Source organism: Streptomyces sp. GD-15H (assembly GCF_045291515.1).
In the GTDB taxonomy this organism is placed as follows: domain Bacteria; phylum Actinomycetota; class Actinomycetes; order Streptomycetales; family Streptomycetaceae; genus Streptomyces.
Window position 1 is genome coordinate 971,256 of sequence record NZ_CP149447.1, and the last position, 56,101, is coordinate 1,027,356.

The 56,101-nt window shown below is 72.0% G+C and carries 47 protein-coding genes, 1 tRNA gene and 9 pseudogenes (1 of these 57 running past the window's edge); 26 read left to right on the forward strand and 31 right to left on the reverse strand.

All coding sequences use genetic code 11. The features are described from left to right. Window positions 1-59: 59 nt before the first annotated feature. Window positions 60-320 carry a hypothetical protein gene (locus WJ438_RS04795; RefSeq protein ID WP_406724102.1) on the reverse strand — a complete coding sequence of 87 codons (261 nt, stop codon included), beginning with the start codon at window positions 318-320 and terminating at the stop codon, window positions 60-62. Window positions 321-427: 107 nt separating this feature from the next. On the opposite strand from WJ438_RS04795, the gene WJ438_RS04800 reads away from it, so the two are divergent. Together WJ438_RS04800 and WJ438_RS04805 are read left to right on the forward strand one after the other, a co-directional pair. Beyond that, on the forward strand, window positions 428-712 hold the full coding sequence (locus WJ438_RS04800) for a WhiB family transcriptional regulator (protein WP_406724103.1): 285 nt from the start codon (window positions 428-430) through the stop codon (window positions 710-712). A gap of 537 nt (window positions 713-1,249) precedes the next feature. After that, on the forward strand, window positions 1,250-1,738 hold the full coding sequence (locus tag WJ438_RS04805; RefSeq protein ID WP_406724104.1) for an Asp23/Gls24 family envelope stress response protein: 489 nt from the start codon (window positions 1,250-1,252) through the stop codon (window positions 1,736-1,738). Window positions 1,739-2,225: 487 nt separating this feature from the next. On the opposite strand, the gene WJ438_RS04810 is transcribed toward WJ438_RS04805, so the two are convergent. Together WJ438_RS04810 and WJ438_RS04815 are read right to left on the reverse strand one after the other, a co-directional pair. Continuing rightward, a complete protein-coding gene (locus tag WJ438_RS04810) occupies window positions 2,226-3,272 on the reverse strand; it encodes an SPFH domain-containing protein (protein WP_406724105.1) in 1,047 nt (348 codons plus the stop codon). Between the two features lie 4 nt (window positions 3,273-3,276). Then, window positions 3,277-3,708, reverse strand: coding sequence for an NfeD family protein (locus tag WJ438_RS04815; protein ID WP_406724106.1), 432 nt, complete (start codon window positions 3,706-3,708; stop codon window positions 3,277-3,279). Window positions 3,709-4,323: 615 nt separating this feature from the next. On the opposite strand from WJ438_RS04815, the gene WJ438_RS04820 reads away from it, so the two are divergent. From WJ438_RS04820 to WJ438_RS04830, 3 genes are all read left to right on the forward strand, one after another. After that, window positions 4,324-5,049, forward strand: coding sequence for a YqjF family protein (locus tag WJ438_RS04820; protein WP_406724107.1), 726 nt, complete (start codon window positions 4,324-4,326; stop codon window positions 5,047-5,049). Window positions 5,050-5,081: 32 nt separating this feature from the next. After that, complete coding sequence (locus WJ438_RS04825; protein WP_406729589.1) at window positions 5,082-5,654, forward strand: hypothetical protein; 573 nt, start codon at window positions 5,082-5,084, stop codon at window positions 5,652-5,654. Window positions 5,655-5,833: 179 nt separating this feature from the next. Next, window positions 5,834-6,022 (forward strand): hypothetical protein, encoded by a 189-nt coding sequence (locus WJ438_RS04830; RefSeq protein WP_406724108.1) that lies wholly within the window; start codon window positions 5,834-5,836, stop codon window positions 6,020-6,022. A 1,027-nt stretch (window positions 6,023-7,049) separates the two neighbouring features. On the opposite strand, the gene WJ438_RS04835 is transcribed toward WJ438_RS04830, so the two are convergent. Next, window positions 7,050-7,211 carry a hypothetical protein gene (locus WJ438_RS04835; RefSeq protein ID WP_406724109.1) on the reverse strand — a complete coding sequence of 54 codons (162 nt, stop codon included), beginning with the start codon at window positions 7,209-7,211 and terminating at the stop codon, window positions 7,050-7,052. A 270-nt stretch (window positions 7,212-7,481) separates the two neighbouring features. On the opposite strand from WJ438_RS04835, the pseudogene WJ438_RS04840 reads away from it, so the two are divergent. Then, window positions 7,482-7,982 (forward strand): annotated as a pseudogene (locus WJ438_RS04840) (cytochrome ubiquinol oxidase subunit I); the annotation flags it as partial. Then, window positions 7,891-8,439: a cytochrome ubiquinol oxidase subunit I gene (locus WJ438_RS04845; protein WP_406724110.1), complete on the forward strand. Its 549-nt coding sequence runs from the start codon at window positions 7,891-7,893 to the stop codon at window positions 8,437-8,439. The pseudogene WJ438_RS04840 and the gene WJ438_RS04845, both read left to right, overlap by 92 nt. Here the strand turns inward: WJ438_RS04845 and WJ438_RS04850 are convergent. The 4 genes from WJ438_RS04850 to WJ438_RS04865 all read right to left on the reverse strand — a co-directional run bounded on the left by WJ438_RS04850 (window position 8,424) and on the right by WJ438_RS04865 (window position 11,769). Continuing rightward, window positions 8,424-9,131, reverse strand: coding sequence for a DUF1360 domain-containing protein (locus WJ438_RS04850; protein WP_406724111.1), 708 nt, complete (start codon window positions 9,129-9,131; stop codon window positions 8,424-8,426). The genes WJ438_RS04845 and WJ438_RS04850 overlap by 16 nt on opposite strands. Beyond that, on the reverse strand, window positions 9,115-10,038 hold the full coding sequence (locus WJ438_RS04855) for a Rieske 2Fe-2S domain-containing protein (protein ID WP_406724112.1): 924 nt from the start codon (window positions 10,036-10,038) through the stop codon (window positions 9,115-9,117). Before WJ438_RS04855 ends, WJ438_RS04850 begins: the two co-directional genes overlap by 17 nt. A gap of 88 nt (window positions 10,039-10,126) precedes the next feature. Next, window positions 10,127-11,302 (reverse strand): zinc-dependent alcohol dehydrogenase, encoded by a 1,176-nt coding sequence (locus WJ438_RS04860; RefSeq protein WP_406724113.1) that lies wholly within the window; start codon window positions 11,300-11,302, stop codon window positions 10,127-10,129. After that, window positions 11,299-11,769: a hypothetical protein gene (locus WJ438_RS04865; RefSeq protein WP_406724114.1), complete on the reverse strand. Its 471-nt coding sequence runs from the start codon at window positions 11,767-11,769 to the stop codon at window positions 11,299-11,301. The genes WJ438_RS04860 and WJ438_RS04865 overlap by 4 nt, the downstream gene beginning before the upstream one ends. 196 nt (window positions 11,770-11,965) lie before the next feature. Between WJ438_RS04865 and WJ438_RS04870 the strand changes: the two genes are divergently transcribed. Beyond that, window positions 11,966-12,157 (forward strand): hypothetical protein, encoded by a 192-nt coding sequence (locus WJ438_RS04870; protein ID WP_406724115.1) that lies wholly within the window; start codon window positions 11,966-11,968, stop codon window positions 12,155-12,157. Window positions 12,158-12,340: 183 nt separating this feature from the next. Here WJ438_RS04870 and WJ438_RS04875 read toward each other — a convergent pair whose 3' ends face one another. Further along, window positions 12,341-12,811 carry an SPW repeat protein gene (locus tag WJ438_RS04875; RefSeq protein WP_406724116.1) on the reverse strand — a complete coding sequence of 157 codons (471 nt, stop codon included), beginning with the start codon at window positions 12,809-12,811 and terminating at the stop codon, window positions 12,341-12,343. Between the two features lie 665 nt (window positions 12,812-13,476). On the opposite strand from WJ438_RS04875, the gene WJ438_RS04880 reads away from it, so the two are divergent. Beyond that, a complete protein-coding gene (locus tag WJ438_RS04880; protein WP_406724117.1) occupies window positions 13,477-14,214 on the forward strand; it encodes a nitroreductase family protein in 738 nt (245 codons plus the stop codon). 379 nt (window positions 14,215-14,593) lie between these two features. On the opposite strand, the gene hypD is transcribed toward WJ438_RS04880, so the two are convergent. The 3 genes and pseudogenes from hypD to WJ438_RS04895 form a co-directional block, all read right to left on the reverse strand. Next, window positions 14,594-16,507 (reverse strand): hydrogenase formation protein HypD, encoded by a 1,914-nt coding sequence (gene hypD / locus WJ438_RS04885; RefSeq protein ID WP_406729590.1) that lies wholly within the window; start codon window positions 16,505-16,507, stop codon window positions 14,594-14,596. Continuing rightward, window positions 16,504-17,153 (reverse strand): annotated as a pseudogene (locus WJ438_RS04890) (DUF5947 family protein). The gene hypD and the pseudogene WJ438_RS04890 overlap by 4 nt, the downstream one beginning before the upstream one ends. Window positions 17,154-17,316: 163 nt before the next feature. Next, window positions 17,317-18,979, reverse strand: a pseudogene (locus tag WJ438_RS04895) (hydrogenase maturation protein); the annotation flags it as partial. A 224-nt stretch (window positions 18,980-19,203) separates the two neighbouring features. Between WJ438_RS04895 and WJ438_RS04900 the strand changes: the two are divergent. After that, the gene (locus WJ438_RS04900; protein WP_406724118.1) at window positions 19,204-19,590 is read left to right on the forward strand and encodes a hypothetical protein; all 387 of its coding nucleotides are present in this window, start codon (window positions 19,204-19,206) and stop codon (window positions 19,588-19,590) included. A gap of 32 nt (window positions 19,591-19,622) precedes the next feature. On the opposite strand, the gene WJ438_RS04905 is transcribed toward WJ438_RS04900, so the two are convergent. From WJ438_RS04905 to WJ438_RS04920, 4 genes are all read right to left on the reverse strand, one after another. After that, window positions 19,623-20,516 carry an oxygenase MpaB family protein gene (locus WJ438_RS04905; protein WP_406724119.1) on the reverse strand — a complete coding sequence of 298 codons (894 nt, stop codon included), beginning with the start codon at window positions 20,514-20,516 and terminating at the stop codon, window positions 19,623-19,625. Between the two features lies 1 nt (window position 20,517). After that, complete coding sequence (locus WJ438_RS04910) at window positions 20,518-20,691, reverse strand: hypothetical protein (RefSeq protein WP_406724120.1); 174 nt, start codon at window positions 20,689-20,691, stop codon at window positions 20,518-20,520. Between the two features lie 171 nt (window positions 20,692-20,862). Beyond that, the gene (locus WJ438_RS04915) at window positions 20,863-22,467 is read right to left on the reverse strand and encodes an MDR family MFS transporter (RefSeq protein ID WP_406724121.1); all 1,605 of its coding nucleotides are present in this window, start codon (window positions 22,465-22,467) and stop codon (window positions 20,863-20,865) included. Between the two features lie 112 nt (window positions 22,468-22,579). Next, window positions 22,580-23,005 (reverse strand): hypothetical protein, encoded by a 426-nt coding sequence (locus WJ438_RS04920; protein ID WP_406724122.1) that lies wholly within the window; start codon window positions 23,003-23,005, stop codon window positions 22,580-22,582. On the opposite strand from WJ438_RS04920, the pseudogene WJ438_RS04925 reads away from it, so the two are divergent. Then, window positions 22,954-23,530 (forward strand): annotated as a pseudogene (locus WJ438_RS04925) (sigma factor-like helix-turn-helix DNA-binding protein); the annotation flags it as partial. The gene WJ438_RS04920 and the pseudogene WJ438_RS04925 overlap by 52 nt on opposite strands. Before the next feature lie 94 nt (window positions 23,531-23,624). On the opposite strand, the pseudogene WJ438_RS04930 reads toward WJ438_RS04925, so the two are convergent. The 6 genes and pseudogenes from WJ438_RS04930 to WJ438_RS04955 all read right to left on the reverse strand — a co-directional run bounded on the left by WJ438_RS04930 (window position 23,625) and on the right by WJ438_RS04955 (window position 28,284). Further along, window positions 23,625-25,068, reverse strand: a pseudogene (locus tag WJ438_RS04930) (flotillin family protein). A gap of 145 nt (window positions 25,069-25,213) precedes the next feature. Continuing rightward, entirely contained in the window at window positions 25,214-25,723 is a 510-nt protein-coding gene (locus WJ438_RS04935; RefSeq protein WP_406724123.1) for a hypothetical protein, read from the reverse strand. 301 nt (window positions 25,724-26,024) lie between these two features. Further along, complete coding sequence (locus tag WJ438_RS04940) at window positions 26,025-26,501, reverse strand: hypothetical protein (RefSeq protein ID WP_406724124.1); 477 nt, start codon at window positions 26,499-26,501, stop codon at window positions 26,025-26,027. 203 nt (window positions 26,502-26,704) lie between these two features. Further along, the gene (locus tag WJ438_RS04945; protein WP_406724125.1) at window positions 26,705-27,514 is read right to left on the reverse strand and encodes a rod shape-determining protein; all 810 of its coding nucleotides are present in this window, start codon (window positions 27,512-27,514) and stop codon (window positions 26,705-26,707) included. 22 nt (window positions 27,515-27,536) lie between these two features. Further along, window positions 27,537-27,908 carry a TraR/DksA family transcriptional regulator gene (locus WJ438_RS04950; RefSeq protein ID WP_406724126.1) on the reverse strand — a complete coding sequence of 124 codons (372 nt, stop codon included), beginning with the start codon at window positions 27,906-27,908 and terminating at the stop codon, window positions 27,537-27,539. Between the two features lie 49 nt (window positions 27,909-27,957). After that, a complete protein-coding gene (locus WJ438_RS04955) occupies window positions 27,958-28,284 on the reverse strand; it encodes a TraR/DksA family transcriptional regulator (RefSeq protein ID WP_406724127.1) in 327 nt (108 codons plus the stop codon). Window positions 28,285-28,587: 303 nt separating this feature from the next. On the opposite strand from WJ438_RS04955, the gene WJ438_RS04960 reads away from it, so the two are divergent. The 4 genes from WJ438_RS04960 to secD all read left to right on the forward strand — a co-directional run bounded on the left by WJ438_RS04960 (window position 28,588) and on the right by secD (window position 33,077). Then, window positions 28,588-29,541 carry a histidine kinase gene (locus WJ438_RS04960; RefSeq protein WP_406729591.1) on the forward strand — a complete coding sequence of 318 codons (954 nt, stop codon included), beginning with the start codon at window positions 28,588-28,590 and terminating at the stop codon, window positions 29,539-29,541. Further along, the gene (locus WJ438_RS04965) at window positions 29,538-30,206 is read left to right on the forward strand and encodes a response regulator (RefSeq protein ID WP_406724128.1); all 669 of its coding nucleotides are present in this window, start codon (window positions 29,538-29,540) and stop codon (window positions 30,204-30,206) included. The genes WJ438_RS04960 and WJ438_RS04965 overlap by 4 nt, the downstream gene beginning before the upstream one ends. Next, window positions 30,203-30,688: a hypothetical protein gene (locus WJ438_RS04970; protein WP_406724129.1), complete on the forward strand. Its 486-nt coding sequence runs from the start codon at window positions 30,203-30,205 to the stop codon at window positions 30,686-30,688. The genes WJ438_RS04965 and WJ438_RS04970 overlap by 4 nt, the downstream gene beginning before the upstream one ends. Before the next feature lie 64 nt (window positions 30,689-30,752). Next, window positions 30,753-33,077, forward strand: coding sequence for a protein translocase subunit SecD (secD, locus tag WJ438_RS04975; RefSeq protein WP_406724130.1), 2,325 nt, complete (start codon window positions 30,753-30,755; stop codon window positions 33,075-33,077). Window positions 33,078-33,181: 104 nt separating this feature from the next. Here the strand turns inward: secD and WJ438_RS04980 are convergent, their stop codons facing one another. Continuing rightward, complete coding sequence (locus WJ438_RS04980; protein WP_406729592.1) at window positions 33,182-35,098, reverse strand: ABC transporter ATP-binding protein; 1,917 nt, start codon at window positions 35,096-35,098, stop codon at window positions 33,182-33,184. A gap of 70 nt (window positions 35,099-35,168) precedes the next feature. On the opposite strand from WJ438_RS04980, the pseudogene WJ438_RS04985 reads away from it, so the two are divergent. From WJ438_RS04985 to WJ438_RS05010, 6 genes and pseudogenes are all read left to right on the forward strand, one after another. Continuing rightward, window positions 35,169-35,677: pseudogene (locus WJ438_RS04985) on the forward strand (TIGR00374 family protein); the annotation flags it as partial. A 221-nt stretch (window positions 35,678-35,898) separates the two neighbouring features. Next, window positions 35,899-36,996, forward strand: a complete 1,098-nt coding sequence (locus tag WJ438_RS04990) for a mechanosensitive ion channel family protein (RefSeq protein ID WP_406724131.1) — start codon at window positions 35,899-35,901, stop codon at window positions 36,994-36,996. Window positions 36,997-37,154: 158 nt separating this feature from the next. Further along, window positions 37,155-39,374, forward strand: coding sequence for an NADP-dependent isocitrate dehydrogenase (locus WJ438_RS04995; protein WP_406724132.1), 2,220 nt, complete (start codon window positions 37,155-37,157; stop codon window positions 39,372-39,374). A gap of 392 nt (window positions 39,375-39,766) precedes the next feature. Beyond that, window positions 39,767-41,128, forward strand: coding sequence for a bifunctional o-acetylhomoserine/o-acetylserine sulfhydrylase (locus WJ438_RS05000; protein ID WP_406724133.1), 1,362 nt, complete (start codon window positions 39,767-39,769; stop codon window positions 41,126-41,128). Further along, a pseudogene (locus WJ438_RS05005) lies at window positions 41,125-42,272 on the forward strand (homoserine O-acetyltransferase). The gene WJ438_RS05000 and the pseudogene WJ438_RS05005 overlap by 4 nt, the downstream one beginning before the upstream one ends. 94 nt (window positions 42,273-42,366) lie before the next feature. Then, a pseudogene (locus WJ438_RS05010) lies at window positions 42,367-43,161 on the forward strand (N-formylglutamate amidohydrolase). Between the two features lie 51 nt (window positions 43,162-43,212). Here WJ438_RS05010 and WJ438_RS05015 read toward each other — a convergent pair. From WJ438_RS05015 to WJ438_RS05025, 3 genes are read right to left on the reverse strand one after another with little or no spacing between them, the layout of a single operon-like run. After that, window positions 43,213-43,689, reverse strand: coding sequence for a hypothetical protein (locus WJ438_RS05015; RefSeq protein ID WP_406724134.1), 477 nt, complete (start codon window positions 43,687-43,689; stop codon window positions 43,213-43,215). Window positions 43,690-43,694: 5 nt separating this feature from the next. Further along, the gene (locus tag WJ438_RS05020; RefSeq protein ID WP_406724135.1) at window positions 43,695-44,270 is read right to left on the reverse strand and encodes an RNA polymerase sigma factor; all 576 of its coding nucleotides are present in this window, start codon (window positions 44,268-44,270) and stop codon (window positions 43,695-43,697) included. 59 nt (window positions 44,271-44,329) lie between these two features. Beyond that, window positions 44,330-45,769: a S8/S53 family peptidase gene (locus WJ438_RS05025; protein ID WP_406724136.1), complete on the reverse strand. Its 1,440-nt coding sequence runs from the start codon at window positions 45,767-45,769 to the stop codon at window positions 44,330-44,332. A gap of 165 nt (window positions 45,770-45,934) precedes the next feature. On the opposite strand from WJ438_RS05025, the pseudogene WJ438_RS05030 reads away from it, so the two are divergent. After that, window positions 45,935-47,937, forward strand: a pseudogene (locus WJ438_RS05030) (CHAT domain-containing protein). 252 nt (window positions 47,938-48,189) lie between these two features. Here WJ438_RS05030 and WJ438_RS05035 read toward each other — a convergent pair. The 3 genes from WJ438_RS05035 to WJ438_RS05045 all read right to left on the reverse strand — a co-directional run bounded on the left by WJ438_RS05035 (window position 48,190) and on the right by WJ438_RS05045 (window position 49,937). Further along, entirely contained in the window at window positions 48,190-49,128 is a 939-nt protein-coding gene (locus tag WJ438_RS05035; protein ID WP_406724137.1) for a TauD/TfdA dioxygenase family protein, read from the reverse strand. A gap of 423 nt (window positions 49,129-49,551) precedes the next feature. After that, window positions 49,552-49,625 (reverse strand) — tRNA-Pro (locus tag WJ438_RS05040). Window positions 49,626-49,754: 129 nt separating this feature from the next. Beyond that, complete coding sequence (locus tag WJ438_RS05045) at window positions 49,755-49,937, reverse strand: hypothetical protein (protein ID WP_406724138.1); 183 nt, start codon at window positions 49,935-49,937, stop codon at window positions 49,755-49,757. 179 nt (window positions 49,938-50,116) lie between these two features. Between WJ438_RS05045 and WJ438_RS05050 the strand changes: the two genes are divergently transcribed. Then, window positions 50,117-51,280 (forward strand): Gfo/Idh/MocA family protein, encoded by a 1,164-nt coding sequence (locus WJ438_RS05050; RefSeq protein ID WP_406724139.1) that lies wholly within the window; start codon window positions 50,117-50,119, stop codon window positions 51,278-51,280. A 3-nt stretch (window positions 51,281-51,283) separates the two neighbouring features. Here the strand turns inward: WJ438_RS05050 and WJ438_RS05055 are convergent, their stop codons facing one another. Both WJ438_RS05055 and WJ438_RS05060 read right to left on the reverse strand, forming a co-directional pair. Further along, a complete protein-coding gene (locus tag WJ438_RS05055; protein WP_406724140.1) occupies window positions 51,284-51,898 on the reverse strand; it encodes a TMEM175 family protein in 615 nt (204 codons plus the stop codon). Between the two features lie 75 nt (window positions 51,899-51,973). Beyond that, window positions 51,974-53,008: a LacI family DNA-binding transcriptional regulator gene (locus WJ438_RS05060; RefSeq protein WP_406724141.1), complete on the reverse strand. Its 1,035-nt coding sequence runs from the start codon at window positions 53,006-53,008 to the stop codon at window positions 51,974-51,976. A 114-nt stretch (window positions 53,009-53,122) separates the two neighbouring features. Here WJ438_RS05060 and WJ438_RS05065 point away from each other — a divergent pair, with 114 nt between their 5' ends. From WJ438_RS05065 to WJ438_RS05075, 3 genes are all read left to right on the forward strand, one after another. Beyond that, window positions 53,123-54,310 carry a phytanoyl-CoA dioxygenase family protein gene (locus WJ438_RS05065; protein WP_406724142.1) on the forward strand — a complete coding sequence of 396 codons (1,188 nt, stop codon included), beginning with the start codon at window positions 53,123-53,125 and terminating at the stop codon, window positions 54,308-54,310. A 19-nt stretch (window positions 54,311-54,329) separates the two neighbouring features. Beyond that, window positions 54,330-55,106: an SDR family oxidoreductase gene (locus WJ438_RS05070; protein ID WP_406724143.1), complete on the forward strand. Its 777-nt coding sequence runs from the start codon at window positions 54,330-54,332 to the stop codon at window positions 55,104-55,106. Window positions 55,107-55,191: 85 nt separating this feature from the next. After that, a protein-coding gene (locus WJ438_RS05075) for a Gfo/Idh/MocA family oxidoreductase (RefSeq protein ID WP_406724144.1) crosses the window boundary here: on the forward strand, window positions 55,192-56,101 show its 5' portion. It continues 95 nt past the right edge of the window; only the first 910 of its 1,005 coding nucleotides appear in the window; it begins with the start codon at window positions 55,192-55,194; its stop codon lies beyond the right edge, outside the window.

A 56,101-nucleotide genomic window follows, 5' to 3' on the forward strand; every position in this document is an offset into this window, starting at 1 on the left:
GCCCGTCCCTCGGGAGAGGGTGTGGGACGGCGCCGTGGCATTCCGGACCGGCTCCGGTGTCAGTCGGGGTCCGTCGTGGAGATCACCACCATCTTGGTCACGGTGCCGTCGTCGCCGACCACGTCGCGCACGTGCCGGAAGCCCAGTCGGCGGGCCATGGCCAGGCTGACGGTGTTGTCGGCGCCGACCATGCCGTAGGCCTCCTTCAGGCCCAGGTTGTCGGCGGCGTGGCGGAGCAGGCCATGTCGCCCACCGTGCTCATGCCCGTCCCGGGCGTGGCCGCGCCGAGGCGTCGCCGGTACGGCCCGACGCCCGGGCATACCGGGCGTAGCGGGCTTACAGTGGGAAGCGCGACCCCTGCCGGGCCTGCGGCACGCCCGTGTCGCAGCCACCTGTCGGCTCAGCCGGCATCTGGCGGAGGTGTGCCGTGCCGTACGACTGTCGGCCTTCTCGCTTCAGCGCTGACCTGTTCCCCGCCGCACCCGGATGGATCCGCGATGCCGCATGCGTGGGCGAGGATCCCGAGCTGTTCTTCCCTCTGACCGAGCGGGACAGCGAGCCCCAGGTTGCTCGCGCCCGTGCGGTCTGCCGTCGCTGCCGCGTCCTGCTCGCCTGCCGCCGGTGGGCCGTCGAGCAGGGGGAGGACGCCGGCATCTGGGGTGCGACCACCGCCGCGCAGCGTCGCGTCATCCGTCGGGAGCTGTTCGACTGAGCACTCGGCGTGGTCCGCTGTCCGCGGAGCGCCCACGAGAAGGCGGTGGGACACGGCCGGGAGGCACGTGCCGCCGCGGTGCCGGCGGACGCCGACGCGCTGATCGCGGACACCGGCTACCCGCGGGTCCCGGTGATGCTCTTGCGGGGCAAGCCTCTGGCCGCACGCCACCCCCTCGAGGCGGAACCGGCCGCGGGGCCGGGCGTCGAGGGCACCCTTCTCATCGCGCTCCACGCGATCACGGTCGCGGCCCTCGCGGCGTGGGGGCTCCCGCACAACTGGCGGAGACGGCCCACCTGTCCGTGCGCATGGACACGGCGTCCGGCGAGTGCCGAGCCCGGTCGTCCCGTGCCGAGAGCATTTTCCCGTGCAGCGGCATGGCCGAGGAGTTGTCCGGGCACTCTTCGGCTCCCATGCCTCAGGGCCGGACCTCGATGAATCCGACTTGTCGGCTCCGGCCCCATATGCCACTTCGAACTAAAATTGACAAGGAACAACGCCCAGCGAGCCCGCACCGACGATCGCGAGGTGACCGTCATGACGGAGAGCATGAATCGCACCGAAACCACCACGAAGGCGAAGTCCCGGGACGAGCAGGAGACGACACGGCAGGGGCGCAGGGGCGCCGACATCCCTCCGGGGGAGCGGGGGAACACCATCGTGGCGGACGGTGTCGTAGCGAAGATCGCGGGCATGGCCGTCCGCGAGATTCCCGAGATCCACCACCTGGGGGGCGGAATGGCCAGGGCGTTCGGGGCGATGCGCGAGCGCGTGCCCGGCGGGGGAAGCGGCGTCACCCAGGGAGTGAGTGTGGAGGTCGGGGAGCGCCAGGCCGCTGTCGATCTGCAAGTGGTCGTCGAGTACGGCGCTTCGATCACGGACACGGCCGGGGACGTGCGCACCAACGTCATCAACGCGGTGGAACGGATGACCGGCCTGGAAGTCGTGGAGGTGAACATCTCGGTGAACGACGTTCACCTGCCGGACGAGGAGGAGTCGGAGCAGGGCGAGAGGCGAGTGGCGTGACCGAACGTCCAGGGCCGACCGGAGAACCAGTGGTGGACACACCTTGACCGGCTCCGGAGCACCCGCGTGGGCGGCCGGAACCGCTCTGGCCGGGCCGCCCGGCGGTCCGCGTCCCGCCTGGCCCACGGACGACCGGGGCACACCGCATCGAGTGCATCCGGTAGAGGCGGCACCGCGTTCGCTCCACGCCGACCGGAACGTGCCGCCACCCGGTTCACGCACACCTTGCTCTCCGTGGCAGTCCTCCCTCTGGCCCAGGGAGTGACGCCGGACCGCGGTGGCCAGCAGAAGGCGCAGGTCCTGCGCGCACGCCTGGCCGCCCCCACCGCGTCCGCGGACGCCCTTGCGGCAGTGACCCGGGCCTGTGGACACCGTGGGTCCGGGCGGACTCCGTCAGCGCGAAGCCCAGGCGCTCTGCGCCAGGCCCGGCCGCGGCAGGAGTACGAGAGGCGCGGGACCGCTCTTCGGGACGAGCCGGTGGTTGTTGTCAGTCGCCGTCAGCGAGGGAGCGGGCCGAAACGGCGCCAGAGGTGACGCCGTCGGCCTTGGCTGCGTCGGCGAGGGCTGCGGCAGCGGCTTCTGCGGCCTGAGCCGTGTCGTTGGCGGCCTGGGCGGCCATGTCGTCCGAGGGCTTCTCGCGGGTGGCCGGCGACTGCGGCAGCGCCTCGCTGAAGGCGCGGGACACCCCCTGGAGTGCGGAGGTGACCTCGCTGGGTATCACCCAGAAGGTGCTGCCGGAGCCTTGCGCGAGTTGCGGCAGCATCTGGAGGTACTGGTAGGCGAGCAGCTTGGGGTCGGGGTCGTTGCGATGCACGGCCTGGAACACCTCGTCGACGGCCCGGGACTGGCCCTCGGCCTGGAGGATCGCAGCGGTCCGGTTGCCCTCCGCGCGCAGGACGGCGGCCTGCTTGTCGCCTTCGGCGGTGAGGATCTGCGACTGGCGTTGCCCCTCGGCGCCGAGGATCGCGGCCCGCTTGTCCCGCTCGGCTCGCATCTGCTTCTGCATCGCGTCCTTGATGGACTGCGGGGGGTCGATGGCCTTGATCTCCACCCGGTTGACCCTCAGCCCCCACTTGCCGGTGGCCTCGTCCAGCACGCCACGGAGCTGGCTGTTGATGGTGTCGCGTGAGGTGAGCGTCTTTTCCAGGTCCATGGATCCCACGACGTTGCGCAGGGTGGTGACGGTGAGCTGTTCGACCGCCTGAAGGAAATTCGCGATCTCGTAGAACGCCGCGCGTGGGTCGGTGACCTGGAAGTACAGGACGGTGTCGATCTCGACGACCAGATTGTCCTCGGTGATGACCGGCTGCGGTTTGAAGGAGACGACCTGCTCCCGCAGATCGATCACCGGGTGAACGCGGTCGATGTAAGGGATGACGAGGTTGAGGCCGGGGGTCAGGGTCCGGTGGTAGCGGCCGAGTCGCTCGACGTTACGAGCGCGCGCCTGGGGCACGATGCGGACCGCCCGCACCACGGTGAAAACCGCGATCAGCGCGACGATCAGGCCGGCAATGAGGAACGCCGAGGTTTCCATGGTTTCAGTCCCGAGGGTAGACGAGTGCGGTGGCGCCGCTGATCTCGATGACGTCGACGGTCTTTCCGGCAGGAATCACCAGCGTCTCGTCGTAGGCGCGGGCCGTCCATTCCTCGCCGTCGATACGGACCCTGCCGCCCAGCCCCGTCACCTCCGAGACGACATAGGCGGCCCTGCCCACCAATGCGTCCACGCCGAATCGTTCTCCTCGGGGCTGGAGCACGTGGCGCAGCGCAATGGGGCGCACGAACAGCACGCTGACCGTGGCGACGAGGGTGAACAGCAGGAATTGGAAGGGCAGCGGCAGCCCGACCGCGGCGAACCCCGCCGTGACCAACGCGGACGCACCCAGCATTCCGAGCGCCAGGGTGAGCGTAAGGATCTCCGCCACAGCCAGCACAGCTGCAGTGATCAACCAGATCAGCCATGGATCCATTGCGCGCCTCTTCTGACCAGTGCGGGTACGGAGAGGGCTGGAACACCACCCTCTGGCCGCCGAGCAGGGAACCGCTCGCGTACCCACGAGAAATGGATATGCACCCTAAGCGAACACAACTTCGGGAAGATACCCATAGATCAATAGATGGTCCTTTTACGTAATTTTACCCGTTCCAGGAGGAGGGAATCCTTCTCTGCGGGTGCAGCGATCTGCTGGCTCCTGCCCGGACGGGCCGCCGCCCCGGCCGGGTGCACGGAGTGAGCGGTGGCGCGGAGCCAGAGACGGCACGACAACACGGGAGGGCGGTCGTGGAAGGGCGGCGGCCTCGCAGATGAGCACCAGGACAGCTCCACGGAGCGGTGGCGAACCACCCCCGGTCATGCCGACAGCGGTCGTCCGGTGAAGGCCGACAGCCCCCCACGCGCCAGGACACCGGTGAAGATGTGGTGTGTCCGTGAGGGCCGTCATCGAGGCGGCCCGCACCGCCCTGAGGGCGAGCGCGGACGCCGTCGAGGAGCAGCGCTCAGCGGCACGCCCAGGACCGCGGCGCCCCGTGCCGCAGTACGGCCGCCCCGCACGTTTCCGTGAATTCTCGCGGGGGACCCGCCGCCTGTGGTGGCGTACGGAGCGGAGCAGCGGGTGCGGGTGCCGGCGTTGCGGGCCGGGTGGCTGACGCAGACGTTCGTGCACTGGTCCTTCCCTCCGGAGACGGTGCAGGCGCTGCTTCCCGAGGAGCTGGTCGTGGACGAGTACGAGGGCGCTGCCTGGGTGGGTCTCACGCCCTTCGTCATGGCGGACGTGCGCCCTCCCGGCGTACCCGCCGCGGTGCCCGGACTCCCTACATTCGCGGAGACCAACCTGCGGACCTACGTCCGGCGCCGGGACGGGCGGGACGGCCTGTGGTTCCTGTCCCTCGAGGTCGCCTGCCCCCTGCTGCTGGCGGCCCGTGCCATCGGCGCGCCCTACCACCCGGGCACCCTCACCGTCACCGCGAGTGGGGACACCGTCTCCTACGCCGGTTCGCGAGGGGCCGGTGGGCCCTCCTACCGCCTGGTCGTCCGCCCCGGCGAACCGGTCGAACCGGCGGAACGGGACGTATGGCTGACCTCGCGCTGGCGGGCGTACACACGTCGGCTCGGCAGGCTCTGGGAGACGCCCGTCGAGCATGAACCATGGCCGCTGGACACAGCCGCCGTCGACGTGCTGGAGGAGACGCTGACCACGGCGGCCGGCCTTCCCGCCCCCCTCGGCGAGCCCCTGGTGCACTTCTCGGAAGGGGTCAGGCACGTACGGCTGGGGCCCTCCAGGCCCTGTGCCCCGGAACCGGGCCTTTCGTGACCCGGCTGCGCTTCGACGGCTGGATCGCGGGCATGGGAACCTCTTCCGGGACGCGCATCGTGCTCGGACACTGGCTGCGGTCGCCCTTCGGACCCTTCAGCGATGTGATGCTCGAACGGGCCGATGGGGGCAGGCTGCTGCTGGCCCCCACGCAGGAGACGGCGAGCTTCGTCAGCGGCACCTACACCTTCGACACCGTACGCGTCGTACCGGTCGGCGTAAGCGTCGCGGACAGTACCTGGACCGTCGCGGCCGGGACATTCGGCCTGCGCTTCTCCACCGGCCGGCGAGGGCTTCTCGGGTTCCTGCTGTGCGCCGTTCCAGGCGCGCTCGCCCGCCGCCCGGCGTGGAGCGCGCTGACGGACTGGCCGACCCGTGTGCTGCTGCCCGGTGTGCGGACCCGTGGCAGTGCCGGCGGGGGCCGCCGCGAGTGGTACGGAGCTCATGACCTGCGGCCGATCGCCGCGCTGTCGGCGCTCTTCGAGGGCGAGGACCTCGGCGCCATGGCACGGGTCGAACCACCCGTTCGCTTCGGGTTCGGTTCGGTTCCGCGGAAGCCCACCGTCACCCGGGTCACGACGACGGTGGAACTCGGCCCGGAGTGAGGACACCCGGCCAGGGGTACTCGGCCGATCCTACGGAGGAGGTCCATGGGCAGCACGAGAGTTCCGGAGCTGGTGGGCACGGCCACCAGCTCCGGGAACACCTCTCGCCCAAGGGCCGTCAGGGCACCCCAGTACGGCACGAGCGCCGCATACCCGAACCACCGACAAGAAGGCCGATCATGTATGAGCAGACCCCGTCCCAGGCGGAGGGCGAGCGACAGCAGGAGGTCACGCCGGACAACGCGGCAGAGACTCCCGAGCGTCGTGATGCGCCCCGGACAACCCCTTCCCAGGCGGAGGGCGAGGACACGGAGGACGAGGACACGGAGGGGAGCGAGGAGGAGGAGAGCGGCTTGTCCGGTCCGTGAGCGCTGCCGCAGCGCTCCTGCTGACGCCCCGACTGCCGAAGGGCAGCGGCGACGGAAGCTGCCGAGATCATGGCCGGTCGCCCCAGTCGCACCGATCGAAGCCGGTTTCGTCGGCCGGCCGCCGCGCGTAGTCCCGTGCTGCGCCCGCAGGGTGCTGACGTGCACGGTGAGCCCTGGGGGACGTGGCTGAACACGCCCGGGCGGTACGCGGCCACCGTCCGCCTCTCGTGACAGGGGATCATGCGTGCCGGGCGGCACGTCGGGGCGCGACATGGCCCGCCTCCAGCACCTCCTTCCCTCGCGCGGGGCGGGGCGCAGATCCACGCGCGGGTCGTGGCCGTGAGCCGGGTGGGCAGGGAGTGCGCGGCGCCACAGCACGAGAGGGACGGCAGCGTCGACCGGCAGGTGGGTGCGGGGCAGGTCCGCGAGGCTCTGTCGGCGCCCGACGAGCACCGCACCAGGCGTGGGGCGAAGCGCTGTGGCAGGTAGGTGACTTTGCTGGAGATACGGCCGCAGACGCACGGAACCAGCTGACCGGTCCGTGGGAGGCTCACCCCCGCACCCGGCGGCGGTGGCCTCGCCGCACCCACTCGCGGTCCCTTCCGTCGGCGGAGACCTCGTCGACGGGGCGGTCGGCGGCCGGGCCGGGCCGTCACCACGGAGCTGCCTGCCTCCACGCCGCGGGGCGAGGGGCACCATCGTCGGCGCCCTGTGTGGTGAACGCTTGGGCGACGATGTCGTCGTCGACCGCATGACCTCTTCCGCCGCTTCTCCGGTCTCGGGCGTGTTCTGCGACGGTGCGGCCTCCTGCGACTCCGTGGTGTCCTGAGGCCGGCCCGGCTCGGCGCGAGGGGCGCCCCCGAGATCGCTGCGCATGCCGGGTGGGCCCGCGGGAACCGTCCGCCGACCGATCGGACATGACTACTCTTTGTGCTCCCGAGGCGGGTCGGCCGTGGAACGGTCCTTGCGTCTGGTCCGACAGAGACCGTATCCACAACCGACGCCGCCGTTGACGCTCATGCCGGGGTCATCCGGTGTTCTCGTCGGACGCCTCCTGCGTGTCCGCGGCCTCGCTGCCGCCGGACAGGTCTGGCTTCGGACGTCCCTCCTCCTCCGGATGGACGTCCCGTTCACCGGTCTCCTGCTCCAAGGGGGAATCCAGCTCGCGTTCGGCTTCAGGACTGCTCATGGTCCCTCCTTTACGCCTTTGAACGGGTCTCTCGGCTTCCCATGTGCCGAGAAAGGAAACGGCGGATCGAGAACCCGAAACCGGGGGCGGACGGGTTTCACAAAGGGTGGCCGCCCTCGGGCAGGCAGTAGGTCTGCCTCAGAAAAGCGGCCATGTCCTCAAGCGCTTGGACATCACCGGCCTTGTAGCGCGCGTCGGTGTCCGTGCGTTCGCTCCCCGCCTTCGCCCACTGGTCCCTACGCGTGGGACCGGCTGCCGCCCGTGCGGCACATGCTCTGCGCGATCCCCGTCGTGATCGCCGGTGTGGCCAGTGCCTTCTTCGTCGTCACGGCGAACGCCTGGATGCAGCAGCCGATCGGCTTCGAGGTCGAGAACGGCCGGGTGGTCGCCGTCGACCCGTGGGAGGCCATGTTCAACCCGGCCACTCCGCCGCAGACCGTGCACATGATCCTCGCGGCGTTCATGGCGGCGGGATTCCTCATGGCCGGTGTGCGCGCCGTCGCCATGCTGCGCGGTCGCCGCGACCGCTACCACCGCCTGGACTTTCTGGTGCCCTTCACCATTGCCGCCCTGGTCACGCCGGTGCAGATCGGTGTGGGCGACTGGGCGGCGCACTTCGTGGCCGCCAACCAGCCGGTCAAACTCGCCGCCGTGGAAGGCGTCTTCAACACCGCACGGGGTGTCCCGCTCCATATCGGCGGCGTCGCCGTCGACGGCGGGATGCGCTACGGCGTGGAAATCCCGCACGGTCTGTCGTTGCCGGCCCACTTCGACCCGGACGCGGAGGTCACCGGGCTCAACGAGGTCCCGCCCGCCGACCGCCCGTCAGCGTCGTCCACTGGGCCTTCCAGATCATGGTCGGCTGCGGCTTCGCCCGGCTTGCCCTGCCGCCTGGCTCGGCTGGACGTGGCGGCGCCACAAGCGACTCCCAGGGACACCCTGGTTCCTGCGCGCTTCCGCCCTGTCGGGACTGGCCGCGGTCCTCGCCCTGGAAGCCGGCTGGGTCGTGACCGAGGTGGGGCGCCAACCCTGGATCGTCCACCGCGTCATGCGTACCGCCGAAGCGGTCAACCCGGCACCGAGACTGGTGTACGGATTCGTCCTCGTCAGCCTCGTCTACCTGGTACTGACCATCGCCACTGCCCATGTGCTGCGGCGCCTGGCGCGGGACCAGCCGATGCCCATCGCTCCCCGAGAGCGCGACGTGACCGACTACAAGGTCGTCTGACCGAAGGTGGGTGAACACCGACCATGCCACTGCCGGAGATCATGCCGGCCCTGCTGTGGCTCGGCCTGACCGCGTACGTGCTGTTCGGCGGCGCCGATTTCGGCGGCGGGGCAGGAGAAGCGGCCCGCGGCATGGCCGGTCATCACGCCGAAGCCGGCTTCCGTCTGCTGGCTCGGCTGCGCGGAGCCCCGGCACTGCATCCGCACGGCCTGACGTGCACGGCCGACCTCGAGATCCTGGACGACGGGCGCGGGCCAGAGCAGTTGGCCGGCGGTCAGGGTCGAGGCCACCCAGACGCTCATGCAGAAGGGGCAGGTGACCAGCTCGCCCACGGTTTCCCCCTCTGCCTCGGACTGCGCTTCCTCGAGCAGTTCGGCCGGGCCCTGCGAGCCTACGTGCCGTGTGAAGGGGGCCCGCAGCGGACTGATCACCGATGCCTTGCTCAGCAGTCGGCTGAGCCGGAACGTGGCCACCGAGGTCAGGACCACGTCCCACGGCTCGGGCCGGTCGGGCAGCGGGCGCCGGCGAAGCCGTACCGCCGTGGCCCAGGCCGCCGTGTACGCCGCGAATCCCGCCATGGCCGCGAGACAGCCGCCCAGGGGCCGCTCCTGCTCCGCCGAACAGTCCCGTCGGGTGCGCCGCAGAAGCCCGTTGAACCGTTGTGCCAAGCGGCTGTCAGTCGGCGTACCCATGGACCCTTTCCACTCCACTCCCGCTCCACTCGCCGTCCGCTTCCCGGTCGGCTCGGCGCAGACGCACCTCGACATGCCCGTCGAGGATCCGGGTGTCGAAAGCGGGCTGCGGTGCGGTGGCCGGACCGCGGACGTTCCAGCCGTCCGAGAGCCGGAAGACGCTGCCGTGCCACGGGCACCGGACACATCCGTCGGCGACCGCGCCCTCGGACAGCGGACCGGCGAGATGGCTGCACCGCTCGGCCAGTGCGTGGATCACCCCGCCGGATTCACGGACCACCAGGACCGGCACATCGTCCACGACGCGCCGCACGGGCCGCCCGGCCGGAAACTCGGCCACAGCGCCGATCCGGTGCCAGCCCTCCCGGACGACGTGCGGGACCTCTTCCGCATGGTTGGCGCCGGACGCCTGGTGGTAGGCCAGGTGGCCGCCCAGCATGCCGCCGAGCCCCACCGCCGTCAGTCCCAGGAAGCCGTACGCCCGGCCGGCACCCGTACGCCCCTTGAGGCGGCAGGTGAGCGAGGTCGCGTACAAGCCCACCGCCGCCCAGTTCGCCATGGCGTGCACCAGCCCCACACGCGCCTGCTCGCGGTGCAGCTCCGCCCAGTCGACGGCGCCCGCCAGCGCGGAGGGCGCGGCCGCGGCCAGGCCGACACCGACGAGCAGTCCCGCTTCACGGGAGCGGCCGGGCCGTGTGTCCAGCACGGCCGCGGACAGCCAGCTCCCGATCGGCACCTGCACCATCAGCGGATGGACCGGGTGCCCCAGCCACCTGCCGTGCAGCGCGTCCCGGCCGCGCCCCAGCGGCAGGGACCGTACCCCCGCCCGGAGAGCGTCGATCACCGGGTCCGCCCAGGGCGCCCGTTCCAGGCGGTCCAGGAACCACAGCACTCGGTTCTGTCGCATCCTGCGGTGACGTGGCGTTGCAGTCATGGACGCCGAGTCCCCCACCTGTGCACACGACAAACGCGGGCGGCCTCGGCGCCCTCTCGGTTCAGTCCGGCGGCCGGATGACGGCGCGCACGCAGCCGTCCTCCTTCTCCTTGAACATCTCGTAGGCCCGTGGCGCCTCGTCCAGGGGTACGGTGTGGGTCGCCAGGTGGGAGGTGCTCAGCTCCCCGGCCGCCACCCGGTCGAGCAGCATCGGAATGTAGCGCTGGCCGTGCTGCTGGGCACCCCGCACGGTCAGGCCCTTGTTGATGATCGCGCCGAGCGGGAACTTGTCGACGGCGCCGGCGAACACGCCCAGGACGAAGACGGTGCCGCCCTTGCGGCAGGCGTGGATGGCCTGCCGGACGGCGGTGGGGCGGTCCGTCTGCAGCCGCAGTTGCTGCTTCACCTGGTCGTAGGCGTGCACCAGGGTGTCGCTGTGCGCCTCCATGCCGACCGCCTCGATGCACACGTCCGGGCCCCGGCCGCCGGTGCGTTCGCGCAGTTCCGCCCCGACGTCGGTGGCCGTGTAGTCGATCGCCTCGCTGCCGATGTGCCGCTCGGTCATCTCCAGCCGTTCCGGGAGGCGGTCGATGGAGATCACGCGTTCCGCGCCGAGCAGGATCGCGGCGCGCGCCGCCATCTGGCCGACGGCCCCGCAGCCCCAGACGGCGACGACGTCGCCCGGCTTCACGCCGGCGAGATCGGCTCCCATCCACCCTGTCGGCACGGAGTCCGACACGAACAGGGCGCTCGTGTCGTCGATGCCCTCCGGCACGGGAAAGGCCCCGTAGTCGGCGAAGGGGACACGCACGTACTCGGCGTGGCTGCCCCGCAGTCCGCCCATGGCGTGCGAGTAGCCGAAGATGCCCCCGGGGTCCGCCCCGAACAGGGCCTGGCCGATGCCCGGGTTGGTGTTGGTGTTGTCGCACAGGGACCACAGGTCATGTGTGCAGTACCAGCAGCGGCCGCACCCGACGAACGAGGAGACCACCACCCGGTCGCCCACCGCGTGTCGGCGCACTCCACCACCGACCTCGACGACCTCCCCCAGGAACTCGTGGCCGATGACGTCCCCGGACCGCATGAAGGGAATGTAACCGCCGATGAGATGGAGATCGGATCCGCAGGTGGTGCCCGCGATCAGTCGTACGATCACGTCCTGATCGTTGCGCAGGACCGGGTCGGGCACGTCCTCGACGGCGAGCTTGTTCACGCCTTCCCAGCACAGCGCCTTCACAGCACTCCCTCCCCGCCCGCGCGTCGGCTCAGCAGCCCGACGAGTTTCCCGCCGGGCGTGTCGTGTGTCGTGGGCGGTGTGTCGGGTTGCATGACCTCTCCCGTCTCCAGCATCGCCTTGGCCTCGCGCAGGGCACGGCGCAGATCCTGGCGCGGGTCGTGGCCCGTGAGCCGGGCGGGCAGCGAGTGCGTGACCTCCGGCTGCGGGTCCCTCAGGCGTACGGCCAGTTCCGTGCCCCGGTCACCGGGCGCAGGGCGGATCCGCGTCTCGATCCGGTCCCCGTATTCCCGCAGCGGGGAGGGCAGCTTCTCGGGCTCGATGTCGCCCGGTCCGCGGTTGATCGTCACCGACAGCCATCGGTCCTCGGCGGTCGCCGAGGACCGGCCCGTCTGCAACCGTCGCAGGGTGAGGGCGGTGACGGCGGTGACGCCCGCGGCTGCCGTCCAGAGCATTTTCCTCGAAGTCATCGTCGGTCACCTTTCGGCGAAGCGGGGGTGGGCGGGCGCGCGAACGACCGCCTGCGCGCGCCGAGTACCCCGCCTCCGCTGGGTCATCTCCCCGCCGTCGACGGACCGCGAGGGCGCGGTGTGCCTCCGGTGGCGGGTGTCCGGCTCGGCAGGAAGCACGGCCTCTGGAGGTAATGCACCTCGAACGGAGGACGCCATGTCGTCGGTCGAGAAGCTGATCGACGCCTATCCCGCCGAGACGGGAATGCCGCCCAGGCTTCCGGGCGAGGCGGGCGAGAGCTCCCCCACTCCACCCTCCGGCGCGACCACCCCCGCCGGTGCGGCCATGGCGGTGGAACGCAGGCAGCCGGGGAAACCGGCGCGCCCGAGGAGCAGCTCCGCGAGCTGAACGTGGACGAGCTGCGCGACATGGCCCGCGAGAAGGGCTCCGGCGGTGTCTCCGAGATGCGCGAGAAGGGGCTGATCGAGGCGATCAGCTCCAAGCGCGGCTCGTGGGAACACACGTGAGGTGACGGCGACCGCGGGTCACGCGGTCGCCGTCGCCTTCAGCCTGGCCGGCTCACAGTGCTCGTCAGCGAGCCATCCGCGCGGAGCGGCCGCGACCGCCCCGGTCGGTGTTGCCCGCCGCCATGCTGGCCGCCAGCGCGAGCAGCAGGGCGACGGCGCCGACGATGACGTTGTTGACCACCGTGCGCGTGGTGTCCACGTTTCCGGCCACCACCCACGGCGCGATGATGGTCCAGACGCCGAGCACGGCGGCAGCCCACGCGCGGGCGTGGGTGCGCTCGTATGCGTGGCCGAATCCGCTCAGGAGCATGGCGTAGGCGATGCCGGTGATGAGGTTGTTCACGGCCAGGGTGGTGAAGCCGTTGAAGCCCGCGATCCAGGGAGACGCGGCCAGATACAGGCCGGTGACGAGGGCCAGCGCCTCGACGGCCTGCCCTTGCTGGGTCGTCACGGCCCGCTCGGCCCGGGTGTGACGCTCACGCATCTCCAGGATGTCCGGGTGCGACTCCATGGTGGTGTGGGTCCGGTCGGTCATGATCGCCTCCTGGTTCAGGGGTCCACGACGACCGGGTACCCACCGCACGACCGCGAACCAAACCGGCCGGTCGAGTGGCGACCGTCCTGCCGGCCGCTCGCAGCCGACCAGGCACGCGGACCGTCAGCCGTCGCTCCCCTCAGCGCCTTGCGTACGGCGTCCATGGTGCGGTCCATGAGGGCCGCGACGGGCGGGCGCCATGGCCTCGGCCGCCTTGAGGCCCTCGGCCATGGTGGCGAGCCGGCCGGCGTCCGCACCGCGCCGGATGTGGGTGAACTCGTAGAGGGGGTGCCCCCTCGGTTTCCTGGCGGAACTCGCGTCCGGACACGGCGTCGTGGTCGGCCATGACCCGCTCGCTCGGCGGCTCCTCGCCACCGCGGACCTGCTCCTGCATCTGCTCGGACCGCTCGTGTGCGTCACGCACGTATCCCGCTCCCAGCGTCGTGAGGCCGCTCTGGGTGTCCAGGAGCTCACCCAGGTACGCCTTGTCCGGCTCGAAGGTCAGGACGTTGGGCGGTTGCGGCGCCAGTACCGATTCGGGGTCGCGTCCATCGTGACGGCGCATCAGGAGGCAACAGAATTCGGGTAGATGCCTCTTCCTTGCACGACGACGCAAACGTGACCGGGTGGTCCGGGCGGGACGCGCCGTCCCTACACTCACGATCATGAACACTCAAGCCACCCCGCCCGAGGCACCGGCCGGCGACGCCGCCGAACCGGCTCTCTTCGCGACCATGTCCACCGTGCGGGCCATGCGGCGCCTCCAGCCCGACCCGGTGCCCGACGAACTCCTGGACCGGCTGATACAGGCGGCCGTCTGGGGCCCCAGCGGCGGCAACATGCAGCGCTACGAGTACGTCGTCGTCACCGACCCCGCGGTCATGGCCGACCTCGCCCCGCTGTGGAAGCGGTGCGTGGACGCCTACCTGGCCACGACCGGCAAGTACGCCCCCGCCGGCATGGACGAGGCCGCGTACGGACGCATGGTCGCCGCCATCGAGTACCAGCGCGACCACTTCGCCGAGACCCCGGCGCTGATCATCCCCTGCTACCGGTTCCCGGAGCCGAGGATCGAGGAGGAGGGCCTGCGGCGCTACGCCGAGGCGCTCGGCGCCGACGCGACGGCGCGCATGGCGGGGATCCAGGAACGCTTCGCCGCCCTCGCGGAGGGCTCCTGCGTCTACCCGGGCGTGCAGAACCTGCTGCTCGCCGCGCGGGGCCTGGGCCTGGCCGCCAACCTCACCATCTGGCACCTGATGCTGGAGGACGAGTGGAAGGCGGCCCTCGGCATTCCCGAGGACATGCACACCTTCGCGGCCATCCCGGTGGGGTGGCCGCGCGGCAGGTTCGGTCCGGTGAGCCGCCGCCCGGTCGCAGAGGTCGTGCACCGCAACCGCTGGTAGGCCACGACCGCCGGCCGCCACCGAGCCCCGGGCGGGGGAGGCCGCCCCCGCCCGGGAACACGGTCGCGCCCCGGCCGCCCGGTTGACGGTCCGCTGCCCCGTCCCCTCCGGGAGGCGAGCAGCCAGATCTTCCAGACCGTCGAGCAGTTCGAACAGCGGCTCGGCGGCTGTTCGGCCATCTCGGAACAGATCGCCGAGCACACCGGGATCGGGCAGGACCGCGTGCCGGCCGCACTGCGGGCGGTGCACGAATGCCGTCCGCGTTCTCTCGACGAGCCCACCGGGCACGACCAGGAAGCCTCGCTCGCCTACCTGGCTCCGCGCCTGGCGCCGGTGCTCGTCACCACTCCCCCGCTCACCGTCTGCGGACCCGTGGGTCTCAAACCCACGGGTCCGCGTGACCCCCCTCATGCGGGGACGGCCCACTCGTCAGGAAGGCGGGCAGCGCATGGCTCGCTCGCGCAGGCGCATCGCATGGGGAGCCGTGCTCACACTGGCCCCGCACGTCCTTCTGCAGCCTTGCCGCAGCCCCGCCGACTCCGGCGGGCCGGGCCACCGTGCGCGCGCCGGGCGTACGGCACGTCGTGCAAGGCGTCGGCGCCTCTTCCCGGCTGTTTCGGCGGATCACACGTGGGACATGTCGGCGAGTGCGGCCACCCGTGCCAGCACGTCCCCCTGGAAGAGCTCCCGCCCGCGGGCGATCCGGCGGTCCCGGGACGCGCCGTCCGCCGACAACCGCCGCAGGGCGCGCAGCAAGGTGGTGGTCCGGAGCGATCTCCGAGACGCCGAGCGCCGCCATCCGTCGCACGCCCTCCGTTCCATGACCGGGCAGCGGGCGATAGCCCACCACGGGCAACCCGGAGGCGAGAGCCTGTACGGCGGTCTGACCGGCGGCGTTGTCGACCAGGACGCGGGCCGCACGCAGCAGGCCGGGCATGTCGGTGACCCAGTCCGGTACGAGCGCGCCCGGGACCCCGGCCAGGCGGGCCCGCAGGCGTTCGTTCCGGCCGCACAGCACGACCGGGAGGAAACCGGCAGCGGCGAGCAGCCGAGCCGTCCTGCCCAGCGCCGAAGCCGCGCCCCAGGCTCCGGCGGACGGCACGACGGGCGGGCGTCCGGGGGCGTACCGCTCGAAGCGCGGTCGCCAGGCCGCGGTCCCGGCAGCCGGCGCGAAGAAGCCGGGTGCCACGACCGGTCCGGTCGTCTCGACGGGCACCGTGATGCTCCGGCCCACGTCCCGCGCGGCGAGCAGCAGGTTCTGCACGCCCGGGTAGACGCAGGAGCCCTCCGGACGCACGGCGCGCGGGTAGGCGTTGTCGACGGTGTGCTCGCCGTGTTCCAACTGGCGGACGGTACGGCGGACGCCTTCCAGGATGTCGAGCGGTTCGAACCCGGTGACGACGATGGGCACGCGGAAGCGCTCGGCGAGTTCCGGGTACTCGTCCATCCCCATGACACTGCGCACGTGCCCGGCGGCGAGGAACGCCTGCACACGGCAGTTCGGCGACTGCATGATCGCCTCGATCGCCGGAGGCACCCGCACGTGCGAGACCAGCAGACTGAAGTTGCGGATGCCGAGCTTGAGCGCCTGATACACCGTCATCGCGTTGGGCGGAGCGGTCGTCTCGAAGCCGATGCCGAAGAAGACGACCTGCCGGTCCGGGTTCTGTTGGGCGATGCGCAGCGCGTCGAGCGGGGAGTAGACGACCCTGACGTCTCCGCCGGTGCCGCGCACCTGGAACAGGTCGCGGCCGGTGCCGGGCACGCGGAGCATGTCGCCGAAGGAGCAGAAGACGACGTCGGGGCGGGAGGCGATCTCCTTGTCCCAGGGGACGGGCTCCACGTGGAAGCCGCCGGCGCCGGTGAACGCGGTGCCGGAGAACAGCATCAGCAGCGGCACCTCCCCCTCGGACAGGGCCCGGAAGTACCGCGACGCCGCGATGTCCGTGTCGTACGTGCAGGGCACGACCAGGTCGGTCTCGGTCTCCCCGGTGAATCCGGGGACCATCACCGAGACCTGCGCGAACTGCACGGGGTTGAGGCTGCTGCCCCATCGGGAGCGTTCACCGAAGAGGTCGGTCAGTGCCGCGGCCTCGGTGTCGTCGTAGCCGCGGCGGGCGGGTTCGACGCGGATCTGGCAGCGCAGCGCGAGCGCGTGGACGCGGGTCGTTCCGGACGCGGTGATCCGCAGCCGGAACACCAGGGTGGGGCCTGCCGCGTAGGCGTCGGCGCGTACTCCGGTGCAGCTGAAGGAGAACTCCGAGAACCCCGAAGACCCCGAGAACCCGGTCATCGCCGGCTCCCCTGAAGGGCGCGGGCACGGTCGCGGACGTGGGTGAAGAAGGCGTCGAGGTCGGCCCGGGCCTCCGCTCCCCCGTCGAAGCCCTGCCGGCGCAGGCGCATCCGGCCCACCAGTTCGTAGCAGATGTCGATCGGCACCAGATAGCACCCGGTGCGACCGTGGTGACGGCGCAACAGCAAGGCCTCCACGTCGGGTTCGAGCAGAGCGGCGAGGCGGGTGCCGGCGAGGACGGCCTCCCAGGAGGTCGGCTCCAGTTCGCTCTCGGTCGCTCCGGCCGGGCTCGGGTAGAGCGCGACCAGCCGGTCGAGGGCGGAGTTGCGGAAGAAGAAGGCGACGTCGACCGGGATGCGCAGTTGGTCCCAGGCGTTGTCGTCGAGCCGGTGGTCGGGGTCGCTCAGGCAGCGGCCGGGTACCGCGCGGAAGCGGCCCGTCGGGCCGCCGGAGCGGTCCAGCGACTGCGCGCAGGGACCGCACGCGCAGGCCAGTGCCCGCTTCTCGGTGTCGACAGGTGCGGGTGGCGTTCGCCGGCGAGGGGTGCTCCGCACAGTTCGCACTGCTCCTCGCGTGGTGGCCGGGGGGTGGTGAAGCGGCTCAGACCACGGCGGTCGGCGGTGCGCCGCGGTCCGTGCGCGCTCACGGGGCGGTGGCCGACGGCGGCCGGCCGTGCCGGGGTTCGGCGGTGCGGTGCCGATCTGGAGCAGCGCCGGTTCGCGGGAGGCGCCGGCGGGCTCCATCTCGCCGGCTGTCACCTCGGGGGCGAAGCAGGCGAGCGAGTCGGTGGCTGCCTGCGGACGGACTCCTGGGTGCTGGGGCAGCCGCAGCCCGTGCCGGCGCAGGGTGTGGTAGGGGGCCGCCGAATCGTCGAAGATGCTCCGCGTACGCGCGAGTTCCTGCTCCCGGTAACGGGCGAGAGGGGAGGTGGTCTCCCGGTGCTCGGCTTCCGCCTTCTTGGCCGCGAGACGCGTCTGAACGGAGGGAAGGGCCGGAAGATGTGCGGCTGTTCGGGTGACGTCGCTGGTGAAGTCATGCGGGCCGCAGTGAAGGACCCGGTCGACGAGCCCCGTGCCGAGCGCCGCTGAGGCTGTCAGCGGCGCGGTCTCGCCGGTGAGCCGTTCCGCCGTGGCGGCGCCCACCCGGCGGGACAGGGTGGGCATCCAGTACTCGGAGCCGTACAGGCCCATGAGCCGGTAGTGCGGGTTGAGGACCGAACCGGAGCGGCACCAGACCTCGTCCGCGGCCAGGGCGAGCATGACCCCGCCGGCGGCCGCGTTGCCGCCGATCGCGCTGACGACGAACCGGTCGGTCGTGGTGAGGACGGCCTCGACGAGGTCGTCCATGGCGTTGTTGTCGGCCCAGGATTCGGCGGCCGGGTCGGCCGCCGCCTCGATGACGTTCAGGTGGATGCCGTTGGAGAAGAAGTCCCGGCCACCGCCCAGTACGAGGACGCCGGTGGGGCGGGAGCAGGCCGCCCGGTAGGCGTCCAGCAGGCGTCGACAGTGGTCGGTGCTCATGGCGCCGCCCGGGAAGGAGAAGGCCAGGAAGCCGACCTGACCCTCCTCCCGGTAGCGGACGTCCTGCCAGGTCCGGGCTCCGGGAGGTGGCTGCGGTGCCGCGGGGGCTTCGGGCAGGGCGGGCAGGCGGTCGGCGAGGGCGAGGGCGGCGGGCAGTTTGCAGGCCCGGGGACGTCCTGGACCGGTGCGGGCCCGCAGCTCGGGGATCCAGACCGCGTCGTCCGCCGTGGCCCGGCAGATCGCGCCGGTGCGTGTCGCCAGGAGTTCACCCGGGCGGCCGCGGAGTCGGTCCTCCGCGTGGCCGCCGTACAGGAACCATCCGCGGCCGAGAAGTTCGTCGCGCACGCCCGGCTGGGAGTCCGCGGCACGCAGCTTGCGCAGGACGGTGCCGGTGGAGTCCGTCTCCCAGGAGATGCCCCGGTCCTTCTGCCGCACCGGCGATCGGGTCCTGGCACCCGGCAGGCTGGGGAAGTCGTCCTGCGGCCGGGACGTACGTGCCGGAGGCGAACCGGTCGACCGCGAGCAGGACGGCTTCCAGCGCCGCGTCGGACACCTCGCCCCGGTACAGGTCGCTCTTCGCCACCTCCGGCACGGCGCAGTTCGTCGTCGCCCACACGGGGCCGGCGTCCATCTCGGCCACGGCCTCCAGCACGGTGACGCCCCACTCGCAGGCGCCCTCCTGGACGGCCCAGTCGAGTGAGGACGGCCCACGGTCCCCCACGGGACCGGGGTGGGCGATCAAGCAGGTCCGCGCCGCCCAGACGTCCGGCGGCACGACGGCCTTCAGCAGGGGAGCCACGACCAGGTCGGGATCGTGCCGGTGCACCAAACGGCGCACGTCCTCGCCGTGCGGTGTGACCTCCACGACGACGGCGTGGCGGCGTTCCGACAGCTCGGCGTGGACACGCTGCGTGAGACTGTTGTACGCACTGGCGACGAGCAGAATACGCATGGTGGCTCTCCCTCGGAGGCACGGCCGCCGTCGTACCGCGGCCGTCCGGGGATCGTCGGCCCTCGCGCCCTCCCGTGGTGGCATGACCCCCGGGCATCGCTCGCACGGGTGACACTTCGGCTCCACCTGGCCGGGAGGCGAGCTCGCCGCCAATGGGGACAATGAGCGTGTTGTCGGACACTCGGCAGGGTGGTCGACACGACAACCGACAAGCAGGCCGGCACATGTCCAGGAAAGAGAAGTCGCCGCAGCCTTCGCACGGCGAGGGCCCGAGCCGCCACAAGGGCACCGAGCAGCACGGCTGGGCCCCCGACGTTGACGAGACACGCCAGCAGGACAACCCGAGCGCCCGGCGCTCCTTCCACCCGGACGAGCACGCCCCGCCCGCCGGCAAGGGACGCAGGAAGTCCAAGCAGGAACGTGAGTCCGTCCCCGGGGACGTGGTCGAGAGCGGCACGAAGAGCGGCGAGGAGTACGGCGACGCCGCGGAGAAGGGGATGCGCGACACCGGGCACCGAGATCGCTCCCGGCGCCCGAGCGGCACCAGGGACGACTCCGCCTTCACCGGCGTCGACCCGGGCAAGGACAAGGACCAGCACCGCCCCGGCTGACGCCGGGCGTGCGGTGTGCGCCCCACACCGGGTCACCTTCGGGCGGCGCGGCGGGCCGCACGGGCCGTGGGCAGGTAGCGCAGGCGCTCGGGCAGGAGCGGGACCACCGTGCGCACGACGGCGCCCAGGCGGCGCAGTCCGCGCTCGTCCCGTGCCGTCCAGGCCAGGCCGAGGCGGTCACGGACGGTGGGCGGAAGCAGGCCGGTCGTGACGAAGACGTGCAACCGCGCCAGGGGCGGGCGGAGTACCGGCCAGAGCCGGCGCAGGAGCGCTCCCGCGCCGTCCGGCGGCGGGATCGGCCGCCGCGGGTCGAGCAGCTCCGCCACGACGGCCGTCTTCTCCAGTTCCTCGCGCACCATCGTGTCGAAGTACGGCCAGAACTCCTCCGGGGTGCGCGGCATGTCACGCTGCTTGATGCCGAGGATGGCCCCGAGGGTGAGGAGTTCGTCGTAGAGGCGGCGTTCGGCCGGCTCGTCGAGCGGGCGGGACAGGTACTGTGCGGCCCTCAGGAAGACGGGGTAGGCGGTGGCGTGCACCCAGGCGTAGTAGGCGGGGGCGAGTGCGTGATAGGCGCGGCCGCGGGTGTCGGTGCCGCTGATGGTCCTGTGCAGCTCGCGGAGCCTGCGGCCCTCCTCGAGGGCCTGCTCACCGCCGTAGACCCACAGTTGCAGGGAGTTCAGTGAGCGCTCGGCCCGGCCCCAGGGGTTGGTGCGGAACACGGAGTGCTCGTCGACGCCCGCGCCGACCGCCGGGTGGGCGACCTGGAGCACCAGGGCGGCCGGCAGGGAGAGCAGGATCCGGACGTCACCGGCGATGTCCCAGAGGAGGGAGCCCGGCGCGAACGGGACGGGCTCGGGGCGAACGTCCGGGCCGGGCGCGGGGCCCGTGCCCGCGTCCGGGCCGGTGTGCGCGTGGTCGCCGGCCATGTCACCACGCTCCCAGGGCCGTCGTGCTCGCCCCCTGTCCCTGGCTGTGGGGGCCGGGGGCATCGCCCTCCGCCCAGAGGGCGATCGCCGCCTCCCTCGCGGTGTCCGGCACCGCGTTCAAGGTGCACGCCGAGGAGATCACCGCGAACGGTGTGTCCTCCTTCCCATCCTCCATCGGCTCCAGCCGCGACGCCAAGCCGGTCCTGCCGACCGCCGTCAAGGACGGCGCGGAGGAGATCCTTCCCAGCGCCGGGCGAGTCCGCCGAGAGCGCGTGACGAGTGCGGAGGCCCTCCGGGTGTTTCGCCGGAGGGCCTCCGCACTCCACCGCCCCGAAGGGCGCGCGCCTCAGCCGACGCCGGCCGTCGATGCCGCCCTACCAGCCGAGTCCGCGGACTCGGCGGTGAGCCGTTCCATGCCGCTGGTGTCCTTCAGCGGCTTCTCCTTGATGAACACCACGGCGATCACGGCGAGGGCCGCGACGGGCGTGGCCACGAGGAAGAGGTCCGCGGTGGCGACCCCGTAGGCGTGCTCCACGATCTCCCGCAGGGGCCCGGGCAGTGTGGCCATGTCGGGCACTCCGCCCTCACCGGACTCGTTCGCCCCGGCGAGGATGCCCGCTTCCGTCAGCCCCTCGGTCATCTCGGTGGCGACCCGGTTGGCGAGGATCGCCCCGAGCACACTGGTGCCGATGGTCCCGCCCATGCTCCGGAAGAAGGACAACACCGAGGTGGCGGCGCCCAGTTCGGTCGCGGGAACGTCGTTCTGGGCGGCCAGCACCAGGTTCTGCATCAGCATGCCGACGCCGATGCCCATGGTCGCCATGTAGACGCTCAGCAGGCCGAAGTGGGTGTCGACGTCGATGGTGGAGAGCAGCCCGAGGCCCGCCGTCATGATGACGGAGCCCGCGACCAGGTACACCTTCCACCGGCCGGTCTTGGTGATGATCTGCCCGGCGACGGTCGAGGAGACGAGCAGGCCCAGGATCATGGGCAGGCTCATCAGACCCGCGATCGTCGGGGACTTGCCCAGGGAGATCTGGAAGTACTGCGAGAGGAAGACGGTGCCGCCGAACATGGCCACACCGACGAGGAGACTCGCGACGGTGGTGAGCGTCACGGTGCGGTTGCGGAAGATGCCCAAGGGGATGATCGGTTCCGGCACACGCGACTCGACGACGACCGCGGCGATCAGCAGCAGCACTCCCCCGCCGGTCAGGGCGGCGGTCTGCCACGAGACCCAGTCGAACTCGGTCCCCGCGAGGGAGACCCAGATGAGCAGGGCGCAGACACCCGCGACGATCAGGAAGGCGCCCAGGAAGTTGATCTTCGCCTCACGGCGGACGGTGGGCAGCTTCAGGGTGCGCTGCAGCAGCGCGATGGCGAACAGCGCGAACGGTACCCCGATGAAGAAGCACCAGCGCCAGCCGAGCCAGGAGGTGTCCACCAGGACACCTCCGATGAGCGGTCCGGCCACGGTGCCGACCGCGAAGACGGCACCGAAGATGCCCGCGTACTTGCCGAGCCGGCGCGGCGGGATGATGGCCGCCATCACGACCTGCGCCAGAGCCGTGAGACCGCCCGCGCCGATGCCCTGCACCACGCGGCTGAAGATCAGCAGTCCCACTTCCTGCGAGAAGCCCGCGAGCAGCGAACCGATGATGAAGAGGGACAGGGACAGCTGGAGCAGCAGCTTCTGGTTGAACAGATCCGACAGCTTGCCCCACAGGGGCACCGTCGCCGTCATCGCCAGCAGTTCGGCGGTGATGACCCAGGTGTAGGAGGACTGACTGGCTTCCAGGTCGGCGATGATGCGCGGGAGCGCGTTGGCCACCACGGTGCCGGCCAGGATGGCGACGAACATGCCCGCCATCAGCCCCGACATGGCCTGGAGTATCTGCCGGTGGGTCATGGCGGTGGGTGACGCCTCCACGGGCGCCGGCGTTGAGTTCACTTCGGTTCTTTCGCAGCGGTCAGGAGTGTGGGCGGGAAGAGGGGGAGGGACGGCTCACGCGTGCCGGGGACGACGCGCAGCCGTTCCGTGAGGGAGGGAGGGAGGGAGAGGGTCAGGCCCCTTCGGCGGGCCCGGCGGGCCCGGCGGGTTCGACCGGTCCCGGGAGTCCGGTGGCCACGTGGTCGAACACCGATCGGAAGACCTCCTCGAAGGGAGCCTCGTCCTGTCGCACGCACCAGTGCTCCACGGCCACGCGGACGGCCGTGGTGCCGACGGCGGCCAGCAGGACGGCCGTGGTGCCGACGGCGGCTAGCAGCCTCGGATACAGCCCCAGGGCCTGCCTGCGCAGTTGGCCCTCGGTCGACCCGAGAGGGGGGCGGTCCCCCGTGAACAGCGGAGATCCGGCGCCGATGCGCTCCGCGAGCGTCTCGGCCAGTAGGAATTCGTCCTCGACGTGGGCGCCGAGACTCCGCGCCAGCAGGTCCCGCCGAGAGCCTGTCGATGGCGCTGATGCTCGTCCTGGAGACGCTCTCGCCAACCGAGCGGGCCGTCTTCGTGCTGCGCGAGGTCTTCGACGTCGGCTACGACGAGATCGCGGCCGCCGTCGACAAGAGCCGGGCGGCCGTCCGCCAAATCGCCCACCGCGCCCGCCGGCACGTCGACGCCCGCCGCCCACGCCAGGCGGCCTCCCCGCGCCAGACCCAAGCGGCCTTGGTAGTCGTTCCGGCGCGCGCTCGAGAGCGGGGACCTGCAAGGACTCCTCGACGTGCTCTCCCCGGAGGTCGTCCTGACGGGCGACGGCGGCGGCATCAAACCGGCCGCGCCGCGGCCGGTCCGCGGGGCCGGCAAGGTGGCCCGCTTCATGCTCGGCGGCCTCGGCAAGAACAAGCTCCCGATCACCGTCGGCCCCACCATGGTCAACGGCGGCCCGGCCCTCGTCGTGCACCTGGACGGCGGGCTCGACGGCGTCAGGGCGGTCCGCGTCGAGGACGCCCGCATCACCGGCCTCTACTACGTCCGCAACCCGGAGAAACTCTCCCGCGCCGAAGCCGAGACCCCCTGACCCTGCGCTGAACACCACCGGTTCCCGACGCACGGACGCGACGGAGCCCGGCCGCCCGTGGGGCGGTCGGGCTCCGCTGTCGGGGCCGGGGGTGTCAGTCGGTGATGTCGACCTTGCCGTTGGCGGCATCCACGGGAGCGTGCTCCGCGGGGGCCGGTACCTTCGGCGTGCCGCGCCGGGCGATCCCCTGGAGGAGTTCGCCGAGGTCGACGCCGGTGGTGGAGCTGAGGAGTTCCATGCCCTGCGCGACGTTGTCGGCCACGGTGCGCGGGAGTTGTCCCGCGCCGTCCGTGGAGATGACGGTCAGCTTGTCCACGGCGGCCAGCGGCTCGGCAGCCTTGCCGACGACCTCCGGCAGCACCTCGACCAGCATCTGGAGCACGGCCGCGTCACCGTAGCGTTCGAAGGCGTCGGCCTTCTTGTGCATGGCGTCGGCCTCCGCCGCACCCTTCGCGGCGATCGCGGCGGCCTCGGAGTCACCCTCGATGCGTACGGCGTCGGCGAGCGCCGCGCGGTGGGCCTTCTCGCCCTCACCGGTGAGCCTGGCCCGCTCGGCGGCCGCCTCGGCCTCCTTGACCGACGCGATACGTCGGGCCTCGGCCTCCTGCTCGGCCTGGTAGCGGGCGGCGTCGGCGGGCTTGCGGACCTTGGTGTCGAGTTCACGGTCGGTCAGTGCGGCCTGCCGGGTGGCGACCTTCTCCTGCTCCTGCAGGACCTCCTGCTGCCGGGCGGCCTCGGCGAGCGGGCCGGCGGCGTTGGCGCGGGCGGCGGCCTCGTCCGTCTCGGCCTTGATCTCGGCCTGCTTCAGGGCGAAGGTCCGCTGGGCGATCGCGATCTCCTCCTCCGCCTTGAGGCGGGCCTGCTCGGAGGCGCGCCGGGCGACGGCCTCGGCGATGTCGGCCTCCTGCTTGGCGCGGGCCGCCTCGGGCCGGCCCAGGTCCTCGAGGTAGGAACCCTCGGTGGTGATGTCCTGGATCTGGAACGCGTCCAGCACGAGGCCCTGCCCGGAGAGGCTGGCCTCGGCCTCCTCCGCGACCTGTCCGGCGAAGGCGGCGCGGTCACGGATGATGTCCTCGACGGACATGCGCCCGACGATGGAGCGCAGCGCGCCGGACAGCACTTCCTGGGTGAACCCGACGATGCCGTCCTGCTGGTCGAGGAAGCGCTGGGCCGCGGCGCGGATCGAGTCCTCGGTGCCGCCGACCTTGACGATGGCGACACCCTCCAGGTTCGCCTTCACTCCGCGCAGGGTGACCGCGCCCCGGACGGCGACCGGGATGTGCCAGGCTGGAGAGTTCGAGGGTGAATTTCTGCTGGACGAAGGGGACGACGAAGACACCGCCGCCGACCACGACCTTCTGGCCGCTGTTGTCGGTGAAGATCCGGCCGGTCTCGGGGTCGGTGGACTTCTTGCCGCGCCGGCCGGTGACGATGAACGCCTCACTGGGGCCGGCGACCTTGTAGCGGGTGACCACCACCAGGCCCAGCAGGACCAGGAGTACGACGACTCCCACCACGGCGATCAGTACAGGACTCATATGTGTGGAATCCCCTCAGCCTTCCCGGGGGACGGCGATGTGGTTCGGATGGGACAGGAACACGGGTACTGCGGGAGGTGCCGGCATCACCGCGGGCGTCGGCGGGTGACGTGCCGTTCCGCGGAGGCGTGCCGGTCGGCACCGGTCAGCGCTCGACCGGCCGGACCGCCACCGAGGTCGCGGACAGTGCCGACTCCACCCAGACCTCGGCGCCCCGCGCGACGGGCACGGCACTCTTCGCGGACAGCTTCAGCGGCTGCCCGGCGAGATACACCAGCACCTCGCCGTAGCCCTCGGCCGGGATGGCGGTCACCACCGAGCCGGAGGTGCCGACGAGGTCGCCGCCCCGCGGGGTGGCAGCGGTCTGATCCCGCATCAGGGCCCGGCTGAACTTCCAGGTCAGCCATCCCGCGGCGACTCCCGCCAGCACGCCGACCACCGTCGCACCGGTGACCCCGAGGCCCGTCGTGCCGAGGACGATCGCGCCGCCGAAACCGAGCATGGACGTGAATCCGGCGATCACCGGCAGCGACAGCAGTCCGTCGAACAGGCCGTCCAGCACACCGCCGAAGACGCCTTCCAGGAGTCCGTCGAAGATCAGTGAGAACAGCAGCAGAACCAGTCCCGCGACGCCGAGACCCACAAACCACTCCATTCGGGCCTCACTCTCGCTGGATGACCTCCCGCATGCGCATGCTCTCACGCGTCCCGATCCGAACACATTGCCAGAACCCGGCAATCTTTACGCATTCTTCATGCCGCCTTCCACCGGAGCGCACCGTTCCGCTCCCGCTCGGGCCGCGGTACCGGCCACGTGGCACACGGTGAACGTGCCCCCGTCTCCGCAACTGCCCTTCCAGGAGACTCCCCACGGAACCCCGAGGACGGAACCCTTGCCCGCCTCCGGCAGTTCACCCACTTCTCAGGCATGTGCACGGCTCCGACCCGCTCGCTGCTCATCCGGGTGCCGTCCAGCGGGGAGCCGTCTCGGCCCAGGCTCTGTCCCAGTCGGCGAGGTTTCGGCGGCGTACCACGAAACGGGTCACGCCGTGGGCGGCGGCGCCGGTGAGGGCCACGCCGGTGCCGGAGAGGAGGGCCCAGCCCATGCTGCGGCTGTGGATCTCCTCACGCGTCAGCGGTGGCCCGGTGGCCTCGCCGTCGGTGGTCACCCAGATGCGGACCGGGCTGCCGGCGGGCAGGTTCGGCCGCACCTCGACCCGGGTGGTGCCGGTCCGTCCGTCGTGGGTGGTGAAGCGGACCTCGACCGGGTAGCGGGCCAGCTTCTCCTCGTCCGATCCCGGCTCCGGATGGCGCGGGGCGTCCTCGGTGAGGGCCGCGGTCGTCTCGTACCGGGTCAGGTTCTGGTGGCGGGCCGTGTCCTCGTAGTGGCGGTGGGCGAGCTCCGAGACGACGGCGGTGACCACGGGCGCCACTGCCAGGACGGCGAGCAGTACGCCGAGACCGGTCCAGACCCGGAGTGCGTCGGTGTGGCGGCGCAGGGGGTTGCGCCGCCGGCGCCACAGCGGAGGGCGGTCGGGCGGGCCGAGACGGGGCCCGGGGGCGGTTGCGCGGGGGAACGGTGCCCGCCACGTTGTGACTCCTTCGGGCGCGGACGAGTGGGAGTGCGGGTGGCGGATCAGCCGGGTCCGGTGGCCAGGGGGTGGTGGTGCGCCGCGGCGAGCAGGCCGGCGGCGCCCCGGACTGCGGCGGTGTGCGGCGACGGCACCGGCTGGACCGGACAGCCGAGCCGGTCGGGCAGGCCGTGGGTGATCTCGGGGCGCAGGGCGCCTCCGCCGGACAGGAGGATTCCCCGGCGCAGGGCGGTGCGGGTGGTGGCGCTGCGGTCCTGCCGCAGCATCGCCGTCACCATGTCGACCACCGCGTCGGTGAGATCCCCGGGCGAGGTGCCGTAGTCGCCCAGGTCACCGACGCCCAGCGCGGTGCGCCGGGCGTCGGTGACGGCTCCCTCGGCGAGCAGCACCACCTCGGTGAGGTGCGCACCGAGGTCCACCACCAGGAGCGGGCTGGAGTGGTCGGCGCCCGCGGCGAGGGCAACCGCCCGCGCGCCCGGGACAGTGTGTACAGCGCGCGGGCGGAGGATTTCGACGGCCGTGCGGGCCGCTTCCCGGAAGGCGGGCCCGTCCAGGACCGGCGTCGTGACGACGACCAGGGGGCGGCCGAAGCGGGGCAGCCGGTGGCCGAGCAGCCGGTCGAGCATCCGGGCGGTGCCGGAGGCGTCGACGATGGCACCGCGCTGGATGGGGTGGATGGCACCGCTGCCCGGGAAGGTCACGGTGGGCACGTCGAGGACCATGCCCCGCCCGGCGATCCACGCGCGCGTGCGGGAGCTGCCCATGTCGAGCGCGATGCCGGAGCACCGCCGGCACAGCGGCCACGGGCTGTGCCGCGCGGCCGCCGTCCTGCGCGGACGCCGGATCACGGTCATCGCCCGGCCCTCCGGCCCGTACTCATCGTGCGGCCTCCCTCACCTGCTGGCAGCGGGCGCAGTAGCGGGCCTGGGGGACTATCAGCAGCCGGTCCCGTTCGACCGGGCCGCGGCACAGGTGGCAGCGACCGTAGCCGCCGGTGTCCATCCGGGCGAGCGCCGCCTCGACGTCGGCGAGCACCATCCGGGCGGACGCGGCGAGCCTGACGTGGACCTCGAGCTGGCCGACGACCTCCTGCCGGCGCGGATCGCCGGGACCCGACTCGGCGTCGACGGCGAACTGCCGCAGTTGCTCCTGGCGGAACAGCAGTTGCTCGCGCAGGTTCGCACGCAACGCCGCGAGGTCCTCGGAGGTGAGGACCTCGTCGTGCTCGTCGATGGTCTGGTGGGTCACCACTTCACCCCCTTGGGCAGAGCGGGAGAGGAGACGGACGGAGTACGGGTCAGGCGGCGCGGCTCTGGCAGGTGACGCAGTACGGGGTGTGCGGGAGGATCTCGAGGCGTTCCGCCGGGACGGGCTTGGAGCAGCCCAGGCAGGTACCATAGCTGCCGTCCTCGACGCGGGCGAACGCCGCTTCGATCTCCGTGAGGGCGCGCTTGATGCCATCCTTCTGGTTGGACATCAGGTGGTCGTCGGGACTCCCTCCTGTTTCGTCCAGGGCCTTGAGCTGCGCCAACCGCGTGGTGCGCGCGTGTTCGAGGCGCTGACGGATCTCGTCGGCAGCGGTGTGGGCGGAACGCGGTTCGGTGCGCGGCAGGTCGAGCGACACGGAGAGTCTCCTCTGTTGACAGACAGGTGATCTCCCAGCATCGCCCTTTCCGCGCCCGGCGCCCATTGGGCGCGGGACCCATCTCCGTCGGGTTCGAGGACCCACCCCGTTCGGCATGGGTCGGCAGACGGACGGAAATGGGGCGCGGGGCCCATCGACGGGAGGGGCCGGCTCGTGCACTCTGTCCGCTGTTTCGCCGTTCGCCGTGGGAGAAGGGGTATGCCTCCGGGGGTTGCTGCCGCATCGGTCGCTGTGGTGCCCGACAGTAGAGGCAGACGAAAAAATGAGGAAGGCGTGACCCCCGTGTCCCTGTACTGGCGGATCTTCGGGCTCAACGCGGTGGTGCTGGGCGCGGCCACCGCGCTGTTGCTGTGGGCTCCGGTGACCGTGTCCGTTCCGGTGCTGCTGACCGAGGCAGTGATCCTGGTGGGCGGTATGGCTGTGATGCTCGTCGCCAACGCGGCCCTGCTGCGAGTCGGGCTCGCTCCGTTGGACCGGGTGACCCGGCTGATGACCACCGTCGACCTGCTGCGGCCCGGTCAGCGGCTTCCGGTGCGCGGCGGCGACGAGGTCTCCGAGCTGGTCAGCGCCTTCAACGCCATGCTGGAGCGGCTGGAGAAGGAGCGCGCCGCGAGCAGCGCCCGCGCCCTGCTCGCCCAGGAGGCCGAGCGGCGCCGTATCGCCGTCGAGCTGCACGACGAGGTCGGGCAGAGCATGACCGCGATCCTGCTGGCCCTGAAGCAGGCCGCCGACGAGGCGCCCGATCCGCTGCGCGGCGAGCTCCGTCAGGTGCAGGAGATCACCCGGGAGAGCCTGGACGAGGTCCGCCGCCTGGTGCGACGGCTGCGTCCGGGTGTGCTGGACGATCTCGGTCTGGTCAGTGCGATCACCTCGCTCGCCACCGAGTTCGCCACCCACACCGGGCTGCGGGTGAAGCGCAGCTTCGACCCCGATCTGCCCGCCCTCGACAACGGCACCGAGCTTGTGATCTACCGTGTGGCGCAGGAGAGTCTGACCAACGCCGCCCGGCATGCCGAGGCACGGAACGTCAAAGTGAGCCTGTATCGGGAGGACGACCATGTGGTCCTCGAGGTGAGCGACGACGGCCGTGGCGTCGGCGTCGCCCGTGAGGGCGCCGGAATTCGCGGTATGCGTGAACGGGCCCTGCTCATCGGGGCCACACTGGACATCACTCCCGTCACCCGGACCGGTACCCGGATCCGGCTGGCCGTGCCCGCCGTCAGGAAGCAGTCATGACCCACCAGGCCCCACCGACCACGATCCGGATCCTGCTCGCCGACGACCATGCCCTGGTACGCCGCGGTGTCCGGCTGATCCTCGACCGGGAGCCGGACCTGGAGGTCGTCGCCGAGGCCGGGGACGGCGCGGAGGCGATCTCGATGGCCCGCGCCCAGGAGGTTGACCTGGCCGTCCTGGACATCGCCATGCCCCGGATGACCGGTCTGCAGGCCGCCCGCGAACTGTCCGCGCTCAAGCCGGGCTTGCGTATCCTCATGCTGACGATGCACGACAACGAGCAGTATCTGTTCCAGGCGCTCAAGGCCGGGGCCAACGGGTACGTCCTGAAATCGGTCGCCGACCGTGACCTGGTCGCCGCCTGCAGGGCCGCGATGCGCGACGAGCCGTTCCTCTACCCGGGGGCGGTCACCGCGCTGATCCGCAACTACCTCGACCGGGTCCAGCACGGTGAGGAGGCCGCCGAGCAGTTGCTGACGCCGCGCGAGGAGGAGGTGCTGAAGCTCGTGGCCGAGGGTCACTCGTCGAAGGAGATCGCCGAGCTGCTCTTCATCAGCATCAAGACGGTGCAGCGGCACCGCGAGAACCTGCTGAGCAAGCTGGGTCTGCGGGACCGTCTGGATCTGACCCGGTACGCGATCCGCGCGGGGCTCGTCGAGCCTTGAGCCACGTCCTGCCGGGACCTGCCGCCCGCCTTCCACTCCGCATCGCCGCGGTCCTCACCGCGCTGGCCTCCGTGCTGCTGACCTTCGGGTTCGGCATCCCGGACGGCCCGCGGCCCGCCCTCGCGGCGCAGCCGCCCGCCGTCGGCGCCCCCGCGGCTCCCGGTCCCTCCGTCCCGGGTCCGGCGACGCCCGACGGGCCGGGCCCGGCCGCGCCGGATCCCGCCGCGGATCCCGGGACCCACTCGTCCGACGCGCGTCCGCACACCGACGACTGCACCGCCCGCACCGTGCCCTTCCGGCCGCAGCGCGACGCCGGGGAGCGTACGGTGCCGGCCGGTCATCTGCTGTTCACTCCCGAGCACACCCCCCGCGTGCCGCCCCGGCCGGCCCGGCCCGCCCCGGCGGCCGGGCACGCGCCGCCCGCCGCCGCGCACATGCCTGCGGACCTCGGCCGGGCGCCTCCCGTATCGTCCAGCGCTTGAGAGTCCTGTCACCTACCTCTCCGCCGTGCCGTAGCCGGCCACGGCGTGCCTGCTGGAGTCATCCGTGAAAAGTTCCGCCCGCTTCCGGGCGTTGTTCGCGCTCATCGTGATCGCCCTGTCCGTGTACGTCGCCGCCACGGTCCCCGTCCGTCTGGGCCTCGACCTGCGCGGCGGCACCCAGATCGTGCTGGAGACCCGTTCCACCGAGACCGTCAAGGCCGACGGCGAGGCGACCGAGCGGACCCTCGAGGTCCTGCGCGGCCGTATCGACGCGCTCGGTGTGTCCGAACCCACCATCGTCCGCTCCGGTGACAACCGGATCATCGTCGAGCTGCCCGGTGTGCAGGACCCGCGGAAGGCCGCGGACGTGCTGGGCCGTACCGCGCAGCTCTCCGTCCACCCGGTGCTCGGCCCCGGTACCGAGTCCGACAAGTCCCTGCCGAAGGGGGAACGCGTCCTGGCCGACGAGGCCGGTGAGCGGCTCCACCTGGCCCCCGCCGCGCTCTCCGGTCAGGACGTGAAGGGCGCCGAGGCCAACTTCGACCAGCAGAGCGGTGCCGGCTGGCACGTCACCGTGGACTTCGAGGACGACAAGGGCTGGGCCAAGCTGACCGGCCAGGCGGCCTGCAACCCCGCGGGTGATCCCAAGCGCCGGGTCGCGATCGTGCTGGACAACAAGATCATCTCGTCGCCGCAGGTCGATCCGTCCGTGGCCTGCGGGGCCGGTATCACCGGCGGGTCCACCCAGATCACCGGTTCCTTCACCAGTGAGGAGTCCAAGGAGCTCGCCCTCCTCATCCACGGCGGTGCCCTTCCGGTGCCGGTCGAGACGGTCGAGCAGCGGACCGTGGGCCCGACGCTGGGCGCCGAGGCCATCGAGTCGAGCGCCTGGGCGGCCGTCGTGGGCACCGCCCTCACCGCGCTGTTCATCATCGTCGTCTACCGGCTGATGGGTTTCCTGGCCACCGTGGCCCTGGCCTGCTACGGCGTGATCTCCTACGCCGCTCTCGCGGGTCTGGGCGCGACACTGACCCTGCCGGGTCTGGCCGGTTTCGTCCTGGCGATCGGTATGGCCGTCGACGCCAACGTGCTGGTCTTCGAACGAGCGCGCGAGGAGTACGGCAAACGCAACCGGCCCAGCAGCCGCTCGGCCCTGACCGCCGGCTTCAAGGGTGCGTTCAGCGCGATCGCCGACTCCAACATCACCACGCTCATCGCGGCGGGGCTGCTGTTCCTGCTCGCCTCCGGTCCGGTGAAGGGCTTCGGCGTCACCCTGGCCATCGGTGTCCTCGCCTCCATGATCAGCGCACTGGTGATCACGCGGGTGCTGGCCGAGTTCGCCGTGGAGCGCCGCTGGGTGCACCGCCGTCCCAAGCTCACCGGTCTGGCCTCCATCGGGCGGGTCCGTGCGTACCTCACGCGGCGCGACCCGCAGCTGATGCGCCGCCCGCGCCGCTGGCTGGTGGTGTCCCTCCTCGTGCTCGTCGTCACCGGCGCCGGCATCGTGGTGCGCGGGCTGAACTTCGGTGTCGAGTTCACCGGCGGCAGGCTGATCGAGTACTCGACCACCAACACCGTCGAGCCGGACCGGGCCCGTGAGGCCCTGGCCGACGCCGGCTTCCCGCAGGCCGTCGTGCAGTCCTCCGGGGACAACGGGCTGACGGTGCGCACAGAGGAGCTGAGCAACGCCGAGGCGGTCAAGGTCGCCGAGGCCATCGACGAGGTCGGCGGCGGGGCGGAGAAGGTCCGCGACGAGCTGATCGGCCCGAGCCTCGGTGACGAACTGCGCCGTAACGCGCTGATCGCGCTCGGCCTGGCCCTCGGCGCCCAGCTCGTGTACCTCGCCTTCCGGTTCCGCTGGATGTTCGGTACGGCGGCGGTCAGCACCCTGGCCCACGACGTGGTGATCCTCACCGGCATCTTCGCGTGGCTGGGCAAGCCGATCGACGGGGTGTTCCTGGCCGCGCTGCTCACCGTGGTCGGCTACTCGGTGAACGACTCCGTCGTGGTCTTCGACCGCGTCCGGGAACTGTGGCAGAAGGACCGCAAGGCGCCCCTGGCCCAGTCCACCAACCAGGCGATCCTGCAGACGGTGCCCCGTACGGTCAACACCGGTATCGGTGTGATCTTCATCCTGGCCGCGCTGGCCCTGCTGGGCGGTGACTCGCTCACCGACTTCGCGCTCGCCCTGCTGATCGGCATCGGAGTAGGCACGTACTCGTCGGTCCTGACCGCGTCGCCGCTCGCCATCGAGCTCGACGCGTACGCGGGCGACGGCGGTGGCGGCCGTGGTCGCGGTCGCGGCCGTGGCCGCGCCCGCTCCGGGCGCGGGAAGTCCGGTGCCGAGGAGAGCTCGTCCCTGACGAAGGCCACCAGCCAGGGAACGTGACGCCGAGCGGCTCCCCGCGGGGGAGCCGCCGTGCACCCGCGAGCGCCGCCGCCGACCCCGATCCCGGGGTCGGCGGCGGCGCTGTGTGACGGGCCGGGCGGGGCCTACGCCGCCGCCGGTGCGCTGCGGTCCAGGTCGTGGCCCCGGTCGTGGTCGGGGCCCGTCGGCCGGGGGGCGAACTGGGTGTGGTGCAGTGTGGCGTAGCGGCCGCCGGCCTCCAGCAGTTCCTCGTGCGTGCCCCGTTCCACGATCCGGCCGGCTTCGACGACCAGGATCTGGTCCGCGGTCCGGACGGTGGACAGCCGGTGGGCGATGACGAGGGCCGTCCTGCCCTCCAGGGCCTCGGCGAGCGCCTCCTGGACGGCCGCCTCGGAGGTGTTGTCCAGGTGGGCGGTGGCCTCGTCGAGGAGGACGACCCGCTGCCGGGCCAGCAGCAGCCGCGCGATCGTCATGCGCTGGCGTTCCCCGCCGGAGAACCGGTAGCCGCGTTCTCCGACCACCGTGTCCAGACCGTCGGGCAGGGACCGTACGAGGTCCTCCAGGCGGGCGCGGCGCAGCGCGTCCCAGAGTTCGGGCTCGCTCGCCCCGGGCCCGGCCAGGAGCAGGTTGGCGCGGACCGTGTCGTGGAAGAGGTGGCCGTCCTGGGTGACCATGCCGAGGGTGTCGCGCAGCGACCGCGCGGTGAGGTCCCGGACGTCGACGCCACCCACGCGCACCGCCCCCGAGTCGACGTCGTAGAGGCGCGGCAGCAGCTGCGCGATGGTCGACTTGCCTGCGCCGGAGGAGCCGACGAGAGCCACGGTCTGCCCGGGTTCGGCGCGGAAGGAGATGCCGTGCAGGACCTCCGTGCCCCCGTTCGTGTCCAGGGTGGCGACCTCCTCCAGGGAGGCGAGTGAGACCTTGTCGGCGGACGGGTAGCCGAAGCGGACGTCGTCGAACTCGACGGACACCGGCCCGGCGGGCACGTCGCGGGCGTCCGGCTTCTCCTCGATGAGCGGCTGCAGATCCAGGACCTCGAAGACCCGCTCGAAGCTGACCAGGGCGCTCATCACCTCGACCCGCGCCCCCGCGAGCGAGGTCAGCGGCGCGTACAGGCGGGTGAGCAGCAGCGCCAGCGACACGACCGCGCCGGGCTCCAGGGCGCCGCGCAGCGCGAGGTGACCGCCGACTCCGTAGACGAGGGCCAGGGCGAGGGCGGAGACGAGGGTCAGCGCGGTGATGAACACGGTCTGGGCGGTGGCCGTCCGTACGCCGATGTCCCGCACCCGGCGGGCGCGCTCCGCGAATTCCTCCGCCTCCTCCTCGGGCAGGCCGAAGAGCTTGACCAGGGTGGCGCCGGGCGCGGAGAAGCGCTCGGTCATCCGGGTGCCCATGGCCGCGTTCAGGGCGGCTGCCTCGCGCTGCATACGGGCCATGCGGCGGCCCATGCGCCGGGCGGGGACCACGAACACCGGCAGCAGCACCAGCGCGAGCAGGGTGATCCGCCAGGACAGGGTGAGCATCACGGCCAGGGCGAGCACCAGCGTCACCACGTTGCCGACCACGGTGGACAAGGTGTTGCTGAAGGCCCGCTGGGCGCCGATCACGTCATTGTTGAGACGGGAGACGAGCGCGCCCGTACGAGTGCGGGTGAAGAACGCGACCGGCATCCGCTGCACATGGTCGAACACGGCGGTCCGCAGATCGAGGATGAGTTCCTCCCCGAGGGAGGCCGACAGTCTGCGGCCGAGGATGCCGAGCGCCGCCTCCGCCACCGCGATCAGCGCGATGAGCAGGGCCAGCCGGACGACCGTGGCCGATTCGCCGCCGGTCACGATGGTGTCGACGACGCGCCCGGCCAGCACGGGGGTGGCGACGGCGAGCAGTGCGGTCGCCGATCCGAGCAGAACGAAGAGGGTCAGGCGGCGGCGGTGCGGGCGGGCGAACCCTCCGATCCGGCGCAGCGTGTCCCGCGCGAAGGGGCGGCGCTCCTCCTCGGCGGTCATGACACTGCGCAACTGGGTCCAGGCTGTGGTCTCCATACTCATGCGGAAAACGTAGAACCTCACTCTTTGTTGAGGTCAAGGCACGCCGCCCACCCGGTGGCCCTGACTGCTCGCCGCGGGCGGCGCGACCCGCCTGCCCTGGGCGCCCTGCCGCGTGCACCCGGCAGGGCGCCGTCCTCGAACGGCTGCCCGGACGGCGGTTGCCGGCCACACAGTTCGCCGCGGGCGCGGCCAACCATCTGCTGCCGACCGGTCTGGGCGCGAGCGCCGTCAGTCCGCGGTTCATGACGGTGTGCGGGATGTCGCTGCCCTGTTCCTCGGCCGCCCTCGCGCTGTATCCGCCGGCGGAGCCCGTCGGCCGGGTGGCCCCGCTGGGCGTGCTGCTCGTCGCGTTCCCGGACGCGCACCCGGCGGTGGCGTATCTCGCGGCGACCGTCACGGTCGCGCTGGGGCCCACGCCGGGCGGGCTCGGCCCGGTGGAGGCGGCACGGGTCGTGGTGCTGGTCGCGGCGGGCGGGGCGGCCGCGGTGGCGCCGGCCTTCCGGGTCATCACGGTGTGGCCGCCGATGCTGCCGGGAGCGCTGACACAGGGCGCCGGTGCGGCTGAAGGTCATCCGACCAGCGTCTCGATACGACCCCGGCGCCGGCGGCGTGGTACGAACTCCCCTTCCCGATACGGCAAGATGAGCGACTGTGCCGACCGCGGGCCAGGCCGGTCCGGCACGGCGTACCTCCCGGCCCGCACCCTCCCGGGCATCCCCGAACTCGAGCAGGTGACGAGACGTGACAGGACATCACACACGGTCGGCGGCGAGGACGCTCGCCGGAGGTGAGCGATGACGCGCGCGCTCACTCTGGACGATCTGCTGTACGCCGGTATCGCGACCGTCGCGGGCCTGCTGGCGGCGTTCCTGCTGCGGATGCTGCTGCGCTGGCTCGGCCGCCACGCCGAACGCACCAGCTGGCGCGGGGACGACGTCCTCGTGGACGCCCTGCGCATGATCGCGCCGTGGGCGGCGGTCGCGGGCGGCGCGGCGTCCGCGGCGGCGGCGCTGCCGCTGACCCGGACCGTGCAGCACAACGTCAACCAGATGCTGACGGTACTGGTCATCGTCGCGGCGACCGTGTCGGCGGCCCGGGTGGTGGCCGGCCTGGTGCAATCGGTGACCCAGTCCCGTTCCGGTGTCGCCGGGTCGGCCACCATCTTCACGAACATCACCCGGATCCTGGTCCTGGCGATCGGGTTCATGGTGGTGCTCCAGACGCTCGGCATCCCCATCGCCCCGATGATCACCGCTCTCGGCGTCGGCGGGCTGGCGGTCGCGCTGGCCCTTCAGGACACGCTCGCCAACCTGTTCGCGGGCATCCACATCCTCGCCTCCAAGACCGTCCAGCCCGGTGACTACATCCGGCTGAGCAGCGGCGAGGAGGGCTACGTCGAGGACATCAACTGGCGTCAGACGACCGTGCGCGCGCTCTCCAACAACCTGGTGGTCATCCCCAACGGGCAGCTCGCGAAGACGAACATGACCAACTTCATGCGTCCCGAGCAGAAGCTGACCATCCTGGTGCAGGCCGGGGTCTCCTACGACAGCGACCTGGAGCAGGTGGAGCGGGTGACCATGGAGGTGGTCGCCGAGGTGATGACGGAGATCACCGGCGCGATCCCGGAGCACGAGCCGGCGGTGCGTTTCCACACCTTCGGCGACTCCCGGATCGGGTTCACCGTGATTCTGGGCGTCGGCGAGTTCAGCGACCAGTACCGGATCAAGCACGAGTTCATCAAGCGCCTGCACCGTCGCTACGGTGAGGAGGGCATCCGCATCCCGTCCCCCGCGCGGACGGTGGCGCTGCAGCAGGGCACGGTGGTGTTCCCGCAGCAGCGCGGCACCGAGCCCGAGCCTAGCGACATGACGGCGACCCGGCCGATCTGACCGGCGCCGGCGGACCGCGGCGGACCCCGGCCGACGGCGAGCGGCCGGGGACGGGGAGGGCTGGTCGGCGCATACGGGTCCGGACCCCTGTCGAGCCGAGGTCGCGAACGGGATATCTTGATGTCGAGCAATGTTGCAGACGTGGAGCGGAGCACCCGGTGACTGACTCGACCATCATCTATACGCACACTGACGAGGCCCCGGCCCTGGCGACGTATTCCTTCCTGCCGGTGGTCCGGGCGTACGCCTCGCAGGCCGGTGTCACCGTGGAGACGCGTGACATCTCGCTGGCCGGACGCATCATCGCCGTGTTCCCGGAGTACCTCACCGAGGACCAGCGCATCCCGGACGCCCTCGCCGAGCTCGGCGAGCTGGCCAAGACGCCCACCGCGAACATCATCAAGCTGCCGAACATCTCGGCGTCGATCCCGCAGCTCAAGGCCGCGGTCGCCGAACTGCAGGGCCAGGGCTACGCGCTGCCGGACTACCCGGACGACCCGAAGACCGACGAGGAGCGCGAGGTCCGCGCCCGCTACGACAAGATCAAGGGTTCCGCCGTGAACCCGGTCCTGCGCGAGGGCAACTCCGACCGGCGCGCCCCCGCCTCGGTCAAGAACTACGCCAAGACCCACCCGCACCGCATGGGCGCCTGGACCTCCGAGTCCAAGACCAACGTGGCGACCATGGACGAGAACGACTTCCGCTCCACCGAGAAGTCCGCGGTGATCGCCGCGGACGGTGCGCTGCGCATCGAGCTGGTCGGCGACGACGGCACCACCACGGTGCTGCGCGAGTCCGTACCCGTCCTGAAGGACGAGGTCGTCGACGCCTCCGTGATGCGGGTCGCCGCGCTGCGCGAGTTCCTCACCGCGCAGGTGGCCCGCGCCAAGCAGGACGGCGTGCTGTTCTCCGTGCACCTGAAGGCCACGATGATGAAGGTCTCCGACCCGATCGTCTTCGGCCACGTGGTGCGCGCCTTCTTCCCGAAGACGTTCGCGAAGTACGGCGAGAAGCTCGCCGCGGCCGGCCTCAGCCCGAACGACGGCCTGGGCGGTATCTACAAGGGCCTCGAGGGCCTGCCCGAGGGCGCCGAGATCAAGGCGTCCTTCGACGCCGAGCTCGCCGAGGGCCCGGAGCTGGCGATGGTCGACTCCGACAAGGGCATCACCAACCTGCACGTCCCCTCGGACGTCATCGTGGACGCCTCCATGCCGGCCATGATCCGCACCTCCGGCCACATGTGGGGCCCCGACGGCCAGGAGGCCGACACCCTGGCCGTCCTGCCGGACTCCAGCTACTCCGGTGTCTACCAGGCCGTGATCGAGGACTGCCGTGCCCACGGCGCCTTCGACCCGTCCACGATGGGCTCGGTCCCGAACGTGGGTCTGATGGCGCAGAAGGCCGAGGAGTACGGCAGCCACGACAAGACCTTCGAGATCCCGGTCACCGGCACCGTCCGCCTGGTCGACCAGGCCGGCGAGGTCGTTCTGGAGCAGACCGTCTCCGCCGGTGACATCTTCCGTGCCTGCCAGACCAAGGACGCGCCGATCCGCGACTGGGTGAAGCTCGCCGTCACCCGCGCCCGCGCCACCGGCGTCCCGGCCGTGTTCTGGCTGGACGAGACCCGCGCCCACGACGCCAACCTGATCGCCAAGGTCGAGCAGTACCTCGCGGAGCACGACACCGAGGGCCTGGACATCCGCGTCCTGAACCCGGTGGAGGCCACCAAACTGTCGGTGGAGCGCATCCGCCGCGGCGAGGACACCATCTCGGTCACCGGCAACGTGCTGCGCGACTACCTGACCGACCTGTTCCCGATCCTGGAGCTGGGCACCAGCGCCAAGATGCTGTCGGTCGTCCCGCTGATGGCGGGCGGCGGCCTGTTCGAGACGGGTGCGGGCGGCTCCGCGCCCAAGCACGTGCAGCAGCTGGTCAAGGAGAACTACCTGCGCTGGGACTCCCTCGGTGAGTTCTTCGCCCTGGTTCCGTCCCTGGAGCAGTTCGCGACGACCACGGGCAACACCAGGGCCAAGGTCCTCGCCGACGCCCTCGACCGGGCCACGGCGACCTTCCTCAACGAGGACAAGTCCCCGAGCCGTCGCCTCGGCGGCATCGACAACCGCGGCAGCCACTTCTACCTGTCCCTGTACTGGGCGCAGGAGCTGGCCGGGCAGACCGACGACGCGGACCTGGCGAAGGCCTTCGCCCCGCTCGCCGAGACGCTCGCCGCGAACGAGCGGAAGATCGTCGACGAGCTGATCGCCGTCCAGGGCGAGCCGGCCGAGATCGGCGGCTACTACCGGCCCGACCCGGCCAAGGCCGCCGCGATCATGCGTCCGTCGGCGACCTGGAACGAGGCGCTGGCGTCCCTGAGCTGACGCGAGCGGGCATAGGCTCCACTGGCTCCGCCCCGGCCGGCACGACGTCCGGCCGGGGCGGAGCCGTGTTCGTCACCGGCCCGCCGACCCGATCGGCGGGCCGCGCCCCGGGCACGCCGCGTTCATGAATGCCGTGTGAAGAGACCGACCACCTACTGAGACGCCATCTCATTTCGCGCTCACCTCGTCGTAGCATCGAGCTGGTGACGCGCTGCCACCGGCGACCACGCACGTGTCATCACTGCGGCGTGTCGCGCGAGAAGCCGACACCCACGTCGGCACGTGGTCCTCCCTACGCCCTGATCCCCAGGGACATCCGGCACGCCCCCGCACCCCCCAGGTACGTCCGCGGATCCGCCGCCCGCGCCCGCACTGCGCACGAGGAGCACACCATGAGCCAGCCCACCGAACCCGTCCCCGCCGGTCACACCCCCGAGGAGACGTCCACCGGTCCCGACATGTCGGCCTGGTCGTTCGAGACGAAACAGATCCACGCCGGCGCCGAACCCGATCCCACGACCGGGGCCCGGGCCACGCCGATCTACCAGACGTCCTCGTTCGTGTTCCGGGACACCCAGCACGCGGCCGACCTCTTCTCGCTGGCGGAGCCGGGGAACATCTACACCCGCATCCACAACCCCACCCAGGACGTCTTCGAGCAGCGCGTCGCCGCCCTGGAGGGCGGTGTGGCGGCGGTGGCGCTGTCCTCGGGACAGGCCGCGCAGACGCTGGCCCTCCTGACTCTCGCCGGGGCCGGCGACCACATCGTCTCGGCCTCCTCGCTGTACGGCGGAACGTACAACCTCTTCCGGCACACCCTGCCGAAGTTCGGCATCGAGGTGTCCTTCGTCGACGATCCCGACGACGCCGATGCCTGGCGGGCGGCCGTCCGGCCGAACACCAAGGCGTTCTTCGCCGAGACGCTGGGCAACCCGCGGGGCAATGTGCTCGACGTGCGGGCGGTCGCGGACGTGGCGCACGGGGCGGGCGTACCGCTGGTCGTGGACAACACGATCCCCACGCCCTATCTGCTGCGCCCGCTCGAGCACGGCGCGGACATCGTGGTGCACTCGGCGACGAAGTTCCTCGGCGGGCACGGCACCACGCTCGGCGGCGTGGTCGTGGACGGCGGCACCTTCGACTTCGGGGCGCACGCCGAGCGGTTCCCGGACTTCACCGAGCCCGACCCCAGCTACCACGGCCTGCGCTACTGGCCGGCGCTCGGACCCGGCGCGTTCGCGGTCAAGCTGCGCGTCCAGTTGCTGCGCGACCTCGGACCGGCCATCGCCCCGCACTCCGCGTTCCTGCTGCTGCAGGGCGTGGAGACGCTGAGCCTGCGCATGGAGCGGCAGTCCGCCAACGCGCAGGCGCTGGCGGAGTGGCTGGAGCAGCGCGACGAGGTGGCGGTGGTGCACCACCCGGGCCTGCCGTCCAGCCGCTGGTACGAGGCCGCGCGGACGTACCTCCCCCGCGGCGCCGGCGCGGTGTTCTCCTTCGAGCTGAAGGGCGGTGTCGAAGCGGGCAAGCGGTTCGTGGACGGTGTGGAGCTGTTCAGCCACCTCGCCAACATCGGTGATGTGCGCAGCCTGATCATCCACCCGGCGTCCACCACCCACAGCCAGCTGGACGAGGAGCAGCTCGAGGCGACCGGCACCGCGCCGGGTCTGGTACGGCTCTCGGTCGGCATCGAGAGCCTCGTCGACCTCACGGCCGACCTGGAGTCCGGTTTCCGCGCGGCCAAGGGTGCCTCCTGAACGCCTTCGCGACCTCCGGGACATCGGTTCCCCTCCCGCCGACCACCGGGGCCTGGCAGGAGGGTGACCCGCCCGGACGGCGTCAATGGCATGTCCTCGGCACGCCGCTGCCGCTGGAGGCGGGCGGTGAACTCCCTGGCGTGGAACTGGCGTTCGAGACCTGGGGGCGGCTTGCGCCGGACGGGTCCAACGCCGTGCTGGTGCTGCACGCGCTCACCGGTGACAGCCATGCGGCCGGGCCGGCCCCGGTCATCCCACGGCGGGCTGGTGGGACGGGCTGATCGGCCCCGGGCTGGCCCTCGACACCGACCGCTGGTTCGTCGTCGCCCCGAACGTGCTGGGCGGCTGCCAGGGCAGCACGGGACCGGCCTCGCCGCGCCCCGGCGGGCGGCGCCGGTGGGGCGGTGCCTTCCCGTATCTGACCCAGCGGGACCAGGTCGCCGCCGAGGCCCGACTGGCGGACGCGCTCGGCGTCGGGACGTGGGCGCTGGTGGTCGGCGGTTCGATGGGCGGGATGCGTGCCGTGGAGTGGGCGGTGGCGCATCCGGAACGCACGGGGGCGCTGCTGCTGCTCGCCACCACGGCGGCCGCGAGCGGCGAGCAGATCGCCTGGTCCACCCTCCAGCTGCACGCCATTCGCAGTGATCCGCACTGGCGCGGCGGTGACTACCACGACACCGGCCGGGGCCCGCACGCCGGACTGGGGATCGCCCGCCGCATCGCCCACGTCACCTACCGCAGCGAGCCGGAACTGTCGGCCCGATTCGGCCGGGAGCCGCAGGGTGCGGAGGATCCGTGGCGCGGCGGCCGGTACCAGGTCGAGTCGTACCTCGACCACCACGCGGTCAAGCTCGTCCGGAGGTTCGACGCGGGCAGCTACGTGGTGCTGACGGAGGCGATGAACGGCCACGACGTGGGACGCGGCAGGGGTGGCGTCCGTGCCGCCCTGCGCCGGGTGACCGCGCCCGCGCTGGTGGCGGGGGTCGACTCGGACCGTCTCTATCCGCCGTCCCAGCAGGCCGAGCTGGCCGCGCACCTTCCCGGTGCCGACCGGCTCAGAGTGGTGGAGTCGCCCTACGGACACGACGGTTTCCTCCTCGAGACGGAGCAGGTCGGCGCGCTGATCCGCGAGTTGCTGGGGTAGCCGGCACTGCGGTCCCGGTCTCGACGTGTTGACAGTGGTGTGCGGCACCTTGATCATGCCGTGCACCGCTGACAAACCCTCCTGGAGCAGCACGATGACCGACACCCCGCAGTCCTGCGCTCTCCTCCCCGGAGCCGGAGGCTCCCCCGTGATCCTCCACGTGCCGCACTCCGCGCGGGAGAGACCGGCCGCGGTGCGGTCCGGGATCGTGCTGGGGACGCGGAGCCGGAGCGGGAGCTGGACCACCTCGCCGACGCGCACACCGCCGCGATCGCCGAGGCCGCGGCCGAGGCGGCCGGGATCACACCGTGGCGGTTCGTGAACCGGCTGTCCCGGCTGGTGGTCGACCCCGAGCGGTTCCCGGACGAGCGGGAGGAGATGCCGACCGTGGGGACGGGCGCGGTCTCACCCGGACCACGCACAAGGACGTACTGCGGCCCGACGGCTTCGACCTCGAACCGCTGATCGAGCGGCACTTCCGGCCGTACGCGCGGGCCATGACCGAGGCGGTCGCGGATCGCCTCGCGGCCACCGGGCGGGCCGTGATCATCGATGTGCACTCCTACCGCACCTCACTCCTGCCCTACGAGCTGCACGGAGAGGCCCCTCGCCCGGCCGTCTGCCTGGGCACCGACCCTTTCCCCACACCGTCCGCGCTGCTCGAGGCGGCCCGCGAAGCGTTCGTGCCCTGCGGGGGGCGGGACTGAACAGCCCGTTCGCCGGGGCGTACGTGCCGCTGGAGTTCCACGAGAAGCGGGCGGAGGTGACGGCACTGAGGATGGAGATCCGCCGGGACGTCCACATGACCGAGCCGGGCGGCCCCGCCGGTCCGGGCCTGTCGGACCTCGCCTCGGCTCTCACGGCCCCGGTGGGCGCGGTGTCGCGCTGACCGGGTGCCGTCCCCTTCACCCGGCCGGGCGCGGCATGGGGTGCCCGGTGCTCAGGCGCGCACCCACTCCGTCACGACCAGGTCCCCCGCGGTCCGCAGGCGCAGGGCGAACGGGCCGGCGGGCGGGGTGGCGCCGGTGAAGCGGCCCATGTCGTCGGCGACGAGGGAAGGGCCCGACCGCGGTCCGCCCAGCACCTCGACGCGGGCCGGCTGGGGCGGCAGCACCTGCCCCATCAGGCCGTGCGCGGTCACCTCGACGTCCACGGTCAGCTCATCCGCGCTGAAGGTGAGCATCCTCGGCGGGTCCGTCGCTCCCCTGACCGGGATGGCGTCGACCAGCGAGTCGAAGGTCAGCTCGGCCACCCGGGCGTCCAGGTCGTGCAGCGCGTAGGCGTCCACGGCGATCTGCAGGAGCGCCGGCGGCAGCGGATCCAGGACGGCGGCGGCCTGCCGGAGCTCCTCCTCCAGCAGGTCGGCACCGGCGTCCGCGCCGTGCGGACCTTCCATGGTCTCGCTCGTGCCGTCCATGCCGTTCACATCGCCCCCCGTGCCTCGAGCCGGGCCCGCAGTCGGCGCAGGCAGCGCTGGCGCAGGGGCCCGATGCTGCCCACCGCGATACCCAGCGCGGCGGACACCTCCTGATAGCTGGGCGGCGGCGAGGCGATCAGCACACGCAACAACTGCCTGCACCGGTCGCCGAGTTCCTCGAACTCCTGCCACAGCCGCCGTACCCGCTCGCTCTGCGCGGCGGCATCCTCCGCCTCCAGCAGCGACTGCTCCGGCGTGCCGTCCTCGCTGACCCGGTCCAGGAGCTGCGGATCGTCCGTCAGGGTCAGCCGGCGCGCGTTCCTGAGCACCTTCAGGCACTCGTTCCGTGCCGTACTGGCCAGCCAGGCGCCCGTCTTGTCCGGTTCGCGGATCCGCCCCAGGTTCTGGGCGAAGCGGAACCACACCGTCTGGTAGACCTCGTGCGCGTCGGTGTCGGAGAGCCGGTGGGCGCGCACCACGGACCACACCAGTGGACCCAGCCCTTCCACGATCGCCTTCCAGGCCGCCGCGTCGCCGCCGGCGGCGGACTGGACCAACGCGCCGACATCAGTACGGTCCACGGCCCCACCCCTCGTGTACGGCAAGTCATCGTACGCCGTGGAGGGCACGGTTCCGGACCTCATGTCCGGGCGGCGGGGAGCGCGACGGGCGTGGGACGCCAGGTGGCCGGGATGAGCGCCGGTACGTTCGCCCCGCGCACCTCGGCGACCTCCCCGTTCGCGCCCATCAGCTGCCGTCGGGCCTTGCGCGGGTCGGTCTCGGCCTGCGCGGTCATGTGGGCGGCGATCATGCCGACGGCGACCGGGGTGGCGAACGAGGTGCCGCTCCACTGGGCGAGCCCTTCGAACATCACCTGGTCCGGCTTGCCGGAGCCGCCCTCCTCGCTCAGTACGCCGGTGTGGCGGGGGTGGCGGCAGGTGCACCGGTAGCCGAAGCCGTAGCGGCAGGCGTCGTAGGTGGAGTGCTGGTACACGTACGGCACGGGTGTCTCGAAGCCGGTGAGGGCGCTGGTGAGTCGCTCGCCGGGGGCGTAGGCCCGCACCCAGGCACCGTGGTTGGTGAAGCAGGCGCCGAATTCGTCGTCGCCGCGCAGGGCACCGACCGACAGTACGGCGTTCTCGTAGCCGGGCAGGCCTGCGTAGGCGGCGGGCCAGAACGGGGTGGCACTGGAGTTGTTGCCGGCGGCGGCGACCAGCAGGGTGCGCTGCTCGCGGAGTTCCCGCATGAAGGCGTCCACGCCGAGCAGTCCGTCGGTGCGGCCGTTGGAGGTGCCGGCGGAGAGGCTGATGACGTCGGGCCAGCCGTCCCGGTCGACGGCCTCGAAGAGCTTCTCGCCGAACTCGGACTCCAGGATGGCGCCGGCGTCGTTCAGGGTGCCGCGGACCGTGATGTCGGTGTGGGGGGCGACGGCCGCGACGAGCCCCGCGATGAACGTGCCGTGGCTGCAGTACTGCCTCAGGACGCCGTCCTCCCCGCACTCCTCGACCTGGGCGTCGCCCCGGGTGTGGGCGAGGAGCGGGTAGGAGCGGTGGTCGTGCATGAGGCCGGTGTCGATGACGAGGACATCAACGGCGCGGACGGCGCTGTCCGCGGCGTAAGCACCGTCGGGCGCGGCCGGGTTGGGCTGCCCGGTGGCCGCCACGGGCACCGGTTCGTCACCCGGGCAGGCGTTGACCGCGATCGACACCACGTGGTTGCGGCTGACCAGCCGGCGTCCGGCGCGGCCCTCCGGCTCCCTCAGGGCCCGCAGGGCGCCCGCGACGGCGGGGTCGCCACTGCCGTCGCCCTGCCCGGGGTCGGCGACCTGGATGCGGGTGATGCCCGAGCGGTTGGTCTCCGGGCCGGTCCGGCGCACCTGATCGGCCGTCAGACCGGCGAACGTGGTGAAGTGCCGGCGCACGGTGTCCTCCACGAGGCGGGCCTCCTCACCGTCGCGGGCGAGGACGACGCCCTTCTCGTACAGGAACTCGCCCGCGTCGTCCGGGCCGACCGCCAGGCGGACGTCGGGCATCGCGCGCTGGATCTGGTCGAACTGCTCGCGGAACCGCTCTGGTGCCATGGCGTGTCCTCCCCTGGTGCGGTGGCGGCCGGGGCCGCGAACTGTCGTGAATCAGAGCCGTAGGACGGTCATTTGATACAACGTCGTCCCTGTGGAGCGCGGTTGCGGAGCACTACCATCCGTGGGGTGACAGCGGGAAGCGAATCGGTGCTGGAACTGCTGCCGATGGTGTTCGCCGACCCGGGCGAGGCCCTGGCGAGGGCGGAACAGGTGCTGGGCGACCGTCCTCCGCCGCTGCACGCGTCCGTCGCCCACCAGGTGATCGGCATCTGGCAGCGGGACTTCGGGGACATGCGGCTGACCCTGACCCATCTGCGGCGGGCCCGGGACTGCGCGGCGCGCGCGGACTCGGCCGAGCGGGAGGCGGACGTCCTGGCCACGCTCGGGGTCGCACTGGTGCACGCGGGGCGCACCCGGCAGGGCCTGGACGCGCTGGGGCGCGGCATCGAACGGGGTACGGGGCACACGCGCGCGCGTGTGCTGTACCGCCGCGCGTACGTGTGGTGGGTGCTGGGGCACCACAAGGAGGCACTGGAGGACGTGCGGCGGGCGATCGCCGTACTGCGGCAGGCGGACGACGTGATCTGGACGGCGCGAGCGCTGACGCTGCGCGCCACGGTGCATCTGGCACTGGGCGCGGTGGAGCGGGCGGACGCCGCCTTCACCGCGGCGAAGGCGCTGTGGGACACCACGGGCCAGGAGCACGACAAGGCGGACGTCGTGGAGAGCCGGGGGCTGGCCGCGTTCCGGTCCGGTGACGTCCCTGCGGCACTCAGGCTGCTCGACGAGGCGGAGGAGCGCTACGCCAAGCTCGGCACGCCGACGTTCATGCTCGACGTCCGCCGCTGCGAGGTGCTGATGGCCGCCGGGCTGGCGTCCGAGGCGCTGGCCGGGGCGGACGCGGCGGTCAGGGCGCTCGACGGGATCGGCGGCCAGTCCACGCGCAAGGCGGAGCTGCTGCTGGCCGCCGCGCGGGCCGCCCGGCTGGCGGACGACCCGCAGACGGCGACCGCCCGCGCGGCACTCGCCGTACGGCTGTTCGCGGGTCAGCGGCGCACGTGGTGGGAGACGCACACGCGGCTGGTGCTGATCGAGGCCCGGCACGCGGCCGGGCGCGGTTCGGGACGGCTGGTCGCGGAGGCGGCGAAGGTGGCCGACCGGCTGGCCGCGTTGGGCGCGCCGGAGGCATCGCTGCTCGCGGGCCGGATCGCGCTGGAGCTCGGGTGGATGGCGGATGCCGAGCGGCATCTGGCGGTCGCCGCCCGCAGCAGACGCAGCGGACCCCCGCTCGCGCGGCTGACGGGCTGGGCGGCACAGGCGTTGCGGGCGCAGGCCGCCGGGTCGGCGCGGGGCGTCCTGGAGGCCTGCCGACGGGGGCTCGACGTGCTCGACGACCACCGGATGACGCTCGGCGCGTCGGAGCTGCGCGCGCGTGCCACCGCGCAGGGCGCGGAACTGGCCGCCCTGGCCCAGCGGGCCAGCCTGGTGTCGGGCGGGCCGCGGCGGCTCCTGGTGTGGAGCGAACGCTGGCGGGCCACCGCGCTGTCCGCGCCGCCCACCCGGCCGCCCGCCGACCCGGCGCTGCTCAGCGGCATGACCGCCTACCGGGAGGTCGTCGCCCGCGCGGAGGAGGCCCGCAGGGACGGCAGGGCGGTGCCGGCGCTGGAGCGGGAACGGCGTCGTCTGGAGCGGGAGATCCGCTCCCGGACCCTGCACATGCGCGGTGCGGCGTCCGAGGGCGGGGCCGGCTCGACGTCGGGCGCCGGTTCGACGTCGGCCGGCTGTTGCGGCGGCTGGGCGAGAGCGACGACGCACAGCTGGTGGAGCTCGCCGTGCTCGACGGGCGGGTGCAGGTGCTGCTGTGCGGGCGGGGGCGGGTGCGGCGGTTCGAGGCGGGGCTGCTGGCCCCGGCGGAGACCGAGGCCGAGCATGTGCAGGCCGGGCTGCGGCGCCTCGCCCATCCGGGGGCGGAGGCACGGCTGCCGGTGGTGGCGTGCAGCGCGCCCGTGAACGAAGCGGCGGTGGTGCCGCTGATGCTCGCGCTGCACAAGGGACTCGGAGCCGGCCTGTCCCTCGCGGAGTCCCTCCGCGACGCACGAGCCGCTCTGCCGGCCGACGCGGTGCACCGGGCCACCGGCTGGGCCTTCTCCGCGTTCGGCGCGGCGTGAGCACATGCGCTGGACGCACGGGGGGAGTCGGGTGAACGGCGGTCATGTGCTGGTGACGGCACCGACTCGCCGCACACACGGATGCCACGGCCGCTGTCCGGCGCCGGGAGACGGTCACCCTCGGGGAGGGTGACCGTCTCCCGGCCCACGCCACCCGCCGGACCGGACATGCCTCCGGGCGTCGGGGAACGCCTTGCGCGGGTGCTTCGTGACACGGACCAGGTGGACGTGCGGTGGGACCGGTGGGCTGGATCAGTAGGGGCGGTCACCGGCGATGGCGACGCGTTCGGCGACACGGCGCTCGCGGCCGTAGTCGTAGACGGCGTAGTGCTGGGTGGCGCGGTTGTCCCAGAAGGCGATGTCCCCCGGCTGCCAGCGGAAGCGCACCTGGAACTCCGGAACGTGCGCCTGCTGGAAGAGGTACCGCAGCAGCCGGTCGCTCTCGTCGCGGGCCATCCCTGTGATGTGGGTGGTGAACGAGGTGTTCACGAACAGCATTCGCCTCCCGGTCTCGGGGTGGGTGCGCACGACGGGGTGTTCCACGGGCGGGAACCGGTCCTGATGCGGGATCAGCCGCTCGGGCCCGTAGAACCTGGCGAAGCCGGGGATGAAGTCGTGCACGGCCCGGGCGCCCTCGATGCGGTCCTTCACTTCCTGGGGGAGGTTGTCGTAGGCGGCCGCCATGTCCGCCCACATGGTGTCCCCGCCGAACGGGGGCACCTCACGCAACTGGAGGACGGCGCCGAGCGCGGGCCGCTCCCGGAAGGTCACGTCGGTGTGCCAGACGTTCTCGTAGGTCGGGGTGGCCGAGTCACGCTTGTCGAAGCGGACGACGTCCTCGGTGGAACCGGCGGCGAGCAGCGGGTTCGTCTCCAGCTCGCCCCAGTGGCGCGCGAAGGCGCGCTGCTGATCCGAGGTGAGGTGCTGGGCGCGGAAGAACAGCACCTTCCACTCCAGGAGAGCCCGGTTGAGATCCTCGCGAAGCGCGGCACCGAGCGGGCGTGAGAGGTCGACACCCCGGATCTCGGCGCCGATCGTGCGCGTCTGCGGGACGACGTCGAACCGTTCGTAGGGGCGCTCCTCCCACCCCTCGGGCAGCCGACGCAGCGTGCGCCGCCCCTCGTACATCCCGTCCTGCGGGATGCGCGCTTCGCGGAGGCCGACGGCCGGTCCAGCATGTGTGACGGTCATGAAGTGCTCCTTTTCGCCTCTGCTTCGCCACGGTGTCCGGCGTCCGCGGCACACAGGGGTGCGGACGGTCCGAAAGCTGCCGGAACGGCCGGGCAAGATGGTGTCCACAGCGTCCGCCGGGAAGACCGGTGAGGCGCTGCGGTATACGAGGTGCGTCGAGCCTGCGGCTCGGAGACAGCCGGTTATCGACCGGAGCGTTCACAACCAGTTCGATCCGGGACGCGCAGAGGCCCCGTCATCGTGTTGAACCGATGTGTAGTCATGGCAAGGATTGTGTGATCTTCGCCCTCTTCTGTCAACGGACCGTACACGGGGAGGGCACGGCGGGCGCGCGGGAGTCAGGCGGCACTCTCCCTGCGGAGGGTCGCCAAGGGCCGGTTTCGAATGTCTCCGAAACCGGCCCTGACCTTCGACTCTCACGAGTCGGGACGACAGGATTTGAACCTGCGACCCCTTGACCCCCAGTCAAGTGCGCTACCAAGCTGCGCCACGTCCCGATGCGGCCCACGGGCGAACCGCGTGATCACGTACGTCAATCCTACCCCATGCGAGGACGCCCCCAGGACTTCGGGCGGCGGCTGCCGCACGGTGCGGAATGACCGGCTGTCAGCCGCGCAGCGCGTCGATCACGCTGCTGGGGCGGGCGCGCACAGGCGACTGAACCCGGAGTGGGTGAGGCATTCGCCGGCGGCCACGGCCTCGGCCATCGCCGTGCCCGGCTCGGGGAGTTGGTCCAGCCTCGCGGGCGAGCCCGTTCTCCACCGGTCGTTGGCCAGCGCCGCGTCGCGGCGCAGGATCGCCTGCCGCAACCGTGCGGCGGCATGCCGGCCGGAACGTCGGTGCCCGGCCAAGTCCGCCCGAGCACCGGAGAGCGGCCTCCGGCACCCTCCCTTGACACCCTCACCCGCACACACTCAAGGTTTGTCTGGACAAGGATGGACGGAAGCGGGAACGGTCCGGTCACGGAACGGTCCGAGGAAAGGCTCTCATGGTGGATACGCTCGGTGTCGCCGTCATCGGATTCGGGTGGATGGGACGGGTGCACACCCAGGCGTACGCGCGCGTACCGCACCACTATCCGCGGCTCGCCCTGCGTCCGGAGCTGATCGCGGTCGCCGAGGAGGTGCCGGGCCGGGCCGAGGAGGCCGCCGCGCAGTTCGGGTTCGCCTCGGCCACCCGCGACTGGCGTGAGGTGGCCGCCGATCCGCGGGTGCGGGCGGTCAGCATCACCGCCCCGAACTTCCTGCACCGCGAGATCGGCGTCGCGATGGCCAAGGCCGGAAAGCACCTCTGGATCGAGAAGCCGGTCGGGCTCAGCTCCGAGGACGCCCGCGCGGTTGCCGACGCCGCCACCCGGGCCGGCGTCCGGAGCGCGGTCGGCTTCAACTACCGCAACGCGCCCGCCGTCGAGACGGCCCGCGCGCTGATCGCCTCCGGCGACATCGGCACGGTCACCCATGTCCGCATCCGCCTGTTCAGTGACTACGCCGCCCATCCGGAATCCGCTCTGACCTGGCGGTACGAACGGGAGCGCGGCGGCAGCGGAGTCCTCGGCGACCTGGCCTCGCACGGCGCCGACCTGGCCCGTTTCCTGCTCGGCGACCTCGCCTCCCTGACCGCCGACACGGCGATCTTCCTTCCCGAACGGGCCCGCCCGGCCGGCGCCACGGCCGGCCACTCCCGCGCGGCCGGCGGCGCACTCGGCCCGGTGGAGAACGAGGACTATGTCAGCTGCCTGCTGCGCTTCGCCTCCGGCGCGCGCGGCGTGCTGGAGGCCTGCCGGGTCTCGGTCGGCGAGCAGAACAACTACGGCTTCGAGGTGCACGGCACCGAGGGCGCGGTGTTCTGGGACTTCCGCCGCATGAACGAACTCGGTGTCAGCCGCGGCACCGCCTACCAGGACCAGCCGGTGAGCACGGTCCACGTGGGCCCGGGTGACGGCGAGTTCGGCGCGTTCCAGCCGGGCGCCGCGAACGCCATGGGCTACGACGACCTCAAGGTCATCGAGGCCCACCGCTTCCTGCGCTCCGTCGCCGAGGGCGTCCCGTACGGCGCCACCCTCGCCGACGCCGTGCACAGCGCGAACGTGCTGGACGCGATGGCCCGGTCGGCCGAGCAGGGGGCATGGGTGGCGGTGGACGCGGCGCCGTGAGCGTCAGCCGGAAGCCGACTCCTCCCTGCGGCCCAGCCAGGCCTTGACCGGGATCAGCACCAGCCACCACCACATGGCGGCGGGTCCGATCAGCAGGGCCAGCGGGATGGTCACGAGGAACACCGCCACCGTCACGCCCAGGTCGATGGCGGAGAGCGTCTCGTCGCGCGCAGGGGCCGCGTCGCCGCGCAGCCAGGGGCGTCGGGCGAGGAGGGCGGCCAGCGCGAGGTGGACGCCGCCGAGGGAGGCGACCGCCGTCGCGTAGATGACGACGGAGGCCCGTTCGTCGCCGTACTCCGAGAGCAGCGCGGTGGGGAACGGCAGCAGTGCCGCGAGGCCCAGACCGAGCACGGTCAGCGAGATCACCTGGCCGTCCACCTGCCGGACGGTGCGGAACAACGCGCGGTGGCCGCGCCAGAACCCGGCCAGCACGAACAGGCTGATCGCGTAGGCCCCCAGGTTGGGCAGCAGCCCGCGCAGCGCCTCGAGGTACTCCCCGGAACGCAGTCCCTGCGGCACGGAGAGGTCGAGGACGAGCAGCGTGATGGCGATGGCGAACACGCCGTCGGCGAGCGCCAGCAACCGCTCGGGCCCACCCTCCGGGGTCGGATTCCTCATGCGCACGACGGTAGGCAGCGTCGGCCCGCCGGACGGGGATGCACACGCGGGCCGCGGCCCGTTCACCGCGGACGGTCACCCGGCCACCGCCTGCGGCGGCATGTTGTACGGCGTGACCACCTGGATCGCGGACGGCAGGGTGGGACCGGCGGGCGGCAGGGCCCCGTGCGCGCGCATCACGATGTGGCACGCCTCGCGCAGGTCCTGGCGCAGGTCGTGGTGGAGCACGGCGGACAGCCGGTGCTCGCGCAGCAGGCGGGTGTTGTCGTGGTCGAGGTCGTGCGCCACGAACACGGCACACTCCCGCCCGGCGTCCTCGAAGGCGCGCAGGGTCGCGATGTTGCCGCCTCCGATCGAGTAGACCGCGCGGATGTCCGGGTCGCGTTCCAGGGCGGCCCGGACGAGGTCGTACTGGGTGGCGTCCAGGCCCTGGCCCTCGGCGATCTCGACGAGGGCGCGCCCGGGGTGCCGGGCCCGCATGGCCCCCCGGAAGCCCATCTCGCGTTCCTCCTCGTTGCGGAAGAATCCGCTGCTGAGGCTGGTGAGCACATTGCCGGGGCGGTCCCCCAGCCACTGGCCCACCAGATACGCGGCGGTGGCGCCCGCCGCGCGGTTGTCGCTGCCGACACAGCCGATCCGGGCGCTCGTCGGCAGGTCGGTCACCAGGGTCACCACCGGGATGCCCGCCGCGGCGAGCCGTCCGACGGCGGCGGTGATCCCGGGAACGTCCGGCGCCTTGAGGATCACGCCCTGCGAGCCGCGTCGGGCGATCCGGTCGAGGACAGCGGTCAGTTCGTCGGCGGGGCCGGTCTCGCGGAAGTGGAAGCGGGAGCGGACCACCGCCGGGTGCAGCGCGGGCAGTTCCGCCTCCAGGGCGGCGCGCACGGCGGTGGAGAACCGCTCGGGCGACTGCATCACGATGTCCACCATGAACGTGCGGCCGACCAGCCGGACCTGGGTGCGCTGCCGGTCCAGATCGGCGATCGCGCGGCGCACCTCCTGCGCGGTGCTGTCCCGCACACCGCCGCGGCCGTTGAGGACCCGGTCGACCGTGGCCTCGCTCAGCCCTGCCTGACGTGCGATTTCCTTGATCGGGAAGGGATGGCCCATGCGCCGGCTCCTGAGACTTCTGAGGGGTTTTTGATGGCTGGCTGATGGTTGTTCGAAGGCTTTGTACTGACAAGAATGGCAGAGCCGAGTCCCCCGTGACCCGAAAGGGAGAAAATGCCCTTCCCCACCGCTTCCACCCCGGCCCAGCCGTCCACGGAGCAGCGGCCCTGGCTGTCCGAGCAGGACTGCGACCTGGACGCCTTCCGTGCCCTGGTCGAGCAGACCACGGACCCCGCCGACTACCCGCACGCCTCGGCCGTGGAGCAGAACGTGCTGCTCTACGACGCCGACCGGCTCGCCCTCGCGGACCGCCGCGACGCGCAGGCCGAACTGGCGCGCGCCCTCGCCGGCGGCCCCGGCGTCGTGGTCGTGCGGGGTGCCTTCCCCGACCCGGCGGTCGTGGACCGGGCCACCGCCGTGTTCGACGCCCTGATCGCCGAGCAGCGCGCCACGGGTGCCACCGCCGGCGACCACTTCGCCAAGCCAGGCGCCAACGACCGGGTGTGGAACGCCCTGGAGAAGACCGCCCTCCACGCTCCGCAGACCTTCGCGGACTACTACGCCAACGACGTGATCGCCCTGGTCTCCTCGGCCTGGCTCGGCCCCGGCTACCAGGTCACCTCCCAGATCAACGTGGTCAACCCGGGCGGCGCCGCCCAGACCGTGCACCGCGACTACCACCTGGGCTTCCTCTCCGACGAGGTCGCCGCCGCCTACCCGGCGCATGTGCACCGCTTCTCCCCCGTACTCACCCTCCAGGGCGCGGTCGCGCACTGCGACATGCCCGTCGAGTCCGGTCCCACGCTGTATCTGCCGCACTCGCAGAAGTACGGGCCCGGCTACCTCGCCTGGCGGCTTCCCACGTTCCAGGCGTACTTCGAGGAGCACCACGTGCAGTTGCCGCTCGCCAAGGGCGACGCGGTCTTCTTCAACCCGGCACTGTTCCACGCCGCCGGCGCCAACCACTCGGCGGACATCCGTCGCATGGCCAACCTGCTCCAGGTGTCCTCCGCGTTCGGGCGGGCCATGGAGACGGTGGACCGCGAGGCCGTGACCGGAGCCATCTACCCGGCGCTGCTCAAGGGCCGGGCGGAGGGCGCCGACGAGCAGTGGCAGGAGAACGTGATCGCGGCGAGCGCCGAGGGCTACCCCTTCCCCACCAACCTCGACAACGACCCGCCGGTCGACGGTCTGGCCCCGCCTTCGCAGGCCGACCTCGTGCGGCGGGCGCTGCGCGAGGGCTGGACCGCGCGAACCCTGCGGGATGCGCTGCGTGCCGGTGCCAAGCGGCGCGACAGCTGAAAGGACCCGGAACGCAGTCATGGGACTTCTCGACGACAAGGTCGTCCTCGTCAACGGCGGCAGCCAGGGCGTCGGTGCCGCCCTCGCGCGGGCCGCGGTCCGCGAGGGGGCGGTCGTGGCCGTCACCGGGCGCCGGGCCGAACCCGGTGAGGCCCTGGTGGCGGAGCTGGCCGCCGCGGGCGGCAAGGCGATGTTCGTCCGCGCCGACCTGGCGGACGCCGAGCAGGCGAAGGGGTCCGTCACCCAGGTGGTGCGGGCCTACGGCCGGGTCGACTGCCTGGTCAACTCGGCGGGGCTGACCTCCCGCGGAACATTGCTGGACACCACACCGGAGCTGTTCGACCAGCACATCGCGATCAACCTCAAGGCACCGTTCTTCGCCATGCAGGCCGCCGTGGCGGACATGGTGCGGCGCGAGGAGCCCGGCACGGTCGTCAACATCATCACGTCGTCGGCGCACGGCGGGCAGCCGTTCCTGGCGCCCTATGTCGCCGCGAAGGCCGGGCTCGTCGGCCTCACTCGCAATACGGCCCACGCCCACCGCTGGGACCGGATCCGGATCAACGGCCTCAACATCGGCTGGACGGCGACCGAGGGCGAGGACGCGACCCAGCGCACCTTCCACGCCGCCGGGGACGACTGGCGCGAGCGGGCTGCCGCCCGGCTGCCGATGGGCAAGCTCGGCCAGCCGGACGAGATCGCCGACTTCGTGGTCTTCCTGCTGTCCGACCGCTCCGGGGTGGTCACCGGCTCCGTGATCGACTGGGACCAGAACGTCCTCGGCGGCCTCGACTGACGGACCCCGCCCGGCCCTCCCCTCCCCCACACAAGAGCGCACCCGCACGTCGCACCCGCACTCCGCACCCAAGGAGCACCACCCCATGCGCATCGGAATCCTCGGCCTCGGCCGCATCGGCGCCTTCCACGCCGAGACCCTCTCCGGGCTCGACGCCGTCGAGTCGCTCATCGTCTCCGACCCGTTCGCGGACGCGGCGAAGGCCGCCGCCGACCGGTTCGACGCCGAGGTCGCCGACTCCCCCGAGGCCGTGCTCGCGGCCGGGGTGGACGGCGTGGTGGTCGCCGCGGCGACCGACGCCCACCCGGGGCTGATCCTCGCCTGTGTCGAGGCGGGCGTCCCCGTGTTCTGCGAGAAGCCCGTGGCCGGCACGATGGCCGAGGGCGTACGGGTGCTGAAGGCCGTCGAGGGCCGGGACGCGCCGATCCAGATCGGCTACAACCGCCGCTTCGACGCCGCCTTCGTCGCCGCGCGGGCCGCCGTGCACAGCGGCGAACTCGGCACGCTGCACACCGTGCGTTCCACCACGCTGGACCCGGCGCCGCCGCCGGCCGCGTACATCGCCGCCTCCGGCGGCATCTTCCGCGACTGCTCGGTGCACGACTTCGACGTCATCCGCTGGGTGACCGGCCGCGAGGTGACCGAGGTGTACGCGGTCGGCGGCAACCGGGGTGCCGACCACATCAAGGAGGCGGGCGACGCCGACACCACCGGCGCGCTCCTCACCCTGGACGATGGCACCATCGCCGTGGTGTCCAACAGCCGCCACAACGCGCGGGGTTACGACGTCCGCATGGAGATCCACGGCTTCAAGGACTCCATCGCGGTCGGCCTGGAGGACAAGATGCCGCTCCGGTCGGTGGAGCCGGGCGTGACGTTCCCCTCCGGCACCCCGCACGACTTCTTCATGGACCGCTTCGCCGCGGCCTACCGGGCCGAACTGACCGCGTTCACCGAGGTCGTGGCCGGGTCCCGTCCCTCTCCCTGCACGATCG

Coding starts and splice junctions, on each gene's coding strand:
- WJ438_RS04795 (WP_406724102.1), bottom strand. CDS start 320: ATGCCCGGGCGTCGGGCCGTACCGGCGACGCCTCGGCGCGGCCACGCC.
- WJ438_RS04805 (WP_406724104.1), top strand. CDS start 1,250: ATGACGGAGAGCATGAATCGCACCGAAACCACCACGAAGGCGAAGTCC.
- WJ438_RS04810 (WP_406724105.1), bottom strand. CDS start 3,272: ATGGAAACCTCGGCGTTCCTCATTGCCGGCCTGATCGTCGCGCTGATC.
- WJ438_RS04815 (WP_406724106.1), bottom strand. CDS start 3,708: ATGGATCCATGGCTGATCTGGTTGATCACTGCAGCTGTGCTGGCTGTG.
- WJ438_RS04825 (WP_406729589.1), top strand. CDS start 5,082: ATGGGAACCTCTTCCGGGACGCGCATCGTGCTCGGACACTGGCTGCGG.
- WJ438_RS04830 (WP_406724108.1), top strand. CDS start 5,834: ATGTATGAGCAGACCCCGTCCCAGGCGGAGGGCGAGCGACAGCAGGAG.
- WJ438_RS04835 (WP_406724109.1), bottom strand. CDS start 7,211: ATGAGCAGTCCTGAAGCCGAACGCGAGCTGGATTCCCCCTTGGAGCAG.
- WJ438_RS04850 (WP_406724111.1), bottom strand. CDS start 9,131: ATGGGTACGCCGACTGACAGCCGCTTGGCACAACGGTTCAACGGGCTT.
- WJ438_RS04855 (WP_406724112.1), bottom strand. CDS start 10,038: ATGCGACAGAACCGAGTGCTGTGGTTCCTGGACCGCCTGGAACGGGCG.
- WJ438_RS04865 (WP_406724114.1), bottom strand. CDS start 11,769: ATGACTTCGAGGAAAATGCTCTGGACGGCAGCCGCGGGCGTCACCGCC.
- WJ438_RS04870 (WP_406724115.1), top strand. CDS start 11,966: ATGTCGTCGGTCGAGAAGCTGATCGACGCCTATCCCGCCGAGACGGGA.
- WJ438_RS04875 (WP_406724116.1), bottom strand. CDS start 12,811: ATGACCGACCGGACCCACACCACCATGGAGTCGCACCCGGACATCCTG.
- WJ438_RS04880 (WP_406724117.1), top strand. CDS start 13,477: ATGAACACTCAAGCCACCCCGCCCGAGGCACCGGCCGGCGACGCCGCC.
- hypD (WP_406729590.1), bottom strand. CDS start 16,507: ATGACCGGGTTCTCGGGGTCTTCGGGGTTCTCGGAGTTCTCCTTCAGC.
- WJ438_RS04900 (WP_406724118.1), top strand. CDS start 19,204: ATGTCCAGGAAAGAGAAGTCGCCGCAGCCTTCGCACGGCGAGGGCCCG.
- WJ438_RS04905 (WP_406724119.1), bottom strand. CDS start 20,516: ATGGCCGGCGACCACGCGCACACCGGCCCGGACGCGGGCACGGGCCCC.
- WJ438_RS04910 (WP_406724120.1), bottom strand. CDS start 20,691: ATGGAGGATGGGAAGGAGGACACACCGTTCGCGGTGATCTCCTCGGCG.
- WJ438_RS04935 (WP_406724123.1), bottom strand. CDS start 25,723: ATGGAGTGGTTTGTGGGTCTCGGCGTCGCGGGACTGGTTCTGCTGCTG.
- WJ438_RS04945 (WP_406724125.1), bottom strand. CDS start 27,514: ATGACCGTGATCCGGCGTCCGCGCAGGACGGCGGCCGCGCGGCACAGC.
- WJ438_RS04965 (WP_406724128.1), top strand. CDS start 29,538: ATGACCCACCAGGCCCCACCGACCACGATCCGGATCCTGCTCGCCGAC.
- WJ438_RS04980 (WP_406729592.1), bottom strand. CDS start 35,098: ATGGAGACCACAGCCTGGACCCAGTTGCGCAGTGTCATGACCGCCGAG.
- WJ438_RS04990 (WP_406724131.1), top strand. CDS start 35,899: ATGACGCGCGCGCTCACTCTGGACGATCTGCTGTACGCCGGTATCGCG.
- WJ438_RS05000 (WP_406724133.1), top strand. CDS start 39,767: ATGAGCCAGCCCACCGAACCCGTCCCCGCCGGTCACACCCCCGAGGAG.
- WJ438_RS05015 (WP_406724134.1), bottom strand. CDS start 43,689: ATGGACGGCACGAGCGAGACCATGGAAGGTCCGCACGGCGCGGACGCC.
- WJ438_RS05025 (WP_406724136.1), bottom strand. CDS start 45,769: ATGGCACCAGAGCGGTTCCGCGAGCAGTTCGACCAGATCCAGCGCGCG.
- WJ438_RS05035 (WP_406724137.1), bottom strand. CDS start 49,128: ATGACCGTCACACATGCTGGACCGGCCGTCGGCCTCCGCGAAGCGCGC.
- WJ438_RS05050 (WP_406724139.1), top strand. CDS start 50,117: ATGGTGGATACGCTCGGTGTCGCCGTCATCGGATTCGGGTGGATGGGA.
- WJ438_RS05055 (WP_406724140.1), bottom strand. CDS start 51,898: ATGAGGAATCCGACCCCGGAGGGTGGGCCCGAGCGGTTGCTGGCGCTC.
- WJ438_RS05060 (WP_406724141.1), bottom strand. CDS start 53,008: ATGGGCCATCCCTTCCCGATCAAGGAAATCGCACGTCAGGCAGGGCTG.
- WJ438_RS05065 (WP_406724142.1), top strand. CDS start 53,123: ATGCCCTTCCCCACCGCTTCCACCCCGGCCCAGCCGTCCACGGAGCAG.
- WJ438_RS05070 (WP_406724143.1), top strand. CDS start 54,330: ATGGGACTTCTCGACGACAAGGTCGTCCTCGTCAACGGCGGCAGCCAG.